The following is a 56,033-nucleotide window of genomic DNA, read 5'->3' on the forward strand; positions in this document are numbered from 1 at the left end:
GTCAGGCACCGCGCGACATGCGGGAGGTGCCGGACGCGGCCCGGCTCGGCAGCCGGCCCCGGACCGGGGCCGCGACGTGGCGCCCACCGCTCCGGGCGGCGGCGCCACGTCGCGGACGCGGCCTAGACCGCGCCGGCCACCGGCGTGTTCGGGTCCGTGGCGAGGAGTTCGACGGCGCGGGCCGCGAAGTCCTGAAGCGTCTCGTCCGTCGTCGCGGCGGAGATGTACATCGGCTCCTCGATGTCCGGCGCCAGGTGGTAGCCGGCCTCGCGAAGGCCCGCGTACAGCGTGGTGTACGGCGAGACCGGCTGCGCGGCGACGTCCGCCTTGCGGCGCAGCGGGGCGCTGCGCGGGACGAAGACGAACGCGAAGATGCTGCCGGTGCGGGCGAAGTGGAAGTCGAGCCCCTTGTCGGCCCGGTGGCGCTCCACGGCGGCCTCCAGCAGGGCGCCCTTGCGCTCCAGTTCCTCGTAGAAGCCGGGCGCCGCCAGTTCGTCGAGCGTGGCGAGACCGGCCGCCATGGTCAGCGGGTTGCCGGCCAGGGTGCCGCCCTGCAGGACCCGCTCCTCGTCGAGCAGCCGCATGATGTCGCGGCGGCCGCCGAACGCGCCGACGGGCGTGCCACCACCGATGATCTTGCCGAAGGCGGTGAGGTCGGGGGCGACACCCAGCAGGTTGGAGGCCGGGCCGTAGGTGAGCCGGAAGCCGGTGATGACCTCGTCGAAGATCAGCAGCGCGCCCTCGCGGTCGCAGATGCGGCGCAGGTCGGCGAGGAAGCCGTCCTGCGGCAGCACGAGGGACATGTTGCAGGCGATGGGCTCGACGACGACGGCGGCGATCCGGCCCGGGTGCTCGGCGAAGGCCCGCTCGACGCTCTCGGTGTCGTTGTACTCCGCGTAGACGTTGGAACGCATCGCGTCGGGGTCGAGGCCGGCGTCGCGCATGCGGGCCTCGTCCTTGTTCTGCACCAGGTCGAAGTGGCCGTGGTAGCCGCCGTTGAAGCGCAGCACGCCGGTGCGGCCGGTGTGGGCGCGGGCCAGCCTCAGCGTCGACATCACGGCCTCGGTGCCGCTGCACACGAAGCGCAGTTGCTCCAGGTGGCCGGCGGTCGCGGTGATGCGCTCGGCCAGCTCGATCTCCTGCGCGCAGTACGTGCCGAACAGGGTGCCGTCCGCGGCCTGGCGGGCGATGGCGGCGCTCACGGCCTGCGGCGCGTGCCCGAGGATCAGCGGCCCGAAGCCGTACATGAAGTCGACGTAGCGGGTGCCGTCGATGTCGTGCAGGTACTGTCCGTGGGCCTCGGCGACGACCAGCGGTTCGGACTTCACGTTGCGGCAGGCGCGCAGCGGCGAGCTGGCGCCGATCGGGATGGTGTGCAGAGCACGCTTGATTTCCGGCCTCATGAGGACTTTTCCGTTTCGGTCTCGATCGTGCAGTCGGTCATCAGGACATCCAGCAGTGCTTCTGCCTCTTCGCGGGTGTCGCGGGCGAAGTAGGCGGTCAGGACCGTCTCGAAGTTGAGAGGCGGGGCGAGCACGAACTGGCCGTCCTGGCGGTGCAGGTGCACGGTGGTGACGTCGTTCTTGCGGCACACCTCGACCGCACGGTCCGTGTTCTTCAGGAAGCCGCTGCGCTCGATCGGGGCGTCGTACTCCAGCGCCACCCGGTGGTGCAGCGGCTTCGGGTCGACGGTCTCCCGGCCCAGCCGGTGCAGCAGGTCGTAGGCGTCGAGCCCGGTGCAGATGCGCAGTTGCTGGTAGGTGGTGGTACCGCCGCCGCACAGCCGGGGGGCGAGTTCGAGGATGCGCAGCCGGCCCCGGCCGTCGAAGCGGAACTCCGCGTGGAAGGGCGAGTTGTCCAGGCCGAGGCCCGGGACCACCCGCTCCAGCAGGGCGGTGAAGTCACGGCCCGGCCCGGGGTCGAAGGGCTCGGTCAGATAGGCCACTTCGTGGAAGAGCGGGCCGACCAGGGGCGGCAGCTTGCGGTGGATCTGCAGCGGGACGATCCGGCCGTCGCTGACCACGCCGTCGATCGCGTACTCGTTGCCGTCGAGGTACTCCTCCGCCAGCATCCGCGACTGGCCGTTGCCCTCGCGCAGCACGGTGCACACGCGTTTGCTCTGCACGTACGCCTTCGGGAACTCCTCCGGCGTGGCGGCCTTCACGACGCCGGCGCTGTAGAAGCCGTTCGAGGGCTTGACCACGACGGGGAAGGACAGCGCCGCGCTGACGGCGGCGAGCGCCTCGGGCGCCTTCGACGAGGGGTCCAGCTCGATGTGGCGGGTGATGTGGTCACGGACCGCGGGGTGCGCCTTGAACCGGGTCTTGTCGGCGAGGCACAGCAGGGTGTCGATGTCCCGGGTGGGCAGGCCCAGTTCACCGCGGACCAGTTCCAGCTGGATCTGGTAGCTGTCGTGGAAGGAGATCACGTCGTCGATGTCGGTGAGGTCCACGGCGGCGCGCGCGGCGTCGACGACGGTGCTCCGCCAGTTGCCGCGGTCGTCGGCGTCGAGCCGCGGTGGCTCGAAGAAGCGGACGGTGAAGCCCCGCCGCCCCGCGTAGTCGAGGTAGTCGCGGCAGTCTTCCTCACGGCCGAGAAGGAGTACGTTCACTGAAAGGGCCACACTCTCTGTCTGGTGAGCGAAGTCAGGCGGTCTGCTGGACCGCGTCGGTGGTGTGGAGCCTGTTCTCCTGGTTGGCGACGGCGCGCCGGATGCGCCACAGGCAGACCGCCGCCATCACCGCCTCGAAGGCGGAGAAGATCACCCACATGACCGGCAGCATGTCCGGGTCGTCGCGGTTGAGCAGCACGAACCCGACGATCGTGGGCACGCACAGACCCCACATGAGGACGACGCGCGCCACGAACCCGAAGCGGGCGAGACCGAGGCACTCAAGGACGCCCGAGGCGACCATGGAGAACATGAACGCCGCGGAGTACGTCCACAGCACCCGTGAGGTGTCCACGGCGTGGCCGGTCACGGCGGAGCCGGCCCCGTCGAGGCCGAACGGGCTCAGCAGCAGGGCCGGGGTGGCGATCTGGAGCACCGCGACCACGGCCACGTACGCACCGGAGATCGTCAGGGTGACCCGCATGACGTGCGGGATGTCGCGGTGCCGTCCGGCGCCGACGGCCTTGCCGCACAGGATGTTGCAGCCCATGCCGAGGCCGATCAGCGGGATGACGGCCGCGTAGTTCAGGGCCAGCGCGACGTTGTTCGCGGCCAGCGCCACCGACCCGAGGACGCCGGCCAGCCACACGAACGCGGTCTGGCCGAGCTCCTCCAGGCTGAGCGAACCGCCCGCCGGGGCGCCGCGCCGCAGCCGCAGCCACACCACCCCGGCGACCTGCCGGGCGCCCCGGCGCAGCAGCCGGCCGAAGCCCGCCGCGTAGCCCCTGGGCAGGCACAGGGCGTATCCGAGGAACATGACGGACACGGCGCTGAGCGTGCCGAGCGCGGAGCCCCGCATGCCCAGCTCCGGCAGCCCGAAGCGGCCGAAGACCAGGCCGACGGTCATCACGATGCCGACCGCCTGCCCGATGATGCCGACGGTCATCGGCACCCGGGTCCGTCCCATCCCGTTGAAGTACGACGACAGCGCCATGTTGAGCGTCATGACGGAGCCGTAGAGGGTGGACAGGCCCAGGAACTGTGCCTCCAGTTCCTTGATGCGGTCGGGCTGCCCGCTCAGCTCCGGCACCGCCATCAGCAGCGGGGTGCTCAGCAGCAGCAGCGCGGAGAGCAGGACGCCGAGGACGAAGCCGTTGGCGCCCTCGTCCAGCGCGCCGCGCTTGTCGCCGCGGCCGTGGGCCTGCGCCACGTAGGAGCGGGTGATGCCGACCGCCCCCGTGGTCACCATGATCACCGTGGTCGCGGTGAAGACGGCGGGCCCGGACGCCTTGAGGGTGTCCTCCGAGTAGCGGGCCAGGCAGATCCGGTCGACCAGCAGCAGGAGCAGGTTGCCGACCATCCCGAACATCAGCGGCACCGAGACGCGTACGACCTCGCGCATCGCCGCCAGGTCGAGCAGTCGTGCCCGGGTGGTGGTCATCGTCGGCCACCGCCGCCGGGCACAGGACTCACGGGCTCACCCCGGATTCGACGAGCAGTTCGTGCACGCTCTTGAGCAGCGCCTCGCGGCCCGACAGGTCGAAGGGAAGCACGTCGCCCACGTCCAGCATGGCGTCGAGCCGCTCCTCCAGGCCGACGAGGAAACGCATCTGGTCGAGCGAACTGGTGATGATCTGCGACGGTTCGGCGTCGGCCGGAACGTCCCGCGCCTGGGCGAGCTGTTCCAGCAGGTCGTCGACGACCTTCTTGAGGTCTTCCATGGAACTCATTCCCTAGAGGGTTCGGGGGTGCGGCGGCCGGCCGGTCGGGCCGGGCGTGCCGAGCAGGCCGTACGACAGCAGGGCGTAGGTCAGCCGGTCCAGGCCGATCCCGGCGCAGCAGGTGGCCCCGGCCCCGAGATCGCGCAGTCCGAAGGAGTCGGCGAACACCTCGCCGTGCGAGTTGACGCTGGCCACGGACAGTTCGCCGTCGCCGAGCGGGACCCGCACCTCGAACTTGCTCTTGCTGAGCAGCTGGGCCTCGCGGGTCATGGTCGGCGCGTCTCCGAAGAAGGCGTCGGAGGCGCTGACGATGCGGTGCGGCACGTCGAGGTCCGCGAAGAAGGCCGTGAAGGCCTTCATCATCCGCTCGAAGTCGTCCGCGACCTCCTCGGCGCTGCCCATCCGGACGAGTTCGAACATCCTGAACTCGCCCAGCCGGGTCGCGCTGTGGTTGTGCGACTCGTGCCGGAAGACCGGCCCGTCGATGGCGAACAGCCCGGTGCCGTAGCGGTCCTTCAGCTCGGCGGCGTTCGCGTACACGTGGTAGCAGGTGACCGGCGTGAGGACGGTCTCGGCCGGCCGGTAGAAGGAGTCCAGCGCCTCGGTCTGGCCCGGCCGCAGCTGGGAGACGCTGACGCCGTCCCAGTAGTGGTCGCGGATCCGGGCGACCGCGTTCACCAGGTTCGGGAACTTCTGGTAGTACCCGGCCCGCACCAGCACGTCGCGGGAGATCTGCGCCGACCCGGCCAGCAGTGGCGCGCCGAACGGCTCGGCGAGCCGTTCCCGGCACAGCCGGCGCACGTGGTCCATCGCCGCCGTCCACTCCGGGCCGTGCAGGTAGGCGCCGCGGGCCACGGCGATCCGGTGGTCGTCGGGCGGTGCGCAGGACAGCCCGGGACGCCCCGGGTGGTCGGCGACGACCGTGGCCGGCACGTCGCGGTGGCCGCGCAGGAAGTGGCGGACCATCTCGCCGAGTTCGGTTTCGGAGGGGCCGGCCGCCACGACGACGTCGGCCCCCTTGTCCAGGAGTTCCACCGTGACGTCCCCGTAGTGGAACGCCAGGGCCTTGCGCAGTTCGTCGGCGGCCCCGGGGCCCACCGGGCGCTCGTGGCGGTAACGCACCCCGTTCATGTGGCGCCCCCCTCTCAGATGCGGTGGCGCATGGGAACCCAGTCGGCCAGGAGGATGGCCCGCTCTCCGGGCCGGTCCTCGGCGCCCTTGCGGATGGGGCCGACGTAGTGGCTGACGAGGTGGTCGGTGATGGCGTACGCCTCCAGCGGCCGTTCCATCTGGAACTCGGCGAGCCGGTCCGCGGGCGGGACGTCCTCCGGCTGCTTGCCCCGGTACTCGGGGGTGGCGATGAGGTTGGCGCCGCCCTCGGCGTTGTCCCGGTAGATCAGGTGGGCGAAGACGTACGGCTCGCCGTCCTGGTGCAGTTCGTTCGGGGAGGAGACGGCCTCGGCGCCGTCCTCCTCGATGTGCAGCTTGATCAGGTGGACCCCGACGTACAGCGGCCAGACCGCGTCGTCCTCGCTCCAGCGGGTCTGGGAGAAGTCGAACTGGATCATGTCCAGCAGGAGCTTGTTGCCGCAGACCTCGTCGCTGATGGCGGGGAGGTTGCGGGTGACGTTCACGTATTCGGGATTGTTGTCGCCCTGGTAGTAGCCGTTCATGCCCTCACGGGCCTGGCTTTCCGTGGCCGGCATCCAGAAGAATTCCCTGGACCACGGCAGGAAGACGCCGCGGGCGTAACGGCGGTACCGGCCCGAGCCGACCGCGTACGGGTCTTCCGGAAGGTCGTCGTAGGCGGCCCTGAGTGCCTTGTAGTCGTCGCTTCCCTCGGTGACTCCCAATTCGACGCCGAGATCCCAGCGGTCATGTCCCTGGCGCGAGAGAGTGGAAGGGTTTACAGGCATGACGAATATCCCCCGGTTTTCGAATGAGCCCAACGAGCAACGGAACTTAGTCCGCGGAGATACACGCTCGCAACGTGATATGAGTCACCAAAGTTTCCTCCCGCAGGCCGAGTTGGCCGAAAGAAGCTGCCGCACTTCTTGTCTGGGCAGGTTATTCACCGTCACCCCACCGGATCGGCCTGGCTGAATTTCCCCTGCACCGACGCCCTCTCGGCCACGGTGGCGTATACGTGGACCTGCACAAATGGTGATCAGGGGTTCCGCTTGGCGCGCATTGACAGGCCGCGCGACACGCGGTTAGTGTCCGTAACCGTCAAGCATCTCTTTAAAAATGGGGGAAAAGATGTCGGACGACGTCATCGACGGTCGCATTTCCGAGGTCCTCAAGCAGATCGCCGAACTTCCGGACGCATTCGCCATCACGGCCGATCAGGATCTCAAGACCGACCTGAACATCGATTCCCTCAAACTGATCGACGTGGTCGTTCAGGTGGAGGCGGTCCTGGACGTGGAACTCGGCGACGAATTCTCCCGCGACCTCGTCACGGTGGGAGACCTCCAGCGGCACGTGAGCGAGCGGGTCGGCGGCTGACGTCCGCGTGTCTTCGCCCGACCGACATACCGCCATGGAGAGTTGTGGTGTTTGAGTTCTCCCTGGGCCCGGTCACGCTGTGCGCGCCCGGCCCGACGAACGGCACGGACGACCGCGAGGGCCTGCCGCCCGACTGGCACGAGGTGATCGGCACCGCCGGCGACCAGTTCCGCGACGAGTTCACCCGGACGTGCCTCTATCTCGTCCTCGGCGCCGCGGACGCCTCCGGGGCGCGCGCGGACGGCGCGACGCGCACCGACGACACCGTCGTGATCGGCACGGAGTACGGCAACACCGCCGCCCTGGCCCGTCTCCAACGCCACGCCGCGGAGAAGGGCAAGCTGCTGTCCGCCCAGTACTTCCCCAACGCCACGTCCAGTTCGGCGTCGGCGTTCGCCAACCTCCGCGTCGGGGCGACCGGACGCAACATGACGATCAACGCGGGCGTGCTCACACCGGTCGTCGCCCTGTGGCAGGCGCTGTCGGCCCTCGGCAGCGAACGCTCCGACGTCAGCCGGCTCCTCGTCGGCGACGTCTACGCACCCGAGGCAGTCGCGGACGCGCGGCTCGACACGCCCGACGTGCCCTGCCGCGACGGCGTCGCCCACGCCTACCTGCACCGGGGCACCGGCCTCACCGCCGAGTTCGCCTTCGGCGCCGCCGACGGGCCGCACCCGGGCCCGACGCGCACCGTGCGCAGGGCCGCCGCCCGGGACGCCGACGCCGGCGAGGCGGCGCCCGTCGCCTTCGCCGAGCGCAACAGCGCCTTCGCCACCCGCGCCTTCCTCGACCTCGTGCATGCCCTGGAACCCGCCGAGCGGGCCGTCCTCGAATGCCACGGCCCGGACGGCCGGCACGCCACGGTGACGGTGACCCGGCAACAAGCGAACAGCACGGACAGGGGGTCCTGGTGAACCAGGGAGCAGCAAGGGTCTTCATCACCGGGCTCGGCATCATCTCACCGGCCGGCGCGGGCGCCGGGCCCTTCTGGGCCGACGTGTGCGCGGGCCGCAACCGCTTCGAGGAACTGCCCCCGCTGTACGCCGGCATGAAGCCCGGCATCCTCGGCGGCCGGGTACCGCGCGAGGCCCGCGAGACCGCCCTCGCCCAGGTCGACCCGGTCACCCGGGAACGCCCGCGGTGGGCGTCCGTGTTCGCGGAGTTCGCCGCGCTGGAGGCCCTGCGGGACGCGGGTCTCGCCCCCGGGGACCGGGCGCTGCGCGACGCCGTCGTCTGTGTCGGCAGCAGCGACGGCCAGGCCGAGGCGCTGGAGGACGTGGTCGCCGGGCGCCGCGGCATCGCCGAGACCGGCGGCTTCTCCAGCTACTCCATCGCCCAGGGCGTGGCCCGCGCCGTCGGGGCGTCCGGCCCCGCCTACCTGCTGCAGAGCACGTGCGCCTCCGCGAACGTGGCGCTGTCCTGCGCGCTGGAGATGCTGCGCGCGGGCGTCGCCGACACGGCGGTCGTCGGGGGCTGCGACCCCTACTCGGAGAAGAACATCATCGGGTTCAACTCCCTGCAGGCCATCGGCCCCACGCCCTGCAAGCCGTTCGCCCGGAGCCGGCGCTACGTCACTCCGTCGGAGGGCGCGGGCATGTTCGTCCTGCAGACCGAGCGCGCCCTGCGCCCGGACGCCACCCCCTACGCCGAGGTGCTGGCCACCGCCGTCAGCAACGACGCGAGTCATCCCACCGCCCCCGACCGGGAGGGCGTGGCCGCCTGCCACCGCCGCTCACTGGACGAGGCCGGTCTGAAGGCCGACGACATCGACGTGATCTTCGCGCACGGCACCGGGAGCCGCGCCAACGACACCATCGAGGGCGGCATCTTCGCCGAGCACTACCCGCGGGCGGCGGTCACCGCGATCAAGAGCACCATCGGGCACCTGATGGGCGCGGCGGGCGCGGCCGGAGCCGTGGCTGCCTGCCTGGCGCTGCGGCACCGCCTGGTACCGCCGACCGCGGTCGAACCCGACGACGTGGAGCTGGACCTCAACCTGGTCACCGGCACCCCCCTGGCCGTGCCGGACCTGCGGCACGTCCAGAACAACGCCTTCGGCTTCGGCGGCAACAACGCGATCAGCATCTTCCGGAGCGTGTCGTGACGCTCCCGCCGGTCCTCACGGGCGAGAGCGCGGCCCTGCGGCTGACGTTCGACGGCCCGCTCGCCGTCCTCACGCTGCACAACCCGCCGATGAACCTGTTCGACAAGGCGATGTGGGACGCCTGGGCGGACGCGGTGGCCTGGCTGACCGCCCACCCGCCGCGCGCCCTGCTCGTGCGGGCGCGGGGCCGCGTCGTCAGCGCCGGTGTCGACGTGAACGTCTTCGCCGGGCTCGCCGCCGAGGACGCCGCGTCGTTCTGGCGGACCCAGCTGGGCATCACGCGGGCGCTGGAGGCGCTGCCCTGCCCCACGGTGTTCGCCGCACATTCGCTGACCCTCACGGCCGCCTTCGAACTGGCCCTGGCCTGCGACCTCGTTCTCGCCACACCGCAGGCCCGGTTCGGCCTGGTCGAGCGGAAGATCGCCTTCACCCCGGCGATGGGCGGCACCCAGCGCCTGGCCGAACGCGCCGGTCCCGCCCGCGCCCGCGAACTCGTCATGACGGGCGACCTGTACCGCGGGTCCGTGCTGGCCGACTGGGGCGTGGTCAACGCCCTGTTCCCGCCGGACTCCTTCGACACCGACGCGCATGCCTACGCGATGCGGCTCGCCACCGGGCCCACCCGGGCCCACGAGGCCACCAAGAGCGTCGTCCGCCACTGTCTCGACGGCGGTGTCGCCGCCGCCGACGCCGCCGTTCCCGACCTCGCCGCGTCGGTGGCGGCCACCTCCGACCACCACCGCGCGGTCGCCGCGTTCCTGTCGGACGGCCCGGAACACACGACGGAGTACGAGGGGCGCTGATCCGGGGAGCGGTGGCCGCGCACGCGGGCCGGAGCAGGGCGCGGGCCGGGCCGTCGCCGGGGGTGCGGAAACCGCCGAGGACGACGCCGGCGGAAATCATGTCGGCCGCCCGTCCGGAGTACCGCACGACCAGCGCTCCGGCGGGCGCTGCCCCACGGCGGCGGGACCTGCCGGGCCGTGTCCGCGACGGTGGGCGAGGGTGCGAACGAACGTGCGCCTGCCGTGCTCAGGGTGACGACGCCACGTCGCGGACACGGCCTAGTGCCCGTCGCGCCCGCCCCGTTCCTCCTCCAGCAGCCCGGCGTCGTGGGCCAGCAGGGCGATCTGCACGCGGTTGTTGAGGCCGAGCCGGGACAGGACGCGGGAGACGTGGGCTTTGACGGTGGCCACGCTCATGAACAGCTCCGCGGCGATCTCGGCGTTGGCCAGGCCCCGGCCGACCGCGACGGCGACCTCGCGTTCCCGGTCGTTCAGGAGGGCGACGCGCTCACGCGCGCGTGCCCGGCGGGTGCCGGCCGCGCCCCCGGCCGCGTGCGTCATCAACTGGCGGGTGACGGCGGGCGACAGGACGGGATCGCCGGCCGCGACCCGGCGTACCGCGTCCAGGATCTCGGCGGGCGGGGTGTCCTTGAGGACGAACCCGGCGGCGCCCGCGCGCAGGGCCCGCAGCACCTGTTCGTCGGCGTGGAAGGTGGTCAGCACCACCACCTGCGGGGCGTCCTCGCGGGCGCGCAGCAGTTCCGTGGCCGTGAGGCCGTCGACCGTCGGCATCCGGATGTCCATGAGGACGACGTCCGGCCGGGTGCGGTCGACGAGCGCCTCCACCTCGCCGCCGTCACCGGCCTCGCCGACGACCTCGATGTCGTCCGCGCCGCCCATCATGAAGGACAGCCCGGCCCGCACGAGGGGGTCGTCGTCGACGAGGAGCAGTCTGATCGCAGTCATGGCCCTACGCAATCGCGGTGGGTGGACGAGGACTTGGGGCCGGCCCCGCAGGGGCGAGGGCTGCGGACCCGGCCTGGGCCGGGTCCGCAAAGCGGCGCCCGCTGCCCGGGGCCCGGCCCGGGCGCGCAGCACCACGTCTGCCCGGGGCCCGGCCTAGGCGCGCAGCGCCACGCCGTGGCGGGTGCGCAGCACGCGCAGCTCCCACCAGACCACCGCCGTCACCGAGGCGGGGCCGCCCAGGAAGGCGAGGATCTGGATGAGCGGCGGGCCCGGCGGCAGACCGCCCGCCAGCAGGCTGATCACCGCCCACTCCCACACCAGGACGCCGGTGAGCAGGGCGGGCAGCGTCGCGTGCACGGCGGCCGTGTTGAAGCCGGTGCGGATGGCGGGGCCGGTGGCGAAGCCGAGGAAGAACAGCACCCAGACGAGGGGCAGGAACAGCGAGAGCGTGATCCAGGGGACGGCGGTCCCGCCGGTGCCCGACGTGGTGCCCGTCTCCTCGGCCATGCTGATGCCCACGACGGCCAGCGGCACCGCCGTGACGGCCGCGATGTACCACATGGCCGACTTGCCCGCGGCCCGCACGCGCGGACGCATGTCGGCCTTCGTCTCGGGCGTGGCCCACCGGAAGAGGAACGCGATGACGACGGGCGCGCTGAGCAGCAGCAGGGGCGGGGTGATGGCGATCCGCATCATGTACTGCTGCTGGGCCTCGCTGACGTCCTCGGGCCTGCCGTAGAGCGTGAGCAGCAGCACGGTCAGCGCGGCGGCGGTCCAGGCGCGCCCCTTCTGAAGCCGGGTCACCTGCGGGTCCTCGATGCGGCGTTCACCGCGTGGCGGGAACAGCCGGTGCGCCCTGAGGCGGGCGGAGCGTGCGAACGAGTAGCCCGCGACGAGGGGCAGGAGCACGAACCAGGCGCACGGCGCGAGCAGGACGAGCCACATGCAGCCGGGGTTGCTCTGCCGCCAGGCCCGCAGCATGTCGCGCACCCGGGGCCATTCGGCGCCGCGCAGCCCGCGGAACGCGCCCCGTCCCAGTGGGGAGGGCGCCCTCGGCGGATACGGCTGCGGCGGGTAGGGCTGCGGGGGGTACGGCTGCGGGGGATGACCGTACGGCGCCGGGCCGGGCTGGGGCGGCACGTACGGTGCGGTGTTGTGCGGCGGCCCGTAGGGACCGGCGTTCGGAGGCGGCGGGGGGTACGGCCCCGGGTTCGGCGGCGGCGCGTACGGACCGCCGTTCGGGGGTGGCGGCGGATACTGCCCGCCGTTCGGTGGCCACTGGGGCCGGTACGGGTTGTTGGGTCCCCCGAAACTCACGCCGACTGTTCCTTCCGAGACGCGCGGGTGCTGAAGCTGCACAAACATAGCCACCGCCTGCGACAAGTCAAAGGCCGCCCGCCCGCGGGGACTTGGGATTCCGGCGGGTCAGTCCCAGGGCAGCCACGCGCGTACCCGGAACCCGCCGTCCGGCGTGGGACCGTGCCGCAGCGTGCCGCCGGCCAGCGTGGCGCGTACGGTCAGTCCGATCAGGCCCTGCCCGGAACCGGGGACGTGCGGGACCTCCCCCTCGGGTGCGGGGTTGCGCACGGAGACGACGAGTCCGTCGCCGGGCCCGCCCGTGACGGTCACGGCGACCTCGCTGCCGGGCGCGTGCTTGCGGGCGTTGGTCAGACCCTCCTGGGCGATGCGGTAGGCGGTGCGGCCCACGACGGCGGGTACGGCGCCGGCGTCGGTGACCCGGTTGGCGAGCGTGACCTTCATGCCGGCCTCGCGGGACTCGGCGACGAGCGCGTCGAGTGCCGCGAGCGTCGGCTGCGGGCGCCCCCCGGCGTCGTCGGCGTCCGCGGCGCGCAGCACACCGATGATCTGCCGCAGGTCCTGCAGGGCGTCGTGGGCGCTCTCCCGGAGGACTCCGGCCGCCCGCGCGACCTCCTCGCGGGGCGCGTCGGGCCGGAACTCCAGGGCGCCCGCGTGCACGCTGAGCAGCGTCAGCCGGTGGGCGAGCACGTCGTGCATCTCGCGGGCGATGGCCTCACGGGCGAGCCGCTGGGCCTGCTCGGCGCGCAGCCGCGCCTCCGTCTCGGCGCGCCGCGCGCGGTCCCGCAGGCTGAGCATCAGCTGCCGCTTGGACCGGACGAACATGCCCCAGCCGATGGCGGACACGATCAGCAGCCCGGTGAAGACGAGCACCGCCGGGTAGGACAGTTCGGGGTCAGGACGCAGCCGGAAGAACACCGGAAGCACGGCGAGGGAGACGCCGCCGGTCCAGGCCACGTACCGGAAGGGCCGGTGCACGGCGAGCGTGAACAGGGAGATCAGTCCGGCGCCGCCCGCGGTGTTGGAGACGAGCCCGACGGGGACCATCGCGATCGCGAGTCCGAGCGGCCAGCGGCGGCGCAGCCACACGGCGCCGCAGGACAGTGCGCCGATCACCTGGTCGACGGCGGCGACGGGCTCCGGGAGGTTCGGGTCCTCGGCCATGGACTCGGCGGCGAGCAGGCCGGTGACGACGGCGAGCACGAAGCAGGAGAAGTCGACGATCCAGTCGCGCGCGGTACGCCGGGGGCGCCCGGACCGCCGGGCCCCGGGGTCGAGTTCGTCGGCCAGCGCGGACGGCAGCAGCCACCGGCGCGCGGCGGGAAGGTCGGCGGGGGTCCGGGGTTCCGCCTGGTCACCACTCACGGTCGGCAATCTACGCAGCGCGGGCCCTCGGAGTCCCCGCGGACGCCGGATCGTCGACCCACGTCGCGGGAGCGCAGACTTTCGGCGCGCCGCGCGGCCCGCGCCGGCTACTTCCGCCGGGGTGGCCTGGCCCCGCGGCCGATGCCCGTGGGGGGTCCGCGGGGCAAGGGTCTTTCCTCATGAAGAAGTTGCTGGAGTTCCTCGGATTCATCGCCCTGGTGCAGGGCGTGGCGGGCCTGGTGCACGAGTTCACCGACTGGAAGTGGGGCCTCGTGCAGCGGCTCGGCTTCCTCGACGGCCACGAGCTGTACGCGAGCGTCGCCCTGGTGCTGCTGGGCGTCGCCCTGTTCGCCGCCGCGGAGAGCCGGTCCGGCTGAGCCCGGACCGGACCTCCGGCCGCCGCACCGGGCGGGCCCGGGCCCGGTGCCGCCGGCCGAGCCGCTGCCGTACGGCTCGGCCGGGCGCGCGTCGGTCAGGAGAAGGCGGCGGCCCAGGTGTTCGGGCCGACGATGCCGTCCACCGTCAGGCCCCGGTCCGCCTGGAAGTCGCGGCACGCGGCGTCGGAGCCGGGGCCGTACTGGCCGTCCGTCGACAGCGCGTACCCGAACCGCGAGTTCATCCGGTACTGCCAGGTCGCCACGCTCGCGTGCACGAACGTCGGAGGCTGCCGGAAACTCACCCCGGGGTACGGCAACGGCCCGCCTCCGGGGTTCACTTCACCGCTGAGTACCCGCGCGTAGAGCGCGCCGGGGCACTCCGTCGCGTGGTGGTCGCGATGCCCGGTGATGGCGCGGGCCGCACCGCCCGACACCCGCAGCCGGTTGACGGCGTACCGGATCGCGTCGATCAACTGCGGGGTGATCGTGTCGTAGTTGCTGGTGGTGCCGCCGGTGAGCGCGCACACCGCGTACCAGTCGTCGTTGCCCTGGGTGGTGCCCTGCGCGGCGGTACGGACGTTCTCGCCCCGCCCCTGGAAGACGTAGCCGTGCACGCAGGCGAGGTGGCTGTAGGCGATGTCCGACCAGCCGTTGGAGTCCATGTGGTGGTTCTGGATGCCCCGAACCTGGGCGGCGCAGTCGGCGTGGCTCGCCCTGGCGACCTTGACCGCGTCCACGTGGTGCACGACGACGCCGCCCTGCGCCGGAGTGATGTTGTTGCTCACGCTGCGGGGCGCGCGGGCACCCCACTGGGAGCGGGAGACGAAGGTGGCCATCAGTCGCGTTCTCCATGGCCCACGGCGCAGTCCACCGTGGCGTTGAGGGGCTCCGCGTAGGCGCTGCGGGCCGCGTCGGGCGCGTAGCGGGCGGCGGGGTGACGGGAGTGGGTGACCAGGGGAAGCTCGCGGAACGGTGCCGGGACGGTGCCGGCGGCACGCGCGGTGCCGGAGCATATGGCGGGCAGCGCGAGTGCGCAGCCGGTTGCGGCGAGCAGAGCGGCGCGGCGTGACGGGCCGTGACTCAACGGGCCTCCAGGTGACAGTGGGGTGACCGTGATTGTCAGGAGCACGCCAACGGTGCGTCAAGATGTCTGCGGTATCGCCCTGCCGCCGGCCCCGACTCCCCTTCAGGTCCGCGAACGGGGCCGCGGGTCACGGCACGCTTGAGACCGGCACGGGACTGACGGGACCCGAGCCGCCGGACATGGTCACCGGATGCGTGTGCGTGCGCCTTCCCGAACCGAGGAGCCACGCCACACCTGGCCCACGTGCGGAACTCCCGGCCCCGTCAGCCCGTACCAGTCACCGCAGGCACCTTGCTCTGCTTGCGCTGCTTGCGCCGCGGTTTCGTGCCGGCCTGCCGACGGGTTCTCAGCAGCCGTGGTCGACCAGGTCGAACGAGGCGTAGTGGTCCGCCGTGCAGTAGCCCTCCTGGCACTCCTCACCGGTGACGATGGGGCGCGCACCGCGGTCGTCGGGGCCCGGCGTGCCCACCGCGCACTCGTGGTAATTCTGTCGCACCCCGCTGACCTGGACTTATGACGGCTGAAACGGCTGTGACCTGCCAGGACGGGATGCAGAGTCGATCGGAGGCAAGTCAGAGAGGCGGGGTCGGTGACGAGGAGCCCGCCGCAGCGCCTCCGGTTCCCGTGTGGCGCCTGCTGAAGGCCTGTCCGGCGTGCTCCCACGATGGCCGAAACAGCCCGTACAGCGCGTCTTGTCACGCCCCCACCCTGGCCGTACGGTGCAGCACCATGGGAGCGCTCCCATAACGGCCGACCTTCCCTACCGGAGGCGCTCATGAGGACAAGCAGCCGGCTGATGACGTACCGCCTCGCCCTTCTTCCCGGGCAGCCGGCATGAGCCCCGAACAGCGAAACGTCATCGCGGCCACAGAAAAGCAGGGCACGACCGCCCCGGAGGTGCTGGTGGCGCCCAGTGGCCCGCGCACCTTCCCCGACCCCTACCGGCGACGCAGCCTCACCGTGCTCAGAGTGTCCGTTGGGCTGCTGTTCCTGTGGTTCGGGGCGCTCAAGCTCCTGCCGAACGTCAGCCACGCGGAGGACCTGGCCACCCGGGTGATGAGCGAGCTGACGTCGGACCGCGTGCCGGCCGACGTTTCCCGGCCACTCCTGGCCGTGATGGAGATGCTGGTCGGAGCCGGGCTGGTCACCGGGCTGTTACTGCGGCTGACCCTGGTGGTCTTCTTCGTGCACATGACTGGGACGTTCGCGACGCTGGTCGTCCTGCCCTCCGAGATGTGGGACGGGAACGTGCCCGCTCCCACGATGGCCGGACAGTACGTGATCAAGAACATCGTGCTGGTGGCGGCGGCGCTCACCATCGCCGTTCACCTGCCCCCGCCTGGCGTTGGGCGGCGGGGAACGGCCCGTAGCCGACCAGGGGCGCGAAGGGCGCTGTCACGTTGGTTGACCGGGTGGGATCTTTTCCGGGTTGATCATGCTGGGAAGGATCGTCCATGGAGAGCACGTCGCCGTCGTGCAGGGGGCGCCGGTACCCGGTCGAGGTGATCTCCCACTGCGTGTGGCTGTACCACCGATTCCCGGTCAGCTTCCGTGAGGTCGAGGAACTCATTACTTGTGGCGGGCCGTCGGCCAGGACGGCAACGTGCTCGACATCCTCCTGCAGAGCCGACGGGACAGGCCGCCCCCAGGCGCCTCTTCCGCCGCCTGTCGAAAAAGCCGCGCGCGGTGCCGCGGGGGGGGGTCGCCACGGACAAGCTCCGTTCCTACGACGCGGCACACCGCGAGGTCACGTCACCGGAGTTGTCGGCACGGTCGCAACGGACTGACAGCAATCCCCCTCCCGGCTGCCCGCCAGTCCACCCCGACCCAACATATGGAGCCTGCCCGCAGGAGGCTGAGCTGCTGTTGCAGGTCCTGACTGAGCGGGAGGAGAAGAACAGCGTCGCGATTGCTTCGAACGCGAGTTTCAGCGGCTGGACGAAGATTCACCGATCTGCAGCTCTGCGCGACCCCTGTGCCGCGAGTGAGCAGCTGTACGCCACCGCCAGGCTTACGCACCGTTGCTGGGTTGGAGGACGAACACCTCCGCCCGTGCGTCTCCAAGCGGCAGCCTGCCTGTGAAGACGACGCGGTGGCGCTTGGTTGCAAGTCAACTCACAGGAAACTTACCGGACTTGACGAAAAACTTCCCGGAGTCGACATTGACATGCCACTGTCTACGCGCGTCATCATGAGGTCATGAGATTCCCCCCACGCATCACTCGCATCGGCGCCGCAGCCGCCGTCCTGTCCGCCCTCCTCGTCGGAGGCACCGTCGCAACCGCCACGCCGGCGGCCGCCGCGGTCGGCAGCATCTGCTACAGCGACCTGCCCTCCCAGGCGTACGACACACTGGACCTGATCGAGCAGGGCGGGCCGTTCCCGTTCGAGCAGGACGGGACCGTCTTCCAGAACCGGGAAGGCATCCTGCCGAGCCAGTCCTCTGGCTACTATCACGAGTACACCGTGATCACTCCGGGCTCCTCCACGCGCGGCGCGCGCCGCATCGTCACCGGTGAGGAGTACCAGGAGGACTACTACACGGCCGACCACTACGAGTCCTTCGACCTGATCAACTACGGCTGCTGAGTCCCCCACGGCTCAGCCCGAGGTACGGCGCGACGCGCTGGAGGTCCGGCCCTGCGTTCAGCCGGTCCTCCAGCTGCCACCAGCAATTGGTCCGCATCACTTATGCAGGACCATGTGCGGAATAAACGGCGTCTTACAGGTCATCTCATTTGGCTGAGTAGGCTGCCGGCTGTGGTGGGGATCGTCGAGCGGCTGATGCCGGACGAGTTGTGGGAGCTGTTCCAGCGGGTCGTGCCGGAGGCGCCATCACGGCCTCAAGGTGGCGGTCGGCGGCGGCACGGCGACCGAGAGGTGCCGGCAGCGACCGTGTTCGTGGCGACGTCGGGCTGCACGTGACAGCAGTTGCCGACTGCGTCGTTCGGGCTGTCCGGGGCAACCGCTCACCGCCGGTTCACCGAGTGGACAACAGCCCGCGCGTGGGCCGGGCTGCACCGCCTGGTCCTCGACGAACTCGGCTCCCGCGGCGACCTGGACGTGTGCGATGCCGAAGGTGCCGCGCTCGACTGGGCCCTAGGGAAGCTCGGTGTCCCCGGGGGTGTGACGTCGCTGCCGGCCGACTCGTCGACGCCGCACCGGGTTTCCCCGCTGTCCTGTCCCACTATGAGCACGGACTCCACACCGACCGCAGCACCTGGAGACGCCGGCTGAAGCGGGCCCCTGCCCGCGTGCAATGGGACCCCGAACGCGACCTGCTTCTTCAGCCCCTTCCCCACCGGTCACTGCAGCTCGGCCTCGCTGGTGAAGCCGCACGCCTCTACGCCGACGAATGGATCGTTTCCATCACCGATGTCACACCGCTGGCCCGCATGATCCACACCCATGTACAAGACAGAGAGCTGGACACCGCCCGACAACTCCTGCCGCACGAACGCCCCTATCCCGTGAGCGATGAGGTCTTGACTCACCTACACCGGTAGGCGTGACGACCAATTGAGATGACTTCCAAGACCGATTCACTGGGCTTGGCATGTGCGGTGACGATTCGTCGCCGAATGGTGTGTGGCGGCGGCGGGTTGAGGCACCTGTGGTGGCGTCGACGGCAAGCTGGGTGGCATGTCGAAGACAACCCGCAAGTTTTTTCCGTCCCGTCCGCGCTGTTCACGGGAATTCAACCCGGCGGTGCGGCGCACCGGCCGTCGCCACACCCCGGTGAACAGGCGGCGCCCGTGAGGGCGGTGATGTCCTCGGCGGATGAGGTCGATGTCCGTTCGCCGCCAGCACGCGCGTGTGCCGGCGGCTGGGATGGGGGCATGACCTCACACGCATGCATGACCTCGCAGGAACCCGTCGCCGCACGTCCGCTGACCGGAAGGACCGCTCTGGTCACCGGCGGCAGCCGGGGCATCGGAGCGGCGACGGCTCTGCGCCTCGCCCGGGACGGCGCCGACGTCGCCGTCACCTATGTGAACGGCAAGGACGCCGCCGAGGACGTCGTACGCGCCGTCGAGGCGCTGGGGCGGCGGGCGGTGGCGCTGCGCGCGGACTCGGCGGACGCCGAGGAGGCCGCGGGTGCCGTGGAACGTGCCGCCCAGGGACTCGGCGGACGGCTCGACGTGCTGGTGAACAACGTGGGCGTGGGCCTGCTCGGCCCGCTGGAGAGCCTCACGCTCGCCGACGTCGACCGCGTCCTCGCGGTGAACGTGCGCGGCGTGTTCCTCGCGGCGCAGGCCGCCGCGGCCCGGATGACCTCCGGCGGACGGATCGTCACCGTCGGCACGTGCATGACGCAACGCGTGCCGGGACCCGGCGGCACGCTCTACGCCATGAGCAAGGCGGCGCTGACCGGGCTGACGAAGGCGCTCGCGCGGGAGCTCGGCCCGCGCGGGATCACCGCGAACATCGTCCACCCGGGGCCGATCGACACCGACATGAACCCGGCGGACGGCCCCTACGCGGCCGGTCAGGCGGCGATGACGGCGCTCGGCCGGGTCGGGACGGCGCAGGAGGTGGCGGAGACGGTGGCGCACCTGGCGGTGTCGGCGTACATCACGGGGGCGGAGTTCTCCGTCGACGGGGGCCACGCGGCGTGAGCGCGGGTGTGAGCCGCGACGAGCGGGCCGGGGTCGGGGGCGGGGGCTCCCGGCCCCGGGCCTCCGGGCCGGCCTGAACCGCCGTGCCCCGAACGCCGGACGGACCGGTTGTCGTGCCCGTCCGGCGTTCGGTGGTCCCGACGAGGGTGCGGGTCAGCCGCCGAGCTCCTGGTGGCGTGCCGTCAGCCGCGCCGCACCGGTCTCCGTCAGCGAGCCGTGCAGGCGCAGGCGGGAGATGCCGCCGTCCGGATAGATGTCCACGCGCGCGTGCGTGCCGACGGCCGGGGCCGGGAGGACGAAGCGGTGGTTCGTGTCGGGCTGGAGGCGGGTGCGGGGCAGGATCTCCACCCAGTCGCCGTCCTCGCCGTCCTTCACGGACACCGACGCCCAGCCCGCGCTGTTGCCCTTCAGGTACGCCGTGTCGATCTCGACGGCGCGGATCTCGGACTGGGCCACCAGCCGGTAGGCGATCCAGTCGTTGCCCCGGTCGCGGCGGCGGCGCGTCTCCCAGCCGTCGTCCATCTTGCGGGACCGGCCCGGCTGGATGGTGTTGGTGGCCGGCGAGTAGAACAGGTCGGAGGCGTCCTCGACCCGGCCGCCGTTCTCCAGGGCGACGACGTCGAACGTGCCGAGCGCGGCCAGCCACGCCGGGTCCGGCGCGACCTCGCCGTACACCCGCAGGCGGGCGATGCCGCCGTCGGGGTGCTGGCCCAGGCGGAGGTGGGTGAAGCGCTGCTCGACGGCGACCTCGAAGCCGTTGGCCGCGTGGCCGCCGACCGGCGTGCGCGGCACCAGCGTCGTCCACTTCACGTCGCCGGAGAGGAGCTCCTCCGGGGACGGGGAGCCGGGCACCGAGGCGCCCTCGACCGAGACGGCCTGCGGGTAGTTGCCGCGGAAGTGGGCCGTGTCGACGACGATGCCGCGGATCACGCCGGGCGCGCCGAGGCGGATGAGCGCCCAGTCGTGGTCCTCGGCGGTCGGCCAGGGGTGGTCGGCGCTGCTGCCGCGGCGGCGCCGGGTCTCCCAGCCGTCCATGATCTTGCCCTTGTGCCCGAAGTGCTCGGGGTCGAACTCGGCGCGCTCGGGCACCAGCAGGTTCTCGCGCTGGGCGAAGAACTCGTCGTTGGCGGCGATGACTCCGGCGCCGAGCCGGCGGTCGGCGAGGTCGGCGTGGTGGGTGAAGGGGAAGTCGGCGGTGCGGTAGTCCGCGTACGGGTCACCGCCTCCGTAGGGGTTCGCGTCGCCGGTGAAGCTCGGAATCGCCGTCACGGTGATCTGGTCCTGCCTTTCTGGAGTCGGCCTGCTGGGGTGTCAGTTGGTCCGGGTGAGGAGGTGGCCCTTCGGTGCGGTGAACTCGCCGTCGGCCACGATGCGTTCGCCGCGCAGCCAGGTGGACTTCACGACGCCGTGCAGGGTGCGGCCGGCGTACGCGGTGACGCGGTTGCGGTGCTGGAGGGCGGCGGGGTCCACGGTGAACGTCTCGTCGGGCGCGAGGACCGCGAAGTCGGCGTCGTGGCCGGGGGCGATGGCGCCCTTGCGGCCGTCGAGCCCGACCAGGCGGGCGGTTTCCCGCGACATCCAGCGGACGACGTCCTCCAGGGTGTGGCCACGCGCGCGTGCGGCGGTCCACACGGCGGGCAGGCTCAGCTGGAGGCCGGAGATGCCGCCCCAGGCGGTGGCGAAGTCGCCGGTCTTGAGGTCGGCGGTGGAGGGCGAGTGGTCGGTGACGACGCAGTCGATCGTGCCGTCGGCGAGCGCCTGCCACAGCAGGTCCTGGTTGGCGGCCTCGCGGATGGGCGGGCAGCACTTGAACTCGCTGGCGCCGTCCGGGACTTCCTCGGCGGTGAGGGTCAGGTAGTGGGGGCAGGTCTCGACGGTGACGCGGACACCGTCGGCCTTCGCCTCGGCGATCAGCGGCAGCGCGTCGCTCGACGACAGGTGCAGCACGTGCACGCGCGCGTTCAGCCGCCTGGCCTGCGCGAGGAGGGCCGCGATCGCGGTGTCCTCGGCGTCGCGGGGCCGGCTGGCGAGGAAGTCGGCGTACTTCGGGCCGCCCTGCTGGGGGGCGGCGGCGAGGTGGTGCGGGTCCTCGGCGTGCACGATCAGCAGCCCGTCGAAGGCGGCGATCTCCGCCAGGGAGCGCGCGAGCTGGTCCTGGTCCAGGTGCGGGAACTCCTCCACGCCGGACGGGGACAGGAACGCCTTGAAGCCGAACACCCCGGCGTCGTGCAGCGGGCGCAGGTCCGGCACGTTGTCGGGCAGGGCGCCGCCCCAGAAGCCGACGTCGATGTGCGCCTTGTCGGCGGCGACCTTCTGCTTGACGCGCAGGTGGTCGACCGTCGTGGTGGGCGGCAGGGAGTTGAGCGGCATGTCGACGAGGGTGGTGATGCCGCCCGCCGCCGCCGCGCGGGTGGCGGTCCAGAAGCCCTCCCACTCGGTGCGGCCCGGGTCGTTGACGTGCACGTGCGTGTCGACCAGGCCGGGCAGCAGGACGTCGTCGCCGAGGTCCTCCAGGCGGGCCCCGTCGGGTACGGGCGCGTCGTACGGCAGCACGGCCGTGATCGTCCCTCCGGCGACCGTGACGGACGCGGCGCGCGTCCCCTCGGGCGTGATGACGCGCGTCGAGCGCAGCACCAGTTCAGCTTCGGACACCCCAGCCCCTCTCCTGCCGCCGTCCGCTTCCGGTCACGGGTTTACTTCCACGTAACGGAATTCAACGTTCTGTTGAAGGAGTCTTCACCCCCGCCCGCAGCCCGTCAAGGGCACACTGCTTACGGGCATGCCGGACGAACCCGCTCTGGACGTTTCCACAAAGCGGAATTAGAATTCCAGCAAGCAGAACGTAGCTACGCACAAGCGGGGAGTCAACCGACTGCCGGGTAGGCTTCTGCCCTTCCCGCCAGTCCCGAAAGGAACGCGCCGTGCCGACGTCCAGCGCCAGCACCACCGACTCCGCCCGGTCCGCCGCCAGTGGCGGCGTCCAGTCCCTGGAGCGCGCCTTCGACCTGCTCGAACGGATGGCGGACGCGGGTGGCGAGGTCGGCCTGAGCGAGCTCTCCGCCAGCAGCGGACTGCCGCTGCCCACCATCCACCGCCTGATGCGCACGCTGGTGGCCTGCGGATACGTACGCCAGCAGCCCAACCGCCGCTACGCGCTCGGCCCGCGCCTGATCCGGCTCGGCGAGTCCGCGTCCCGGCTGCTGGGCACCTGGGCGCGCCCCTACCTCGCCCGCCTGGTCGAGGAGACCGGCGAGACGGCGAACATGGCGCTGCTCGACGGCGACGAGATCGTCTACGTGGCGCAGGTGCCGTCCAAGCACTCGATGCGCATGTTCACGGAGGTCGGCCGGCGCGTCCTGCCGCACTCCACCGGCGTCGGCAAGGCCCTGCTGTCGGACTTCCCACCGGAGGAGGTGCGCGCCCTGCTGGCCCGCACCGGCATGCCGGCCGCGACGGAGAAGACGATCACCACGCCGGACGGCTTCCTCGCGGCGCTGGAGGACGTGCGCCGCCGGGGCTACGCCGTCGACGACAACGAGCAGGAGATCGGCGTGCGCTGCCTCGCGGTCCCGGTGCCCGACTCCCCGACCGCCGCGGCCATCTCGATCTCGGGTCCGGCGGGCCGGGTCACGGAGGCCGCGACCGAGAAGATCGTGCCGGTGCTCCAGGAGGTCGCGGCCGAGCTGGCGCAGGCCCTGGCGACCTCGGGCGGCCCGGCCGCCTGACCCCCACCCTTCCCCACGCACGGCGACAGCCCCCGGTCCGGGAGACCGGGGGCTGTCGCCGTCTTCGCCGTCTACGGCTACTTCCGCGCCTTCGGCTGTTCGCCGCCCTCAGCCGCGCCGGGGCTCGCCGAACCGGTCCACCGCCTCGCGGACCTGCGCCAGGCCGCCCGACAGGGCGCTGACGGAACCGATCGCCCCGGCGATCCGCAGCAGCGACGTGCGCAGCCGCGGGATCTCCGGGGTGCCGTCGGCCGACAGGGCGGCGAGCTCGGCGAGTTCCTCCTCGGCGACCGCGCGGTCCGGGAAGTCGGCCGGGTGCGCGGCGAGTTCGCGGCACAGCCGGGACACCGCCGCCCGCAGTTCCGCCGCTCTCGGGTCCTCGCCGCTGCCGGTCACCGTCCTGTGTCCCGCACTCCGCAACATGGTTCTCCCCCCTCGCGCACGGTCGTGCGCCGTCTCGTACTCGTTGCCCGGGGCGCCCCCGCGGCGTTGGTCGGGCGCCCGGAGACGCCGGTCAGTAAACGCCACCCGGCAGGGGCCCCGCCACCGCACCGGCCGAAATTCAGCCCCGCGAAACCGGGCGCTCGCCAGGACGTCGGACGGCGGGTCGGGTATGCAGGGCGCATGACCTACGACGCACCACAGATCGCCGGGCTGCTGCTCGCGGCGGGCGGCGGCCGGCGGCTCGGCGGACGGCCCAAGGCGCTCCTCGAACACCACGGACGCCCGCTCGTCGAACACGCGGTAGACGTGCTGCGCGCGGCGGGCTGCACGCGCGTGCACGTGGTCCTGGGGGCCGCGGCCGACGCCGTGCGCGAGCGGGCGGAGCTGGACGGCTGCGTGCTCGTGGACAACCCCGGGTGGGAGGCGGGCATGGGGTCCTCGCTGCGGGCCGGGCTGGCCTCACTCGCCGGGACCGGCGCGCGGGCGGCGCTGGTCTTCCTGGTCGACCAGCCCGGCATCGGGCCCGAGGCGGTGGCCCGGGTGTACGCCGGGTACCGGGACGAGACGTCACTCGTGTCGGCGGCGTACGCCGGCGTGCGGGGGCACCCGGTCCTCCTCGGCGCGGACCACTGGGCCGGCATCGCGGCGAGCGCGACCGGCGACCGGGGGGCGCGCGCCTATCTGGCACGGCACGAGGAGGCGATCACGCTGGTCGAGTGCGGGGACGTGGCGCAGGCGTACGACATCGACACCGCCGCCGACCTCGGACACCTTCGGTGAACGGGGTGGCACCGAGCGCCACCTTGGCTCGATTCGGAGAATCTCGACGTCAACAAAACATTGAACTTCCACCATGAGGAAACTAGTATCCACTGTTCAGAAGCGCCCAAGGGCTCCACGGGCGTCCATTCGCCGTATCCGGCAGCACCCGGGAAGACTGGCACCCGGTGCCACGCTCGCTGAAGGAAGTGACAGCTCATGTCCACACCAGCGCCGTCCCCGCTGGCCATCACCGACGCCGAGCCCCTGCCCCGGCAGGAGGAGGTCCTCACCGAGGCGGCGCTCGCCTTCGTGGCCGAGCTGCACCGCCGGTTCACGCCCCGCCGTGACGAACTCCTCGCGCGCCGCGCGGAGCGCCGCGCCGAGATCGCCCGCACCTCCACGCTCGACTTCCTCCCGGAGACCGCCGCGATCCGCGCGGACGACTCCTGGAAGGTGGCCCCCGCTCCCGAGGCCCTGAACGACCGCCGCGTCGAGATCACCGGCCCCACCGACCGCAAGATGACCATCAACGCGCTCAACTCGGGCGCGAAGGTCTGGCTCGCGGACTTCGAGGACGCCTCGGCGCCCACCTGGGAGAACGTCGTCGGCGGCCAGCTCAACCTGATCGACGCCTACACCCGGAACATCGACTTCACCGACGAGCGCACCGGCAAGTCGTACGCGCTGCGCCCGAACGAGGAGCTGGCCACGGTCGTCATGCGGCCGCGCGGCTGGCACCTGGACGAGCGCCACCTCACCGACGCCGACGGCCGTGCGGTCCCCGGCGCCCTGGTCGACTTCGGCCTGTACTTCTTCCACAACGCCCAGCGCCTGCTCGACCTCGGCAAGGGCCCGTACTTCTACCTGCCGAAGACCGAGTCGCACCTGGAGGCCCGCCTCTGGAACGACGTGTTCGTCTTCGCTCAGGACTACACCGGCATCCCGCAGGGCACCGTCCGCGCCACGGTCCTCATCGAGACCATCACGGCCGCGTACGAGATGGAGGAGATCCTCTACGAACTGCGCGACCACGCCGCCGGGCTGAACGCCGGCCGCTGGGACTACCTGTTCTCCATCGTCAAGAACTTCCGTGACGGCGGGGCCAGGTTCGTCCTCCCGGACCGCAACGCGGTCACGATGACCGCCCCGTTCATGCGGGCGTACACCGAACTCCTCGTGCGCACCTGCCACAAGCGCGGCGCGCACGCGATCGGCGGCATGGCGGCGTTCATCCCGTCCCGCCGGGACGCCGAGGTCAACAAGGTCGCCTTCGAGAAGGTCCGCGCCGACAAGGACCGCGAGGCCGGCGACGGCTTCGACGGCTCCTGGGTGGCCCACCCGGACCTGGTGCCGATCGCCATGGAGTCCTTCGACAAGGTGCTCGGCGACAGGCCGAACCAGAAGGACCGGCTGCGCGAGGACGTCGACGTGAAGGCCGCCGACCTCATCGCGATCGACTCCCTGGACGCCAAGCCGACGTACGCGGGCCTGGTCAACGCCGTCCAGGTCGGGATCCGGTACATCGAGGCCTGGCTGCGCGGCCTCGGTGCCGTCGCCATCTTCAACCTGATGGAGGACGCGGCCACCGCCGAGATCTCCCGCTCCCAGATCTGGCAGTGGATCAACGCCGGGGTCGTCCTCGACAACGGCGAGCAGGTCACCGCCGACCTGGCCCGCAAGGTCGCCGCCGAGGAACTCGCGAACATCCGCGCCGAGATCGGCGAGGAGGCCTTCGCGGCCGGCAACTGGCAGCAGGCCCACGACCTGCTGCTGACGGTCGCTCTCGACGAGGACTACGCCGACTTCCTCACCCTGCCGGCGTACGAGCAGCTCAAGGGCTGATCAGCGGCTCATCGCTCCGAGTGGCCCAGGGCCTTGCCCGGGGCCACTCGGTCGCGTACGGCCCGCTTCACCGCCGTCGGCTCCGGGAAGCCCTGCTCGCGGCGGTCCCACACCACCTCGTCGCCCACCCGCACGACGAAGACGCCGCCGGTGCCGGGCTTCAGCGACAGCTCGGTCAGCTCCGACTCGAACGTCGTCAGCAGCTCCTGCGCCAGCCAGGCGGCGCGCGGCAGCCACCGGCACTGCGTGCAGTACTCGATCTCGACGCGACGGGTCCCGGACGTCATCGAAGGTGCACCGACCAATCCTGTTCGGCGGCCGGCTTGCCGTGCAGGTCGGGGACCCGCTTGAGCCAGTCCGGCCGTCCCTGCCGGGTCTTCGCCGCGCGGCGCGCGTTCTCCGCGGCCAGTTCCTCGCGGCCCGGGAAGTCCACGGGCAGCCAGGCCGCGGACGCCCGCACGCGCGCGTGCAGATGGGCGACGTACGCCTCCCGGACCTCGTCGGGTGTCGCGAAGCCCTCCTCCCCGGCCAGCCAGGCGTCGGGCACCTCGGCGACCACCTCGCGCAGCAGCTCCTCGGTCACGCGGGGCGCCAGCTCGGCGTCGGCGGCGCGGGTGTCCGGCGCGTAGTGGCCGAGGGCGTGGTGGCGGAAGTCGTAGGCCTTCTCGGGGGCGGACAGGTCCCAGCGGTGGTGGAAGACCAGGGCGGCCCCGTGGTCGATCAGCCACAGGCGCGGCGGTGCGACACCGCGCGTGGGCCAGACCATCAGGTTGGAGCTGTGCACCGTGCGGTCGACGTTCAGGGTGAGGGCGTCGAGCCAGACGATCCGGCCGGCCTCCAGCGGGTCGACGGGGAAGTCCTCGGCCACCTCGGGCGTGAAGTCCCGCGCGCCCGGCAGGAAGTCCATGCCCAGGTTGGTCCCGGCGCTGGCGGCGTGCAGGTCGCGGACCTCCTGGTGCGGCTCGGCGTCGGCGACGGCCGGGTCGAAGCGCACCAGCACCAGCTCGGGGAAGCGCAGGCCCAGCGCGCGGGCCAGCTCGCCGACGATCACCTCGGCGACCAGCGCCTTGGTGCCCTGCGCGGAGCCGGTGAACTTGACGACGTACGTGCCCAGGTCGTCGGCCTCGAAGACTCCGGGTACGGAGCCGCCGGACCGCAGGGGGGTCACGTAGCGAACAGCAGTCACGTCGCGCAGCACACCCGCCAGGGTACGGCAGCGGTCCGGGCCGCTCACCGGGATTTACGTGCTGACCAGCGGGTTCGGCAGCGGCAGATAGCGGGCGTCGGCGCCGTCCGCGCCGGTCCAGCGCAGCAGCAGGTTGGTCTTGCCCGGCAGGGTCGGCGCGGTGAGCAGCGCGGCGGCCTCGGGCAGGTCGTGCCGGGCGAGCTCACGGCGTACGGCGGGCCAGGGGTCCAGGCCGGGGTGGCGTTCGGCGAGGGCGGCGGCGATCTCGGACAGGTGGTTGACGACCAGGCAGTACTGGAGCCGTTCCCAGCCGGCGGCGCGGGAGACGTCGGGCAGGAGTCTGACGCCCTCGGCGTCCCGGAAGAGGGCCTGCACCGGTGTGCCGTCGGCGTCGACGGCGATCAGTGTGTTCTGCAGGTGGGCCTCCAGTACGACGCCGTGGTCGGCGAACGCGGTCAGCGCCGGGGGCACGACCTGGCGCAGGTAGGCCGCCCACCAGGCCTCCGGGTCGGCCGTGCGGTCGAGGGGGCTGTCCGCGAAGCCCTCCGCGAGGCCGGCCGCGAGCAGCGGGGTCGCGCCGGGCAGGAGGTGGTCGCGCAGCCCGTCGCGGACGACCACGGCGAGTTCCTCGTAGGCGAAGTCGGCGGTGCGGTGCCCCCGGTCGCTCAGCCAGGCGGCGGGTCCCGGGCAGGCCGCGAGGGCGGCTCGGGCGGCGGCGTCGGTACGGCGCAGCCGGTGCAGGTCGTGGCGCCACAGCCGGCGGATGTCGTTGGTGATGCGCACGTCGAGGCTGAACTTCAGGAACAGGTCGCGCTCGGGCGCGTACACCGTGCGGATCGCGGCCGTGGGCCAGACGGGGAGGCCGGTGGTGCCGAGGCGGATCAGCCGGCCGTCGGCGAAGGCGGGCGCGAGCGCGGCGGCGGCGAGGTCGAGCTGCCAGGGGTGGGCGGGCAGCAGCCGGTAGCCGGGCGGGGCGGTGCCGAGGGCGTCGAGGGCGGAGGTGTTCCCGTCGTCCACGACGGTGTCCGCGCGCACCCCGAGGAGCACCAGCGGGAAGCGGGCGTGCGCCTCGGGGGCGTAGGGCAGCCAGAGCGCCGCCGGGTCGCCGCCGCGCGCCTTCGGGGCCGGGTGGTGGGGGTGGCCGGTGACGAGGGACTGCTCGGAGCGCAGGTAGGGGTCGTCGGGCGGGGCGGCGCCGGCGCGGGCGGTCAGCAGCGCGGCGACCGCGTCCCGGCTGTCGATCATCTCGGCGGGCAGTTCGTGGTTGGTGACGCCGGTGTGCCGGCCCACCTCCTCGGCGACGAGTTTCACCAGATCGGTGTGGCCGAGGCGGTGCCAGGTCCCCGCCGCGTACACCTCGGGTCCGGCGGGCCGGCGCCCGGCGCGCACCCGCAGCAGCCGTCCGGTGCCGGGCAGCCGGTAGACCGGCCGTTCGCCGGACACCGGCACGCGCCGGGCGACCTCGCGCAGCAGACAGTTCAGCAGCGGCGCGGTGGCGCAGGCGTCGGCGCGGCGTGCGGTCTCGTCGGCGCGGTGGGAGGTGCCGCCGCCGGGCCCGGCGCGGTGCGGGGTGCCGCCGCCGGTGGCTTCGGCTGCGGACGGGGGCATGGGGTCCACGCGTTCCACTGTTCCCTACGGTCTGTTCGGGGCGGAGACGATCAGTATGTCTGGCATCGTCCCGCTGTGCCGCCCCGCACGTCCGACCCGTATTCGAGGAGCCCGCCCGTGCACCGTCCCTCCACCGCCGAGGCCGAGGTCGGCCGCGAACTGGCCGAAGCGCGCCCCGATCTGGTGCCCCGCTACACGGCCGCGCTGCCCGGGGCCCGCGCGGCCGTGCTGACCCGGCTGTGGCGGGGTCTCGCCCACGAGCCGCTGCCCTGGATCGCGGCACGTGAGCCGGTCCGGGACGGCCTGGTGCTGCGGCTGTCCGACGGGCGGCGCCTGGACGGCCCGGCGGCAGACCCGTACGCCACGTCCGCGTACGTCACCGCCGTGGGCCTCGACGGCACGCCGTACGACGATCCGGCCGCGCTGGTGACGGAGCTGGCCGTGCCGCACGCGGCCGGGTTCGCGGCCGAACTCGGCCACAGTGTCGCCTCGTTGGCGCTGTCGCGGGCCGGACAGGTGGGTCATCCGACGGAGTGGCCCGGGGCGGACTGGGAGTGGGAGCAGCGGGTGGTCGACGGTCATCCCTTCCATCCCAACTGCCGTTCCCGGCCCGGGTTCTCGGTCGCCGAGCAGCTCGCCCTGGCACCCGAGCACCGGCCGGTCGTGGGCCTGGGCACGGTGCCGGTGCGGGCGGCGGAGTGCCTGGTGACGGGGGTGTGGCCGCAGGCGATGCGGGACGGGGACCGGGTGCTGATCCCGGTGCATCCGTGGCAGGCCGCGCACGTGCTGAAGCGGCCGTGCGAGGCGCGGCTGGCCGCGCACCCGCTGATGGCGCTGCGCACCCTCGCCCTGCCGGACGGCCCGCACGTGAAGACTGCGCTGAGCGCCCGCCTGACGTCCTCGGTGCGGGACATCTCGGTGGCGTCGGTCGGCGCGTCCGCCGTCGTGTCGGCGTTCGCCGAGGCGCTGGCGCCGCGCGCGGACGGCCTGCTGCACGTCACCCGGACCCTGGGCGCGGCGACCGCGCACTCCCCCGACCTGGCCGCCGTGCTGCGCGAGTCGCCGAGCGCCTACGCGGCACCCGGCGAGCACGTCGTCCCCGTGGCCGCACTGCCGGCGACCGAACTGCCCGCCTCCCCGGGCCGGCTCGCCGCCTTCGCCCGGCTCGCCCTCACCGCCGGCCTGCGGCTGCTGGAGCTGGGCGTGGCCCTGGAGGCGCACGGCCAGAACCTGCTCGTCGTGCTGTCCCCGGCGGGCGATCCGGTGCGGCTGGTCTACCGCGACCTGGCCGACATCCGTGTCAGCCCGGCCCGTCTCGCGCGGCACGGCGTGCCGGTCCCCGGCCTGCCCGAGCGGATGGTGACGGACGATCCGGTGGCCCTGCGCCGCAAGCTGTTCGGCTCGCTGGTCGCGGGCGCGCTGGCGGGCGCGGCGGGCTCGGGTCCGGCCCTGCGCGCCGCGCTGGAGTCGGCCGTACGGGATCTGCCGCGCACCCCGGACCTCGTCGCGCTGCTCGACGAGCCGCTGCCCACGAAGGCGCTGACGCTGATGCGGCTGTCTCCGGGAACGCCCGGCGATCTGTGGGCCGACCTGCCCAACCCGCTGCGCTTTGCCGCTCCTTGACGCACCGTTTTGGATCAGGGCGCCGAAGATCAATAAGATCCGCCGATGATCAGACGAACACGGCCGGTGGCAGCCATGTGCGCCCTGCTCGCCGCGCTGACGGCCGGGGCGGCGTTCCCGGCCGGGGCGGGCGCCGATGAGCCCACGGGCGACGACGCACCCAGGGTCGATCTCGTGCTGGACGTCAGCGGCTCGATGCGGACCCGGGACATCGACGGCGGCACGCGGATGGCCGCGGCGAAGCAGGCCTTCAACGAGGTGCTCGACGCGACCCCCGAGGAGGTCCGGCTCGGCATCCGCACCCTCGGCGCGGACTACGCGGGCGACGACCGAGAGACGGGCTGCAAGGACACCGCGCAGCTCTACCCGGTCGGCCCGCTGGACCGCACCGAGGCGAAGACGGCGGTGGCGACGCTCGTGCCGACCGGCTGGACGCCGATCGGGCCGGCCCTGCTGAAGGCGGCCGACGACCTCGACGGCGGCACCGGCTCCAAGCGCATCGTGCTGATCAGCGACGGCGAGGACACCTGCGCCCCGCTCGACCCGTGCGAGGTGGCCCGCGAGATCGCCGCCGAAGGCATCGGGCTGACCATCGACACGCTCGGCCTGGTCCCGAACACCACGATGCGCCGGCAGCTCAGCTGCATCGCGGAGGCGACCGGCGGGACGTACACGTCGGTGGAGCACACCGACGAACTCGCCGACAAAGTCAGCCAGTTGGTGGAGCGGGCCGCCGACCCGGTGGTGACGCCGGTCGCCACCGAGGGCGCGGACGCGTGCCCGAAGGCGCCGGTGCTGAAGTCCGGCCTGTACACCGACCGCGAGGAGTTCGGGCAGCAGCGCTGGTACCGCGTGGACGTGCTGCCGGGCCAGGAGCTGCGCGCCTCGGTGAGCGTCGCCGCCGACCGTCCCGTGCGCCCCGACTACGGGGTGCTGCTGCGGGCGGTGACCGTCTCGGGCCGGGAGATCGTGCGCGGCGAGGCCGCGGGCAACGGCCGCACGGATGTGATCTCGACGGGCCTGCGCTACCCGAAGCCGGACATCGAGGACGCCGACACCGGCAGGCCGGCCGCCGAGACGGTGTGCCTGGCGGTCACGAACTCCTTCTCCGCGGCGTCCGGTGTGCGGGCCACGCCGGGTCTGCCGGTGGAGCTGACGGTCGACGTCGTGGACGGGCCCAGCGTCGCGGACGACGTGGCGTCCTTCGGTCTCGGCCGCGGCTGGTGGCTGCTCGGCGCGCTCGTCGCCGTCGGCTTCCTCGCGGGCCTGTTCGGGGGATGGCTGTCGCGTTGGCGGATCGCGGTCTGGAGGACCAACTGATGCGGATCGCACGGAACTTGAGCACCGGACAGATGACCGCGCGCTGCGTGGGCGCCGCCCTGCTGGTCCTCGGCCCGGCCGCGGCCCCGGCGGCGGCCGACTCCTCCCCCTCGGCGAGCCCGTCGGGGGACGACGCGGCACCGGTCTCGGCGGGCACGTCGTTCCGCACGGCGACCGAGATCGAACAGGGGCAGCGGGCCACGGCGAACGGCTCGGCCGGCGACTACCTGTACTGGTCGTTCCCGGCGGACGCCGGACAGCGCCCCACCGTCCGCGCGACGGTCCGGCTGCCCGGCGAACACGCCGCGCAGGCCTGGCAGATCGACGTGTACGACGGGCTGCGGCGCCGCCAGGCCTGCCAGTACGGGGCACAGAAGCGGACCGCCGGGGCGGGCACGGCGTCCGTGGACCTGGCGTGCGTGCTGCGCACGGTGCGCGCCTGGTCTCAGCCGTGGGCCAACGACCCGCTGCCGGGCACGTACTACGTCCGGCTCACGGCGGTCGGGCTGGCGACGTCCGACCTGGGGCTGCCGGTCGGCGCCGAGGTGCGGGTGGACTCCAGGGACGCCGGCGGCTCGGCGGCCGTGGACGGCAGGCTGGCGGAGCCGCTGGTGCCGGGTGTGGCCCTCGGAACGGAGTCGGAGGAGGGGAGTCCGGCCGTACTGGCCGGGCTGGAACCCGAGGACGGCTGGACGTCGGGCCGGTGGTCCGACCGCTGGGTGTGGACGGGCGTCGGCGGCCTGCTGGCCGCGCTCGCGGGCATCGGCGGTCACGCGCTGGCCCGCGGTGCGGGCCGCCCGCCGCGGGTACCGCCGGGCGCCTGAGCGGAGGAACAGGTGAGGAAGGGTCCGTCCCCGGGGCGGGCCCTTCCTCGTTCCCGGGCGGAGCCCTCACCCCTCCCGCAGGGCCTTGGCCGGTGTGCCCTCGCCGGTCACCTCGACCCGCCCGGCCCGCACCGCGTCGACGACGCTCAACTCGCCGCGGGCGACGGCCGTGCACGTCCCGGTGTCCATCACGAGCCGGGCGTCGGGCTCGCGCGGGGCGGGCCCGACGCCGTACACGGCACCGTCCCCGGCGCCGACGTACAGGTGGAAGTCGCCTTCGTCCAGCCGCACTTCGACCAGGCCCTCGCCCTCCAGCTGCCGCAGCATCGGCAGCGCGAACCAGTGCGCGCGCACGGCGTCGGTCGGCCGCCGCTCCCCCAGACCGGCCTGCCCCCACCGCCCCAGCGCCTGCAGCACCGGCAGCAACTCCCGCCCCCGCGCTGTCAGTTCGTACACGTACGCGGCGCCGGGCGGCGGCAGCCTGCGCCGGGTGGCCAGCCCGTCCCGCTCCATGTCCTTCAGCCGCGAGGCCAGTACGTCCGTGCTGACGCCCGGCAGGTCGGCGTGCAGGTCGGTGTAGCGCCGCGGACCGGCCAGGAGCTCGCGGACGATCAGCAGGGTCCAGCGGTCGCCGACGGCGTCGAGCGCGCGGGCGGCGGAGCAGTACTGGTCGTAGCTTCTGCGGGGTGACATGCGACGCAGTCTAGACATGTCGTTGGACTTTCCAAGCCGACACTTGGTAAAACCAAGCAACACCAGTTGGCGGAGAGGCGGCGGCGCATGGAGTTCCGGCAGTCGAGCAAGCTCAGCGAGGTCTGTTACGAGATCCGCGGCCCGGTGATCGAGCACGCCAACGCGCTGGAGGAGGCGGGCCACAGCGTGCTGCGCCTCAACACGGGGAACCCGGCGCTGTTCGGGTTCGAGGCGCCGGAGGAGATCCTCCAGGACATGATCCGCATGCTGCCGCGGGCGCACGGCTACACGGACTCGCGCGGCATCCTCCCGGCCCGCCGGGCGGTGGCCCAGCGCTACCAGACGCTCGGCCTGGAGGTGGACGTCGACGACGTGTTCCTGGGCAACGGCGTCTCGGAGCTCGTCTCGATGGCCGTGCAGGCCCTGCTGGAGGACGGCGACGAAATCCTGATCCCGGCCCCGGACTTCCCCCTGTGGACGGCGGTCACGACCCTGGCGGGCGGCAAGGCGGTCCACTACCTCTGCGACGAACAGGCCGACTGGTACCCGGACCTGGACGACATGGCGTCGAAGATCACCGACCGCACGAAGGCCGTCGTGATCATCAACCCCAACAACCCGACGGGCGCGGTGTACCCGAAGGAGGTCCTGGAGGGCATCCTCGACCTCGCCCGCCGCCACGGCCTGATGGTCTTCGCCGACGAGATCTACGACCAGATCCTCTACGACGACGCCGTGCACCACTCGACGGCGGCGCTCGCGCCCGACCTGGTCGTCCTCACCTTCTGCGGCCTGTCGAAGACGTACCGCGTGGCCGGCTTCCGCTCGGGCTGGCTCGTCGTCACGGGACCGAAGCAGCACGCGAAGGACTACCTGGAGGGCCTGACGATGCTGGCCTCCATGCGGCTGTGCGCCAACGCGCCCGCGCAGTACGCCATCCAGGCCGCGCTGGGCGGCCGCCAGTCCGTCCGCGAACTGACCGCACCGGGCGGCCGGCTGCACGAACAGCGGAACGTGGCCTGGGAGAAGCTCAACGAGATCCCCGGCGTGACGTGCGTGAAACCGAAGGGCGCCCTGTACGCCTTCCCGCGCCTGGACCCCGAGGTGCACAGGATCCACGACGACGAGAAGTTCGTCCTGGACCTCCTGCTCCAGGAGAAGATCCAGGTGGTCCAGGGCACCGGCTTCAACTGGCCGGCCCCCGACCACTTCCGCATCCTCACGCTTCCCCACGCGGACGACCTGGAGACGGCGATCGGCCGGATCGGGCGCTTCCTGAGCGGGTACCGGCAGTGACCCGCGCGCGACTCCCGGGAAATACGGGGACATTCAGCTTTCAGTCATGAAAGTTTCCGCTGCCCCGGCCGCAGACTCCCCGGCAGCGCGGCCCGGCAGTGGACCAGACCACCAGCGAGGACCGAAGGGCCTTTACACGCGTAGATTCGGCATGCGTAACTAATGACGCGCGCACGACAAAACCCTGCACGGAACCCCCAGTGGCAACGGCCGGCGTCACCTCCTCTCCCCATCCCCCCTTGCGCCAGGAGGCAGCCATGTTCTCGTTCCGCTCCCGTCTCTCCGGATTCCCCAGACGCACGGCGCTCGGCGCCGCGGTGGCGGCCCTCGCCCTGACGGCCACCGCCGCCGGCGGCGCGACCGCCGCGCCGCAGCCCGACAAGAACCCCGTCAAGGTCCGCCCGGGCGAGGCGTACATGGGCGTGGGCCAGCGCGTCCACGAGGGCGCCCCGGCCGGTGACTCCGGGCCGGGCACGCTGTCCCACACGGACGGCGTCCAGGGCATCGACGTCTCGCACTGGCAGGGCGCCATCAACTGGACCTCGGTGCGCAACGCGGGCATCCAGTTCGCCTGGATCAAGGCGACCGAGGGCACCAGCTACAAGGACGACCGGTTCAACACGAACTACACGAACGCCTACTACGCGGGCGTCATCCGGGGCGCGTACCACTTCGCGCGTCCCAACCTCTCCAGCGGAGCCGTCCAGGCGAACTACTTCGCCTCCAACGGCGGCGCCTGGTCGCGCGACAACCTGACCCTGCCGGGCGTCCTGGACATCGAGCACAACCCCTACGGGGCGATGTGCTACGGCCTGTCGACCACGCAGATGCGCAGCTGGATCAACGACTTCTACAACACCTACAAGTCACGCACCAGCCGTGACGTGGTGATCTACACGACGGCCGGCTGGTGGAACACCTGCACCGGCAACTGGACCGGCATGGGCGACAAGAGCCCGCTGTGGGCCGCGCACTGGACCACGAACCACTCCCCCACCATCCCGAACGGCTTCCCGTACTGGACGGTGTGGCAGTACACCAGCACGGGCTCCGTCAGCGGGGTGTCCGGCAACGTGGACCGCAACAAGTTCAACGGCACCCGCGACCGGCTCCTGGCGCTGGCCAACAACACGTGACGCCGTAGGGGCGTGAGCGCCGCCCCCTCCGGGACCCGGCCGGAGGAGGGCGGCGCCGTCGCGCCGTCCCGTCCGGGTGCCGCCACACCCCACCTTGCCCCGGCGCCGTCACACCCCGCCTCGTCCTGGCGCCGCCACACCCCGTCCCGCCCCGGCGCTGTCACACCTCCGTCGTACGCTGCGCAGCAAGGTGACCACCCGTTCCGGGAAGGAGGCCGCCGTGGTGCGACCGCCCACCGCCGCTCAGCGGCGGATCATCGAGGGCGCCGATCCCGTCACCGGGAGGCTGAGGGGGAGCGACGCGCAGTTGGCCGCGCTGGTGAAGCGCGGGCTGGCCTTCCGGCATCCCCGGCCTCCGCACGACCACTTCCTGACGCCGGCCGGGCACCGGCTGCGGGACGCCGGTGCCCGGGAGCAGGCGGACGAGCCGGAGGCACCCGGGGCTCCCGAGCCGGCCGACCGCGGCCCCTTCGTGGCCCGTGTCGGTGGCGAGGAGGACGCGGCGGCGCCCACCCCGGCCCGCCGCCGTGAGGTGCGAAGTGCCTGGCAAGGGCTGCTGGAGCTGCGGCGGATGACCAATCCGGACGGCTCCACCGACCGGCCCTGCGGCTGGGAGCGGACGCATCTGGTGCGGGCCGCGGCGCTCGCGCTGGAGGCGGCCGGGCACCGGCCCGCCGGACCGGACGGCGACGGCTACCGGGTGCGGGCGACGCCGCAGCCCGACTCCGTGGGCGTGCACGGGCCCGACGGCACGGCGCTGCGGGCCTGCGCGGCCACGCTGGAGGGGGCCGGATGGCAGGTCGGGGAGTACACCGACCCCCGGAGCCGGGAGCGCTATCTGCTGGCCTCGCCTCGTCGGGTGTGAGGGGCGGCCTGCCGGGCCTCCGGACCCGCGAACTCGTCGCGGATGCCGGGGAGTACTTCCGCGTGCCGGCCGCCGACCCCGACCTCTTGGGCCTCTTCGGAGATTCCGCCCGGTACCGGGCCCGCACCGCCCCAAAGACGGCCCCCGGCAAGAGAACTGAAACCTACTCAGCTTTCACAACGCTGAAAGTTGTCGCCGCCCGGTTCCCAAGTCTCCAGGCCATCTCCTCTTACAGTGGACCAGACCACCAGAGAGGCCTGGAGACTCTTTACATGCCTGGAGTCTACGTGCGTAACTAATGACGCGCGCACGTCAAGTTGAACGATCTGCCCTGGTGGCAGCGGCCGACGTCACCTCCTTCCCCCATCCCCACATGCAGCAGGAGGAAGTCATGTTCTCGCTCAACCGCCGGACCCCCCTCCGCAGACGGTCCGTCACAGCGGTCGCCGTACTGGGCGCCGCCCTCGCACTGACGGCCACCACCGCGCCCGGCGCGAATGCCGCGCCCAAGCCCGGCAAGGACCGCGTCCACGTCCAGCCGGGTGAGGCGTACATGGGTGTGGGCCAGCGCGTACACGAGGGCGCCCCGGCCGAGGAGCCGTCCATGGGCGTCATGGCGCCGACCGACGGCGTCCAGGGCATCGACGTCTCGCACTGGCAGGGCGCCATCAACTGGGGCTCGGTGCGCAACTCGGGCATCCAGTTCGCCTGGATCAAGGCCACCGAGGGCACCACCTACAAGGACGACCGGTTCAGCGCCAACTACACGGGCGCCTACAACGCGGGCGTCATCCGCGGCGCGTACCACTTCGCGCGCCCCGACGTCTCCAACGGCGCCACCCAGGCGAACTACTTCGCCTCCAGCGGCGGCGGCTGGTCGCGCGACAACCTGACGCTGCCGGGCGTGCTGGACATCGAGCACAACCCCTACGGGGCGATGTGCTACGGCCTGTCCACGACGGCCATGCGCAGCTGGATCACGGACTTCTACAACACGTACAAGGCACGCACCAGCCGTGACGTGGTGATCTACACGACGGCCAGCTGGTGGAACACCTGCACCGGCAGCTGGAGCGGCATGGGCGGCAAGAGCCCGCTGTGGGCCGCGCACTGGGGCGCCTCCTCCCCCACCATCCCGGCCGGCTTCCCGACCTGGACGGTGTGGCAGTACACCAGCACCGGCTCGGTGCCGGGCGTCTCGGGCAACACCGACCGGAACCAGTTCAACGGTTCCCGCGACCGGCTCCTGGCGCTCGCCAACAACACCTGACGCGCCGCGGCGCGTCGACGCCCGCGCCGCCCCCCTCTCCCCAGCACGCCATCACGCGCTCGGGCCGCACGCCAGCCCGCCGGACGGCGCCCCCCCCCGCGACCCCCCCCCTCCCCACCCCCACCGAGGAGAGATCGTGAACGCCGAGAACGCTCTCCGGCGCCGCCTCCTGCTGGCCGCGACGGCCGGACTGGTCGCCGGCACCGCCCTGCCGGGCGCCGCCCACGCCGCGCAGACCCGGGCCGCCGCCCTCGAACCGGACATCGACTCCACCGCGGCCTGGGGCGCCCGCCCGCCCGCGGGCAGCATCAGCACCCTCCAGTACCGGCCGAGCAAGATCGTCATCCACCACACGGTGAGCGCCAACACCACCGACTTCTCCCGCGCCCAGGCGCACGCCCACGCCCACTGGGTGCAGAACCTGCACATGGACAAGAACGGGTGGGTGGACACCGGCTACAACTTCCTGGTCAGCCGGGGCGGCTGGATCACCGAGGGACGGCACGGCAGCCTGCGCACCCTGACCGGCGGGACCACCTTCGTGCTCGGCTCCCACACGTCGGGGCAGAACAACTCGGCCATCGGCATCGCCAACGAGGGCTCCTACCACGACGGCGCCGTACCGCCCGGCGCCCAGTGGGACGTCCTGGTGCTCCTGTGCGCGTACGTGTGCTCCAAGTACCGCATCCCCGCCACGCAGATCTACGGTCACAAGGACTACGGCGACACGCTCTGCCCGGGGGTGTTCCACAGCATGCTGCCGCGGCTGCGCGAGGAGGTCGCGGGCCGGATGTGACGGCGGGCCGGCCACCGCACGGTGCCGGTGCGGCGGTCCGGAATCGCCGGGAACGGCACGATGCCCGGCCGGGCGGCTCCCCCGGCCGGGCATCGTCGTGCCTCACGGCGTGGCCGGGGCCTTCACGCCGGTGATCTCCTCGCCCGCCTCCATCGGGTGGGTGACGTCGGCGGCTTCGCGGCTGCCGTTGCCGAGGTGGTTGAAGACGACGTTGAGGAGGACGGCCGCCACGCAGCCCGTGGAGATGCCGGAGTCGAGGACGATCTTCGCCGTCTCCGGGAACGCGTGGTAGAACTCCGGCGCCGTGATCGGGATGATGCCGACGGCCAGGGAGACCGCCACGATCAGGACGTTGTTGTCCTTGTCCAGGCCGGCCCGGACGAGGGTCTGGATGCCGCTCGCGGCGACCGACCCGAACAGGACGACGCCCGCGCCGCCGAGGACGGGACGCGGTACGACGGCGATGAGCGACGCGGCGACCGGACACAGGCCCATCAGCACCAGGAAGCCGCCGCCTGCGGCGACGACGAACCGGCTGCGGATGCGGGTCATGGCGACGAGGCCGATGTTCTGCGCGAAGGCGCTGCACATGAAGCCGTTGAACAGCGGGCTGATGGCCGAGCCGAGGGTGTCGGCGCGCAGGCCCGCGGCGATGGTCTTCTCGTCGGCGGGCCGGTCGACGATCTCGCCGAGGGCCAGCATGTCGGCGGTCGACTCGGTCATCGACACGACCATCACCACGCACATCGAGACGATGGCGGCGATCTGGAACTGCGGGGCGCCGAAGTGGAACGGGGTCGGGAAGCCCACGATGTCCGCGTCCGTGACGGGGCTGAAGTCCGTGACGCCGAGGGGTATCGCGAGCAGCGTGCCGGCGACGAGGCCGAGCAGGACGGCGATCTGCTTGACGAAGCCGCGGGTGAAGCGGCGCAGCAGCAGGACGACGCCGAGCGTGGCCGCGGCCAGACCGAGGTTGGTCGGTGAGCCGAAGTCGTCGGCCGCGGGGCTCGCGCCCTGGGCCCAGCCGAAGGCGACCGGCAGCAGGGACACACCGATGAGCGTGATGACCGTGCCGGTGACGACCGGCGGGAAGAAGCGCACCGCCTTGCTGAAGAAGGGCGCCGCGAGGAAGCCGAGGAGTCCGGCGACGATGACCGCGCCGAAGATGACGGGCAGGGCGTCGGACTTGTCGTCGGTGGAGGCGACGATCGCGGTCATGGGGGCGACGCCGGCGAAGGTGACGCCGTTGACGAAGGGGAGTCGGGCTCCGATCTTCCAGATGCCCAGGGTCTGGAGGAAGGTGGCGAGTCCGGCGGTGAACAGGCAGGCGCCGGTCAGGAAGGTCAGTTCGGTGCCGGACAGGCCGATGGCCGCGCCGACGATCAGGGGTGGGGCGACGACTCCCGCGTACATGGCGGCCACATGCTGCAAGCCTGTGGTGGCCATCTTGAGTGCGGGGAGTTTCTCGTCAACTGGGTGGTCGGCCACGGCGGCTTCCCTCCGGTCGGTTACACGTCGGCTCTGACGTGGGTGTCAAGGAGGCGGTGCGGGTGGTCGTGCGGGACCGGAATGCAGTGACGGTGGGACCGTTCCGGGGCACGCGCGTCCACGCGTGCCCCGGCACCGGCCGCCACGGACCCCGCTGGGGTCCACGGCTGCCGGCCGGGAGCCGTCCCTCCCGGCCGGAGATCAAGTGCCTTGCGGCGATGTGGAGTTGTGCGGGTTACTGGGCGGCGATCCGCGCCAGCCGCCGGGCCTCGTCGCGGGTGTCGTGGGCGATGGCGTCCTCGTCGGCGGTGAGCAGCCGGCCGTTCTCGACGATCTGGCGGCCGTTCACGAAGGAGGCGGTGACGGGGGCGGCGGCGCCGAAGACCAGCGCGGTCACCGGGTCGGCGATGGAGGCGTGGGCGAGCGTGTCGAGCTTCCACAGCACGAGGTCGGCGAGCTTGCCGGGCTCCAGGGAGCCGGTCTCGCGGGCGCGCCCGAGGACCTGGGCGCCGCCGTACGTGCCGAGCCGCAGCGCCTGCCGGGCGTTCAGGGCGGTCTCGCGGTGCGCGCCGAGGCGGTTGATCAGCAGGGCGTTGCGCAGTTCGGTGTGGAGTTCGCCGGACTCGTTGGAGGCGGTGCCGTCGACGCCGAGGCCGACGGGGACGCCGGCGGCGAGCATGTCGGGGACGCGGGCGATGCCGGCGGCGAGGCGGGCGTTGGAGGACGGGCAGTGCGCGACGCCGGTCCTGGTGCGGGCGAACGCGGCGATGTCGGAGTCGTTCATGTGGACGCAGTGCGCCATCCACACGTCCTCGCCGAGCCAGCCGGTGGACTCGAAGTAGTCGGTCGGGCCCATCCCGAACAGTTCGTGGCAGAACTTCTCCTCCTCCACGGTCTCCGAGCCGTGGGTGTGCAGCCGGACGCCGAGGCGGCGGGCCAGTTCGGCGCCCTGCCGGAGCAGTTCGGTGGAGACGGAGAAGGGGGAGCAGGGGGCGACGGCGACCTGGGTCATCGCGTCGAAGGAGGAGTCGTGGTGCTGCCGGACGGTCTCCTCGGTGGCGGCGAGCGCGCCGTCCAGGGTCTCGACGGCGAAGTCCGGGGGCAGGCCGCCGTCCTTCTCGCTGCGGTCCATGGAGCCGCGGGCGAGGGTGAAGCGGACTCCCGTCTCGCGGGCGGCGCGGATGATCGTGCCGGACAGGTCGCCGGAGCCGTGCGGGAAGACGTAGTGGTGGTCCATGGCGGTGGTGACGCCGCCGCGGGCCATCATCGCGAGCGAGCCGCGGGCCGCGGCGTCGACCATCTTCTCGTCGATGCGGGCCCACACCGGGTACAGGGCGACGAGCCAGTTGAAGAGGTTGTGGTCGGTGGCCAGGCCCCGGGTGATCCACTGGTAGAAGTGGTGGTGGGTGTTGACCAGGCCGGGGGTCACGAGGTGACCGGAGGCGTCGACGCGGCGTACGACGTTCTCCAGGCCGTCGGGGGCGTGGCCCGCGCCGAGCGACTCGATGCGGTTGCCGGCCAGCACGAGGTGCCCGGAGGCGTACTCGGTGTCGTCGGCGTCGACCGTCGCGATCGCACAGTTCTCGATGACGATGCGCTGGGCTGCTGCCATGATTCGTCCTTTGCGCTTTCGGGAGAGGGCACGGCAGGACCCTAGGAGTTTTGAGTGCCGCGGCCGGGGAGGCGGCCACGGGTGCCGATGGAGAGCGGGTGCCCCCAGCGCCCTGGGGGCACCCGGTGGGTCACAGGTTGCTGAGGTCGACCGGGATGCGCGGCTCGCAGCCGTCGCGCAGGACGGTGGCCTCGATCAGGCCGTAGGGCCGGTCGGCGGCGAAGTAGACCTCATTTTCGTTCTTCAGTCCGAACGGCTCCAGGTCCACCAGGAAGTGGTGCTTGTTCGGCAGGGAGAAGCGGACCTCGTCGATCTCGCCGCGGTTGTTGATGATGCGCGCGCCCATCTGGTACAGCGTCTGCTGGAGGGACAGCGAGTACGTCTCGGCGAAGGCCTGGAGCATGTGCTTCTTCGTCTGCTCGTAGGACTTCTCCCAGTTGGGCATCCTCTGCTCGTCGTCGGTCCAGTTGAACCGCCAGCGGGCGGAGACCTGGGTGGCCAGGATGCGGTCGTAGGCCTCCTTGAGCGTCGTGTACCTGTCCTTGACGTAGCCCCAGAACTCGGAGTTCGTCGAGTTCATCACCACGAGGTCCTTGAGGCCGGAGACGACCTCCCAGCTCTCGCCGTCGTAGGTGATCTGCGTCAGCCGGGTCTCCTGGCCCTTGCGGACGAAGGAGTGCTTGACCTCGTCGGCGCCGATGAACTTGGAGTTGGCGTCGGAGGTCTCGATGCGCTCCCAGGCGTACTCCTCGATGCGGATCCGGGCGCGGTGGATCGGCTCCTGCGAGGTGACGAAGTGGCGGGCGAGGTGGATGCCGAACTGCTCGGCGGACTCGATGCCGTGTTCCTTGGCGAACGCGTACACCGTGTTCTTGGTGGTGTCGGTCGGCAGGACGTTGGCGTTGGAGCCGGAGTAGTGGACCTCCTCCATGTCGCCGGACAGGGCGACGGAGACGTTCAGGTCCTTGATGTGATGGGTGGCGCCGTCCCGCGTGATCTTGACGACTCGGTTCTCGGCCTTGCCGTACTGGTTCTGCCCCAGCATCACAGGGCGGGCAGGGCGGGAATTGACGGTCATTTAGCTAGCTCCCTCGGTAAACGGAGTAGCCGAACGGGTTGAGCAGCAGCGGTACGTGGTAGTGCTCGCCCGGCACGACGGCGAACGTGATCGCCACCTCCGGGAAGAACACGCCCCGGCCGCTGTCCCGAGTCGCGGGGGCGTCCTGCTGCGCATCGGCTTGCTGGTTCGCAAAATTCTCGGACTTCGAGAAGTACGCCTCGACGGCGAAGTCGAGCCGTACGTGGGTGGTCCCCTCCGGCAGGGCCGGGAGGTCCTTGCACCGGCCGTCCGCGTCGGTCGCCGATCCGCCGAGCGCCTGCCAGTCCGCCTCGCGCCCGGCGCGGGCGCAGAGGTGGACGGCGACGCCCTCGGCGGGGCGGCCGACGCTGGTGTCCAGGATGTGCGTGGACACGGAGGCGGTGGTGCTGGTGCTCATGTTCAGGCTTCCTCTTCGACGAGTCGGGCCAGACGGATGCGGTTGATCTTCCCCAGCTCGGCGCGGACGATCTCCCGCTCCTGCTCGGGCGAGTTGCCGATCCGCTCCTTGACCGCGTCGCGCATCTGCTCGCCGGTCCTGCCGGTGGCGCAGATCAGGAAGACATGGCCGAACTTGTCCTGGTAGGCCAGGTTGAGTTCGAGCATCTCCGCCTTGAGGTCGTCGGAGGCGCCGGCCATGCCGCGCTGTTCCCGGGCCGAGGTGGGGTCGCCGGGCCGGGGCCGCCCGATCGGCGGGTGCCCGGCCATCGCCTCGGCCAGGTCGTCCGCGGTCAGGCCGGCCATGGCCGCGTCGCTCGTGGCGTAGAGGTCCTCGGCGGTGGCGTAGGGGCGGGCGGCGAGGAGCCGCTCGACCCACGCCGTCGCGGCGCACGCCTCGTGGAGCGCGGAGTGGGCCGCGTGCTCCTCCAGGGCGTTGAACCGGGCCAGGCCCGGCGGCGTGGAACTGGTCGTCACGGGAGCCTCCGTGGCCTTGTGCTGAACGGGCGTGCCGATAGCTAACGCCCTCCGAAACAGCACGTCAACACTTTGTTGAAAATTCGGGGTAACAAAAAGGAGCCGCCGCCCGGGGTGCGGGCGGCGGCCTCCGAGGCTCGTGACAGGGGCCTGATCAGGCCTCTTTCTCGCGGTTGAGGTAGTTGTAGACGGTGAAGCGGCTGACGCCGAGCGCGCTCGCCACCGTCTCCACGCCGTGCCGCACGGAGAACGCGCCGCGCGCCTCCAGGGCCCGTACGACCTCCTGCTTGGCCTTGCGGTCCAGGTCGGCGAGCGGCCTGCCCCTGCGGCGCTCCATGGCGGCCAGGATGTGGTCCAGGGAGTCGGCGAGCTGCGGCAGGCGCACGGCGACGACGTCGGCGCCCTCCCAGGACAGCACGACGTCGTCGGGGCCGGCCTCGTCGGGCGGGATCATCACGCCGCCCATGGCGTCGACCAGCGGTTTCACGGCCGCGATGAAGGGCGCGTCGCCGGTCGCGGTCACCGGTCGCCCTCCTCGATCACGCTGACCTGGAGCGAGATCCGGGTGGCACCGGCCGCCAGGGTCCTGCGCAGCAGCTCGTCGACGGCGCCCAGCACCGGCTCGGAGCCGCCCTCCACCGTGTTGCCGAACGGGCCCACGTCCACGGCGTCCAGTTCGGCCGCCGCCACGACCTCGCGGGCCACCAGCGCGTGCGCGGGCGCCTCGTCCAGGTCGAAGGGCTCGGTCGTGAACTCCACTTTCAGTCGCACTGTGCCCCCATGGCATCTCCTTCGGCCCGGCGTGCCGCCAGGCGCGCGGCCGGACCGGGCTTCGGCAGTCCCGCCCGCCTGGGGAGACCTTAACGGACCCGCGCGGCGGACAGCTCGCCGCGCGGATTCCGCCGCCGGTGGCGCACCGGCGGACCGCCCGGGACGCGCACCCCGCCCGCAACGACGGACGCGGCCTCCTGCCCCGTAGAGCAGACGACGGAAGTCCGCAGGAGGGGAGCTCGACGTGGCAGGACACCGAGTCAGGGGTGCGAAGGGTACGGCGGTGGCGGTGGCGGCGATGGCGGCGCTGACCGCGTCGCAGGCACCGCCCGAGGCGCGGGCCTCCGCGCAGCAGCGACCGGCACCGGCCGAGCAGGGGACCAGCGTGTCAGGTGACACTCCGTACCGGACCGAGCTGCCGCCGCTGCGTGCCGAGGGGCGCGGCGCGGACGAGGGGGACGGCCCGGTGGCCGGGGGCACGAGGGCGGGCGCGCTGCCCGCGACGGTGTTCGCCGCCTACCGCGGCGCCGAGGAGGAGCTCGCGCGCACGGCGCCCGGCTGCCGGCTGCGGTGGCAGTTGCTGGCCGCGATCGGCCAGGTGGAGTCCGGTCAGGCGCGGGGCGGCCGGGTGACGCCGGACGGCACGACCACCACGCCGATCCGGGGACCCCGGCTGGACGGCGGCCCGTTCGCCGTCATCCGGGACACCGACGGCGGCGCGTACGACGGGGACACGGCCTACGACCGCGCCGTCGGCCCGATGCAGTTCATCCCGTCGACCTGGGCCCGCTGGGGCGCGGACGCCAACGGCGACGGACGGGCCGACCCGCACAACGTCTTCGACGCGGCGCTGGCCGCCGGGCGCTACCTGTGCGCGGGCGGCAGGGACCTGTCCCGGCCCGCCGACCTGGACCGGGCGATCCTCGGCTACAACCACTCCACGGCCTACCTGCGCACGGTGCGGGCCTGGTACGCGTACTTCCTGGCCGGGCACCGGGTGGTCCCGGACGGCGCGGCGGCCTCCGAGCCGCGCCCGGAGCCGTCCCGCCGGGAGAAGACCCCTTCGGAGCCGTCCGCGAAGCCGACCGCCCGCCCGGGCGCCGGCCCCTCCCGCACCCCGGCCGCACCCGCCGCACCGGCCTCCCCCTCCCCCGCCCCGTCCGGCTCGTCACAGCAGCCCCGCCAGACCCCCAAGCCCCAACTGCCCGCACCCGAACCGTCCCTCGACCTGCCCGGCGACGACCTGCTGCCCAGTGACGGTCCCCTGGCCGGCAACAGTGCGGACTCGGTCGCCGCCACCCCCTCCACAACCGCCGCTACCGGGCGGTAATGTCGCCACCCGCCGGACAGGTCTTGGACCGGCGGGTGAGCGCGAAGGGGCCCTCATGGCGACGGACATGCCTGCGGAGACGCAAGCGGCGTACGAGCGTTGGGAGCGCATGTGGAGCCACCGCGAGCAGCTGCTCAAGGTGGCGCGGCGCCGGTCGATGAGCCGGGAGGACGCCGAGGACGCCGTGCACGAGGCGATGCTGCGCGCGGCGGAGCGCCCCGACCTGGACGACGAGCGCCTCGCCGCCTGGCTGACGACCGTGACCATGCGGCTGTGCGTGGACCGGTACCGGCAGGTCAACCGTGAGGCCGAGGTGCGCACCAGCCCCACGCTGGTCGCGCCGGGGCCGGTGCCCGTCGACGAGGCGGTGTGCGACCGCGCCGAGGCCCGGTGGCTGGCGGTGCGCAGCGGCGAGCTGCCCGCCCGGCAGGCGGAGGCGCTGCGGCTGAAGTCGCAGGACCTGGACGTCGGCCAGGTGGCCGTGCGGATGGGGCTGAGCTACCGGACGGTCGAGTCGCTGCTGGCCCGCGCCCGGCGCACGCTGCGCAACTCGCTGGCCGGGACGCTGGGGCTCGCGCTGTTCCTGGCCGGCCGGGGCCGGCCGCGCACCGGCGGCAAGGTGCAGGCCGCGGCGGCCGCCTCCACGGCGGCCACGCTGGCGGTGGCGGGACTCTGCCTGCCGTACGCGCTGGAGGGCGGCGGAAACGGTCCGGCACCGCGGCCGTCCACGTCCCGGGGCGTGGAGTCGCTGGTGACCGACGGCGCCGGCGACGGGCTGCGCCTGCCGGGGCCGGCCGGGTCGTCGTCGCGTCCGACGGGGCCCGGCCGGGAGGCGAGCGGGACGGGCGACGACGGTGCGCTGCTGCCGCTGTCCGTGCCGTCGCTGCCGGAGGTGTCCCCGCTGCCCGCGCTGTCCGAGGCTCCGGTGCCGGACCTGCCTGCGGTGCCGGACCTGCCGGCCGGGTCGGGCGTGCCGTCCGCCCCGTCGCTGCCCTCGGCCCCCGAGGTCCCGTCGGTCCCGCCGGTCCCGGAGGCCACCGCCGTGCCGTCCGCGCCGCTGCCCGTTCCCACCCCGAGCGGATCGGCTCCCCGGCTGCCGTAGCCCGCGCCGGACCGGCCGGCCCCGGACCCGCCCCGGACCCGCCCGGAAGCGGTGGGGAAGCCGTCCGGAAATCCGTCCGAAAAAAAATTCCGGTCCGCCGCGACGGACGCCCCGCCCCTCCCCGTAGAGCAGGTGTCGTGGCTGCGCAGGCGGGCGGAGGGTGAACCGGATGGGTGTCGAGATCTGTGTGGAAGGGCTGACCAAGTCCTTCGGTCACCAGGTCATCTGGCAGGACGTCTCACTGACGCTGCCCGCCGGGGAGGTCTCGGTCATGCTCGGCCCCTCGGGCACGGGCAAGTCGGTGTTCCTCAAGACGCTCGTGGGGCTGCTGAAGCCGGAGCGCGGGTCGATCACGATCCAGGGCCGGGACATCACCAAGCTCCGCGAGCACGACCTGTACGAGGTGCGGAAGCTGTTCGGCGTGCTGTTCCAGGACGGCGCCCTGTTCGGGTCGATGAACCTGTACGACAACATCGCCTTCCCGCTGCGGGAGCACACCCGCAAGTCCGAGAGCGACATCCGGCGCATCGTGCTGGAGAAGATGGACATGGTCGGGCTGATCGGCGCCGAGGAGAAGCTGCCCGGTGAGATTTCGGGCGGCATGCGCAAGCGGGCCGGGCTGGCCCGGGCCCTGGTGCTGGACCCGGAGATCATCCTGTTCGACGAGCCGGACTCCGGTCTCGACCCGGTCCGCGTGGCGTACCTCAACCAGCTGATCGTCGACCTCAACGCGCAGATCGACGCCACGTTCCTGATCGTCACGCACGACATCGCCTCCGCCCGCCAGGTGCCCGACAACATCGGGCTGCTGTTCCGCCGCGAACTGGTGATGTTCGGGCCCCGCGAGAAGCTGCTGACCAGCGACGAGCCGGTCGTACGGCAGTTCCTGAACGGGCGGATGCAGGGGCCGATCGGGATGGCGGAGGAGAAGGACGCCGCGCAGGTCGAGCAGGAGCTGGCCGCCCTCGACGACGGGGCCGCCGCCCAGGAGCCCACGCCCCGCACTCCCCGGCTGCTGCCGGGGCCGGGCATCGAGCGCCCGCCGCGCTGGCAGGAGATCGCCAGACGCGAGGCGGAGCTGCACCGCACCGAGGGGGCCGACGCATGAGCGTGTCACCGACCGGGGCGCTGCGGCACTCCGGGAACCTGTTCGCGCTGGCCCTGGACGTCCTGCGGACGATTCCGCGGCGGCCCTTCCAGACGCGGGAGTTCATCCAGCAGGCGTGGTTCGTGGCGAGCGTGACGATCCTGCCGACGGCGCTGGTGTCGATCCCGTTCGGCGCGGTCATCGCGCTCCAGATCGGCAGCCTGACCCGGCAGCTCGGTGCCCAGTCGTTCTCGGGCGCCGCCTCCGTCCTCGCCGTGCTGCGGGAGGCGTCGCCGATCGTCACCGCGCTGCTGATCGCGGGCGCGGGCGGCACGGCGATCTGCGCGGATCTCGGGGCGCGGAAGATCCGCGAGGAGATCGACGCCATGCAGGTGCTCGGCATCGACCCGATCCACCGGCTGGTCGTGCCCCGCGTCCTGGCGTCCATGCTGGTCGCGGTGCTGCTCAACGGACTGGTGTCGGTCGTGGGCGTGGCGGGCGGCTACTTCTTCAACGTCGTCCTGCAGAACGGCACCCCGGGCGCCTACCTCGCCTCCTTCACCACGCTCGCCCAGCTGTCCGACCTGTGGGCGGCCGAGCTGAAGGCGCTGGTGTTCGGGGCGATCGCGGGGATCGTCGCCTCGTACAAGGGGCTCAACGCAAAGGGCGGTCCCAAGGGCGTGGGTGACGCCGTGAACCAGTCCGTGGTGATCACCTTCATGTTGCTGTTCGTGACGAACTTCGTGATGACCGCGGTGTACTTCCAGGTCGTCCCGCAGAGGGGCTGAGGCATGGCACTGCTGAATCGTCTGGAGGAGCTGGGTGCCCAACTCTCCTTCTACGGACGCTCGCTGGCGTGGACGGGCCGCACCCTGCGGCGCTACAAGAAGGAGGTCCTGCGGCTGCTGGCCGAGGTGAGCTTCGGCCGCGGCGCGCTGGCCGTCGTCGGCGGCACGGTCGGCGTGATCGCCTTCCTGTCGTTCTTCACCGGCACCGAGGTGGGCCTGCAGGGCTACGCCGCGCTCAACCAGCTCGGCACGTCCAACTTCGTGGCGTTCCTGTCGGCGTACTTCAACACGCGGGAGATCGCGCCGCTGGTGGCCGGGCTCGCGCTGTCCGCGACGGTCGGCGCCGGCTTCACGGCGCAGCTCGGCGCGATGCGGATCAGCGAGGAGACGGACGCGCTGGAAGTGATGGGCGTGCCGTCGCTGCCGTTCCTGGTGACGACGCGGATGATCGCCGGCTTCGTCGCGGTGATCCCGCTGTACGTGGTCGGGCTGCTGTCGTCGTACCTGGCCGCCCGCACCATCACGACCGGCTACTACGGGCAGTCGACGGGCACCTACGACCACTACTTCCACCAGTACCTGCCGCCGGTCGACGTGTTCTGGTCGTTCGGCAAGGTGATCGTCTTCGCGGTCCTGATCATCCTCGTGCACTGCTACTACGGCTACCACGCGAGCGGCGGTCCGGCGGGCGTCGGGGTCGCAGTGGGCCGGGCGGTGCGCACGTCGATCGTCGCGATCAACGTCCTGGACTTCTTCCTGAGCCTCGCGATCTGGGGCGCCAACACGACCGTACGGATTGCGGGGTGAGCCGGTTGAACCGCTCGAAACTGAGACTGAGGCTGTACGGCGTCACCTTCATCGCCGTGCTCGCGCTGCTGCTGTCGCTCTCCGTGGCCGTGTACCAGCAGGCGTTCACACCGGTCGTGCGCGTCACGCTGCAGGCCGACAGGCTCGGCAACCAGCTCGATCCGCGGGCCGACGTCAAGCTGCGCGGGCTGCTGGTGGGCGAGGTGCGCGAGGTGCACGCGGACGGCACGAAGGCCACCTTGGACATCGCGCTCAAGCCGCAGCACGTCGCGTCGATCCCGGCGGACGTGCGGGCGCGGCTGCTGCCGAAGACGCTGTTCGGCGAGAAGTACGTCGATCTGGTGCCGCCCTCCGGCTCGTCGGCCCGGCCGATCCGCGCCGGGGACGTCATCCCGCAGGACCGCACGAGGGTCGGCATCGAGGTGCAGCAGCTGATGAACGACCTGCTGCCGCTGCTGCGGACCGTCGAGCCGGGCGAACTCAACGCCACCCTCTCGGCGTTCGCGACGGCGCTGGAGGGCCGGGGCGACCGGATCGGGGACAACCTGGTGCGGGTCGAGGGCTATCTGCGCCGCCTCAACCCGCATCTGCCGTCCCTTAAGGAGGACATCTCGCGCTTCGCGGACGTCGCCGAGGTGTACGGCGACGCGGCGCCCGACCTGATGCGGATTCTGCGCAACACCGTCACGACCAGCCGGACGCTGGTCGAGGAGAAGGACCGGCTGGCGGCGGCCCTGCGCTCCACCACGACCGTCGCGGGCACCGCGGAGGACTTCCTGAACGTCAACGGCGACCGGTTGATCACGCTGGGCGAGGTGTCCCGGCCCACCCTGGACCTGTTCGCGCGCTACTCCCCCGAGTACCCGTGCCTGCTGGCCGGTCTGGTCCGGCAGGGGCGGGAGTCGGAGAAGGCGTTCCGGGGCGGCGCGATGCGCATCACGCTCGAAGTGGTGCGCCAGCGGCCCGGCTACGAGCCCGGGGAGGAGCCGCGCTACGGCGAGCGGTCCGGGCCGAACTGCCGGGGCGTGCCCCATCCGCGGGTGCCCGCGCCGCACACCAAGCTGAACGACGGCACGTCGGACGGCGGTCCGGGCAGCGGCGGCGCACCGCACGTGTCCGCCACCTCGGCCGAACAGCGGGCCGTCGGCTCGCTGGTGGCGCCCGTGCTGGGCGTGCCGGCGGACGAGGTCCCGTCGGTCACGACCCTGCTGTTCGGCCCGCTGGCCCGGGGAACGGCGGTGAGCGTCGCATGAGCACCACAGCGGCCCGCCGCACCGCGGCACCCCTGGTCAAGTTCTGCCTGTTCGCGGTGGTGACGATCCTGGCGACGGCCCTGCTCGCCGCCACCATCGTCAACATCTCCTTCGACGCCAAGCACAGCTACCGCGCGGTGTTCAGCGACGTCACCGGCCTGGAGGAGGGCGACGACATCCGTGTCGCCGGAGTGCGGGTCGGCGAGGTGGAGGACATCCGCATCAAGGACCGGACGCTGGCGGAGATCACGTTCACCGTCAGCTCGAAGCGGCCCCTGCTGGCCAGCACCCACGCGGTGGTGCGGTACCGCAACCTCGTCGGGCAGCGGTACGTGGCGCTCACCGAGGGCGCGGGCGACGGCACGCGGCTGCCGCCCGGCGGCACCATCCCGCTGGCGCGGACCCAGCCGGCGCTGGACCTCAACACGCTGCTGAACGGCTTCAAGCCGCTGTTCGCGGCGCTCAGCCCCAGCGACGTCAACCAGCTCGCCACCGAGATCATCAAGACGCTCCAGGGCGAGGGCGGCACGGTGAACAGCCTGCTCGCCCACACCGCGTCGCTTACGACGACGCTCGCCGACCGGGACGAGCTGATCGGCTCCGTGATCACCAACCTGAACACGGTGCTGAAGACGCTCGACGAGCGCAGCGGCCGGTTCTCCGGGCTGCTCAAGCAGCTGCGGCGGGTGATCTCCGGGCTGTCCGCCGACCGCAAGCCGCTCGGCAGGTCGCTGGTGAGCATCGGGGACCTCGCGGAGGCCACCTCGGGGCTGCTGAAGGACGCCCGGCCGCCGCTCAAGGACGACATCGCGGAGCTGGGCGAGCTCACCGGAACGCTGAACAAGAACGAGAAGACGGTGGAGGGCGTGCTGAAGCGGCTGCCGAACAAGCTCGACGAGCTGACCGGGACGGCGTCCTACGGCTCGTGGTTCAACTTCTACCTGTGCGACTTCGACGGCCGGATCGTGCTGCCGAAGACCAAGCAGGTGCTCACTCCGGAGATGCACGTGGCGCGGGCGAGGTGCGGCGGATGAGACTGCGAGTGCCCGGGAGGCTGCGACTGCCCGGCAGGCCACGGCCGTCCGGCAGGCCGCGCCGGCCGCGGCTGAAGCCGTTCCGCGAGCGCAACCCGGTGATCGTCGGTGCCGCCGGGCTGACCGCGCTGGCGCTGCTGACCGTGGCCGCCTTCAACGCCGACAGCCTGCCGGTGATCGGCGGCGGCGACACGTACAGCGCGGCCTTCTCGGAGGCCGGCGGGCTCAAGCCGGGCGACGAGGTGCGCATCGCCGGGGTCAAGGTCGGCAAGGTGGAGACCGTCGACCTGGACGGCGACCACGTCAAGGTGACCTTCAAGCTCAAGGACGACCCGGACTTCGGCACCGAGACGGGCGCCTCGATCCGGGTGAAGACCATCCTCGGCGCCAAGTACCTGGCGCTGCACCCGAAGGGGCCTGGGCAGCTGCGGCCGGGCAGCGAGATCCCGCTGCGGCGGACGGTCCCGGCGTACGACGTGGTGCAGGCGTTCAGCGATCTGACGACCACCTCGGAGAAGGTCGACACCGAGCAGCTGGCGAAGGCCCTGGACACCATCTCCACCACGTTCCGGGACTCGCCCGCCGAGGTGCGCGCCTCCATCAAGGGCCTGTCGAAGATCTCCCGGACGGTGGCCTCGCGGGACAAGGCGCTCGGTGAGCTCCTGGACCGCGCGAACAGCGTGACGGGGGTGCTGGCGGAGCGGTCCGGGGACTTCAGTGCCCTGGTGAAGGACGGCGACAAGCTGTTCAAGGAGATCGCCAGGCGCCGCGCGGCGATCCACAAGCTCCTGACGTCGTCCGCCCTGCTCGGCGTGGAGCTGTCCGGCCTTGTGGAGGACAACCGCAAGGAGATCGGCCCCGCCCTGAAGAACCTCAACACCTTCGTGACGATGCTCGAACGCAACCAGGCGAGCCTGGACCGCAGCGTGAAACTGCTCGCGCCCTACGTCCGCGTCTTCACCAACACCCTCGGCAACGGCCGCTGGTTCGACAGCTACATCCAGAACATGGTCGCGGCGCCCGTGGTGCCGCGTACGGGAGGCGCCCAGTGAACTCCCCCGTGAGGCGGCGCGTGGCCCTGGTCACCGCCCTCGCCCTCGTCGCCGCGTGCGTGTACGCGCTGTGGCCGCGCACCGAACCGGTGCGGGTCACCGCGTACTTCCCGCGCACCGTCGGCATCTACCCCGGCTCGGACGTCCGGGTCCTCGGCGTCCGTATCGGCGAGGTCAAGGAGATCAAGCCGGAGGGCGGCCGGGTCCGCGTGGTGCTGGAGTACGACGAGGGCCGCAAGGTCCCGGCGGACGCGAAGGCCGCCATCATCAACTCCTCGGTGGTCAGCGACCGTTACGTGCAGCTGCTGCCGGTGTACCGGTCGGGTCCGACGATGCGCAGCGGCGACGTGATCCCCGAGACGCGTACGGCCGTTCCCGTCGAGCTGGACCGGATCTTCGACAGCCTGCACACCACGGCCGAGGCGCTCGGCCCGGACGGCGCCAACAAGGACGGCGCGCTGTCGCGGCTGCTCGGGGTGAGCGCGGACAACCTCGACGGCCAGGGCAAGAACCTGCACCGGACCGTGAAGGACCTGTCGGAGGCGGTCACCACCCTGTCCGACGGCCGGGGCGACCTGTTCGGCACCGTGCGCAACCTCCAGGTGTTCACGGCCGCGCTGGCGGCCGACGACAAGGAGGTCCGGTCGTTCAACACCAGCCTGGCCAAGGTCGCCGAGCAGCTCGCCGGGGAGCGCAAGGACCTCGCGGCGGCGCTGAAGAACCTCGGCGCGGCCCTCGGTGACGTGGCCGAGTTCGTGAAGGACAACAAGAAGTCGCTCGCCTCGAACGTGCGCGGCCTGAGCAAGGTCACCAAGGTGCTGGTGACCCAGCGGGAGGCGCTGGCGGAGCTGCTGGAGGTGGCGCCGACCGGCCTGTCCAACCTGCAGAACGCCTACAACCCGTCCTCCGGCACCCTCGACACCCGCAACAACCCCGACGGGCCGCAGGACCCGGCCGCGCTGCTGTGCTCGCTGCTGAAGACGACCGGCGACGCGGGCGGCGAGAACCCGGACTGCCGGGACCTGGAGAAACTCTTCGACTCGCTGCCCGAGCCCGGGACGGCACCGGTGTCCGGCACGGTCGACCGGACGCTCGGCGGGATTCTGGGGGCGGGCGCATGAGCGTGCTGCGCAAGGGCGGGACGGCGGCGTGGACGGCGGTGGGCGCGCTGCTGCTGTCCGGCTGCGAGTTCAACGGCTGGTACGACATCCCGTTGCCCGGCGGTGCCGCCGCCGACGGGCACGCCTACCGCGTCACCGTCGACTTCCGGGACGTCCTCGACCTGGTGCCGCAGTCGTCCGTGAAGGTCAACAACGTCACGGTCGGCGCGGTCGAGAAGGTGGAGCTGAACGGCTGGCACGCCCGCGTGCGGCTGCGGGTCGCGGACTCGGTGAAGCTGCCCGGCAACGCGGTGGCCGAGCTGCGGCAGACCAGCATGCTCGGCGAGAAGTACGTGGCGCTGTCCGCGCCGCCGGGCACCGAGCCCGTCGGACGGCTGGGCGACGGCGACCGCATCCCGCTGTCCCGCAGCGGCCGCAACCCGGAGATCGAGGAAGTGCTGTCCGCGCTGTCGGCGCTGCTGAACGGCGGCGGTGTGGCCCAGCTGAAGACGATCACCGTGGAGCTGAACAAGGCTCTCGCGGGCCGCGAGAACCGGGTCAAGTCCCTGCTGAAGGAGCTCAACACGTTCCTCGGCGGGCTGGACGAGCAGCGCGACGAGATCGTCCGCGCCCTGGAGGGCGTGGACCGGCTGGCCAAGCGGCTCGGCAAGGAGCGCAAGACCATCGCCACGGCCGTCGACACGATGCCGCCGGCCCTGAAGGTCCTCGCCGACCAGCGCCGCGACCTGACGAGGATGCTCACCGCGCTGTCGAAGCTCGGCAAGACCGGCACGCGCGTGATCAACGCCTCCCGGGCCGACACGGTCGCGAACCTCAAGCTGCTCCGCCCGATCCTCCAGCAGCTCAACAAGGCGGGCGACGACCTGCCGAACTCGCTGGAGCTGCTGACGACGTACCCGTTCCCCCGGAACGCGACGGAGGCCGTCAAGGGCGACTACGTCAACCTGAAGATCACCGCCGACCTCGATCTGTCCAGTCTGTACGGCAACCTCACCGACGAGCCCGGCGAGAAGGATCACGGCCCGGACGTGCCCGGCGCGCCGGACCTGCCCGACCTCCCGGACGTGCCCCTGCCGTCGGCGCCCGCACTGCCCGACGCGCCGGACGCCCCGGACGTGCCGGACCTGCCCACCGAGCCGTCGTCGCCCCCGGGCGGCGGGGACGGCGGCGGGGACGTGCTGTGCCCGCCGGTGTGCACCGCGGCGTACGGCGACGGGGACACCCGCCGCCTGCCGCCGGGGATCGACCTCGCGCTCGCCGAGCTGATGCTGAAGGGGATGCAGCCGTGATCACACGGACGGTCAAGGCCCAACTGGCCGCCTTCGCCACGATCACCGCGGTCGGGGTGACCTACGTGGGCGCCGAGTACACCGGCCTGGTGGACGGCATCCTGGACCGCGGTTACACCGTGGGGGCCGAGTTCGCCGACTCCGGCGGTGTCTTCTCCGGCGCCGAGGTGACGTACCGGGGCGTGCCGGTGGGGCGCGTGGGGCCGTTGCGGCTGAGCGGGTCCGGGGTGTCGGTGGCGCTGGAGATCGAGGACGGGGCGCCGCGCATCCCGGCGGACACGCTGGCCGTGGTCGCCCACCGTTCGGCGGTCGGCGAGCAGTACGTCGACCTCCAGCCGCGCGGCACGAGCGGCCCGTACCTGCTGGACGGCAGCACGATCCCGCGCGACCGCACACGGGTGCCGCTGCCCACCACGGACCTGGTGCTGAGCCTGGACCGGCTGG

Annotated in this window: 54 protein-coding genes and 5 pseudogenes (1 of these 59 running past the window's edge); 34 read left to right on the top strand and 25 right to left on the bottom strand. The window is 72.2% G+C overall.

The features are described 5' to 3' along the window. Positions 1-122 precede the first annotated feature (122 nt). Genes QC282_RS24215 through QC282_RS24240 form a run of 6 tightly spaced genes read right to left on the bottom strand, consistent with a single transcriptional unit; the run spans position 123 to position 6,248 of the window. Positions 123-1,403: a glutamate-1-semialdehyde 2,1-aminomutase gene (locus QC282_RS24215; RefSeq protein WP_279551666.1), complete on the bottom strand. Its 1,281-nt coding sequence runs from the start codon at positions 1,401-1,403 to the stop codon at positions 123-125. Next, the gene (locus QC282_RS24220) at positions 1,400-2,611 is read right to left on the bottom strand and encodes an acetyl-CoA carboxylase biotin carboxylase subunit family protein (RefSeq protein ID WP_279551667.1); all 1,212 of its coding nucleotides are present in this window, start codon (positions 2,609-2,611) and stop codon (positions 1,400-1,402) included. Before QC282_RS24220 ends, QC282_RS24215 begins: the two co-directional genes overlap by 4 nt. Positions 2,612-2,645: 34 nt before the next feature. Next, positions 2,646-4,052, bottom strand: a complete 1,407-nt coding sequence (locus QC282_RS24225) for an MATE family efflux transporter (RefSeq protein ID WP_279551668.1) — start codon at positions 4,050-4,052, stop codon at positions 2,646-2,648. A 28-nt stretch (positions 4,053-4,080) separates the two neighbouring features. After that, complete coding sequence (locus QC282_RS24230; protein ID WP_279551669.1) at positions 4,081-4,341, bottom strand: hypothetical protein; 261 nt, start codon at positions 4,339-4,341, stop codon at positions 4,081-4,083. Between the two features lie 3 nt (positions 4,342-4,344). After that, on the bottom strand, positions 4,345-5,463 hold the full coding sequence (locus tag QC282_RS24235; RefSeq protein ID WP_279551670.1) for a hypothetical protein: 1,119 nt from the start codon (positions 5,461-5,463) through the stop codon (positions 4,345-4,347). 14 nt (positions 5,464-5,477) lie between these two features. Further along, complete coding sequence (locus tag QC282_RS24240; protein ID WP_279551671.1) at positions 5,478-6,248, bottom strand: 2OG-Fe dioxygenase family protein; 771 nt, start codon at positions 6,246-6,248, stop codon at positions 5,478-5,480. 343 nt (positions 6,249-6,591) lie between these two features. Here QC282_RS24240 and QC282_RS24245 point away from each other — a divergent pair, with 343 nt between their 5' ends. The 4 genes from QC282_RS24245 to QC282_RS24260 are packed head-to-tail and all read left to right on the top strand — an operon-like array spanning position 6,592 to position 9,747. Then, positions 6,592-6,840, top strand: a complete 249-nt coding sequence (locus QC282_RS24245) for an acyl carrier protein (RefSeq protein WP_279551672.1) — start codon at positions 6,592-6,594, stop codon at positions 6,838-6,840. A 47-nt stretch (positions 6,841-6,887) separates the two neighbouring features. Then, positions 6,888-7,754: a hypothetical protein gene (locus QC282_RS24250; protein WP_279551673.1), complete on the top strand. Its 867-nt coding sequence runs from the start codon at positions 6,888-6,890 to the stop codon at positions 7,752-7,754. After that, positions 7,751-8,944 (top strand): beta-ketoacyl synthase N-terminal-like domain-containing protein, encoded by a 1,194-nt coding sequence (locus QC282_RS24255; RefSeq protein ID WP_279551674.1) that lies wholly within the window; start codon positions 7,751-7,753, stop codon positions 8,942-8,944. Before QC282_RS24250 ends, QC282_RS24255 begins: the two co-directional genes overlap by 4 nt. Further along, a complete protein-coding gene (locus QC282_RS24260) occupies positions 8,941-9,747 on the top strand; it encodes an enoyl-CoA hydratase/isomerase family protein (protein ID WP_279551675.1) in 807 nt (268 codons plus the stop codon). Before QC282_RS24255 ends, QC282_RS24260 begins: the two co-directional genes overlap by 4 nt. 258 nt (positions 9,748-10,005) lie before the next feature. Here the strand turns inward: QC282_RS24260 and QC282_RS24265 are convergent, their stop codons facing one another. The 3 genes from QC282_RS24265 to QC282_RS24275 form a co-directional block, all read right to left on the bottom strand. Next, positions 10,006-10,692 (bottom strand): response regulator transcription factor, encoded by a 687-nt coding sequence (locus QC282_RS24265; RefSeq protein ID WP_279551676.1) that lies wholly within the window; start codon positions 10,690-10,692, stop codon positions 10,006-10,008. Between the two features lie 153 nt (positions 10,693-10,845). Next, the gene (locus QC282_RS24270; protein ID WP_279551677.1) at positions 10,846-11,832 is read right to left on the bottom strand and encodes a hypothetical protein; all 987 of its coding nucleotides are present in this window, start codon (positions 11,830-11,832) and stop codon (positions 10,846-10,848) included. A 285-nt stretch (positions 11,833-12,117) separates the two neighbouring features. Then, positions 12,118-13,383 carry a sensor histidine kinase gene (locus QC282_RS24275; protein ID WP_279551678.1) on the bottom strand — a complete coding sequence of 422 codons (1,266 nt, stop codon included), beginning with the start codon at positions 13,381-13,383 and terminating at the stop codon, positions 12,118-12,120. 170 nt (positions 13,384-13,553) lie between these two features. On the opposite strand from QC282_RS24275, the gene QC282_RS24280 reads away from it, so the two are divergent. After that, positions 13,554-13,751: a hypothetical protein gene (locus QC282_RS24280; RefSeq protein ID WP_279551679.1), complete on the top strand. Its 198-nt coding sequence runs from the start codon at positions 13,554-13,556 to the stop codon at positions 13,749-13,751. 95 nt (positions 13,752-13,846) lie between these two features. Here QC282_RS24280 and QC282_RS24285 read toward each other — a convergent pair whose 3' ends face one another. Both QC282_RS24285 and QC282_RS24290 read right to left on the bottom strand, forming a co-directional pair. Beyond that, positions 13,847-14,587 carry a peptidoglycan-binding domain-containing protein gene (locus tag QC282_RS24285; RefSeq protein WP_279551680.1) on the bottom strand — a complete coding sequence of 247 codons (741 nt, stop codon included), beginning with the start codon at positions 14,585-14,587 and terminating at the stop codon, positions 13,847-13,849. Positions 14,588-15,181: 594 nt separating this feature from the next. Continuing rightward, positions 15,182-15,319 (bottom strand): annotated as a pseudogene (locus QC282_RS24290) (ribonuclease domain-containing protein); the annotation flags it as partial. Positions 15,320-15,669: 350 nt separating this feature from the next. On the opposite strand from QC282_RS24290, the gene QC282_RS24295 reads away from it, so the two are divergent. The 7 genes and pseudogenes from QC282_RS24295 (at position 15,670) to QC282_RS24325 (ending at position 19,454) form a co-directional block, all read left to right on the top strand. Further along, entirely contained in the window at positions 15,670-16,341 is a 672-nt protein-coding gene (locus QC282_RS24295; RefSeq protein ID WP_279551681.1) for a DoxX family protein, read from the top strand. Beyond that, positions 16,290-16,471, top strand: a pseudogene (locus QC282_RS24300) (IS6 family transposase); the annotation flags it as partial. The gene QC282_RS24295 and the pseudogene QC282_RS24300, both read left to right, overlap by 52 nt. Positions 16,472-16,666: 195 nt before the next feature. Beyond that, a pseudogene (locus QC282_RS24305) lies at positions 16,667-16,804 on the top strand (ATP-binding protein); the annotation flags it as partial. 230 nt (positions 16,805-17,034) lie between these two features. Continuing rightward, complete coding sequence (locus QC282_RS24310; protein WP_279551682.1) at positions 17,035-17,424, top strand: ribonuclease domain-containing protein; 390 nt, start codon at positions 17,035-17,037, stop codon at positions 17,422-17,424. A 195-nt stretch (positions 17,425-17,619) separates the two neighbouring features. Continuing rightward, a pseudogene (locus QC282_RS24315) lies at positions 17,620-17,898 on the top strand (transposase); the annotation flags it as partial. A 110-nt stretch (positions 17,899-18,008) separates the two neighbouring features. Continuing rightward, positions 18,009-18,341, top strand: a pseudogene (locus QC282_RS24320) (DUF4291 family protein); the annotation flags it as partial. 351 nt (positions 18,342-18,692) lie between these two features. Then, positions 18,693-19,454 (top strand): SDR family oxidoreductase, encoded by a 762-nt coding sequence (locus tag QC282_RS24325; RefSeq protein ID WP_279551724.1) that lies wholly within the window; start codon positions 18,693-18,695, stop codon positions 19,452-19,454. Between the two features lie 153 nt (positions 19,455-19,607). Here the strand turns inward: QC282_RS24325 and alc are convergent, their stop codons facing one another. Both alc and allB read right to left on the bottom strand, forming a co-directional pair. Continuing rightward, complete coding sequence (gene alc, locus QC282_RS24330; RefSeq protein WP_279551683.1) at positions 19,608-20,723, bottom strand: allantoicase; 1,116 nt, start codon at positions 20,721-20,723, stop codon at positions 19,608-19,610. A gap of 42 nt (positions 20,724-20,765) precedes the next feature. Beyond that, positions 20,766-22,106 (bottom strand): allantoinase AllB, encoded by a 1,341-nt coding sequence (gene allB / locus QC282_RS24335; protein WP_279551684.1) that lies wholly within the window; start codon positions 22,104-22,106, stop codon positions 20,766-20,768. A gap of 269 nt (positions 22,107-22,375) precedes the next feature. Between allB and QC282_RS24340 the strand changes: the two genes are divergently transcribed. Continuing rightward, positions 22,376-23,179 (top strand): IclR family transcriptional regulator, encoded by an 804-nt coding sequence (locus tag QC282_RS24340; RefSeq protein WP_279551685.1) that lies wholly within the window; start codon positions 22,376-22,378, stop codon positions 23,177-23,179. Positions 23,180-23,287: 108 nt separating this feature from the next. Here QC282_RS24340 and QC282_RS24345 read toward each other — a convergent pair whose 3' ends face one another. Continuing rightward, positions 23,288-23,602 carry a DUF5955 family protein gene (locus tag QC282_RS24345; RefSeq protein ID WP_279551686.1) on the bottom strand — a complete coding sequence of 105 codons (315 nt, stop codon included), beginning with the start codon at positions 23,600-23,602 and terminating at the stop codon, positions 23,288-23,290. A gap of 201 nt (positions 23,603-23,803) precedes the next feature. Here QC282_RS24345 and QC282_RS24350 point away from each other — a divergent pair, with 201 nt between their 5' ends. Both QC282_RS24350 and aceB read left to right on the top strand, forming a co-directional pair. Continuing rightward, entirely contained in the window at positions 23,804-24,403 is a 600-nt protein-coding gene (locus QC282_RS24350) for a nucleotidyltransferase family protein (protein ID WP_279551687.1), read from the top strand. A 198-nt stretch (positions 24,404-24,601) separates the two neighbouring features. Further along, positions 24,602-26,227, top strand: a complete 1,626-nt coding sequence (gene aceB, locus QC282_RS24355) for a malate synthase A (protein ID WP_279551688.1) — start codon at positions 24,602-24,604, stop codon at positions 26,225-26,227. Positions 26,228-26,235: 8 nt separating this feature from the next. Here aceB and QC282_RS24360 read toward each other — a convergent pair whose 3' ends face one another. The 3 genes from QC282_RS24360 to QC282_RS24370 are packed head-to-tail and all read right to left on the bottom strand — an operon-like array spanning position 26,236 to position 29,021. Further along, entirely contained in the window at positions 26,236-26,514 is a 279-nt protein-coding gene (locus tag QC282_RS24360; protein WP_279551689.1) for a SelT/SelW/SelH family protein, read from the bottom strand. After that, positions 26,511-27,425 carry a HipA family kinase gene (locus tag QC282_RS24365; protein ID WP_279551690.1) on the bottom strand — a complete coding sequence of 305 codons (915 nt, stop codon included), beginning with the start codon at positions 27,423-27,425 and terminating at the stop codon, positions 26,511-26,513. The genes QC282_RS24360 and QC282_RS24365 overlap by 4 nt, the downstream gene beginning before the upstream one ends. 42 nt (positions 27,426-27,467) lie before the next feature. Then, a complete protein-coding gene (locus QC282_RS24370) occupies positions 27,468-29,021 on the bottom strand; it encodes an IucA/IucC family siderophore biosynthesis protein (RefSeq protein ID WP_279551725.1) in 1,554 nt (517 codons plus the stop codon). Between the two features lie 117 nt (positions 29,022-29,138). Between QC282_RS24370 and QC282_RS24375 the strand changes: the two genes are divergently transcribed. From QC282_RS24375 to QC282_RS24385, 3 genes are read left to right on the top strand one after another with little or no spacing between them, the layout of a single operon-like run. Then, the gene (locus QC282_RS24375) at positions 29,139-30,644 is read left to right on the top strand and encodes an IucA/IucC family siderophore biosynthesis protein (RefSeq protein ID WP_279551691.1); all 1,506 of its coding nucleotides are present in this window, start codon (positions 29,139-29,141) and stop codon (positions 30,642-30,644) included. A 45-nt stretch (positions 30,645-30,689) separates the two neighbouring features. Beyond that, entirely contained in the window at positions 30,690-31,964 is a 1,275-nt protein-coding gene (locus QC282_RS24380) for a VWA domain-containing protein (RefSeq protein WP_279551692.1), read from the top strand. Beyond that, positions 31,964-32,788 (top strand): hypothetical protein, encoded by an 825-nt coding sequence (locus QC282_RS24385; protein ID WP_279551693.1) that lies wholly within the window; start codon positions 31,964-31,966, stop codon positions 32,786-32,788. The genes QC282_RS24380 and QC282_RS24385 overlap by 1 nt, the downstream gene beginning before the upstream one ends. Positions 32,789-32,854: 66 nt before the next feature. Here QC282_RS24385 and QC282_RS24390 read toward each other — a convergent pair whose 3' ends face one another. Beyond that, positions 32,855-33,481, bottom strand: a complete 627-nt coding sequence (locus QC282_RS24390; RefSeq protein ID WP_279551694.1) for a helix-turn-helix domain-containing protein — start codon at positions 33,479-33,481, stop codon at positions 32,855-32,857. 87 nt (positions 33,482-33,568) lie between these two features. Between QC282_RS24390 and QC282_RS24395 the strand changes: the two genes are divergently transcribed. From QC282_RS24395 to QC282_RS24415, 5 genes are all read left to right on the top strand, one after another. Further along, the gene (locus tag QC282_RS24395) at positions 33,569-34,777 is read left to right on the top strand and encodes a pyridoxal phosphate-dependent aminotransferase (protein ID WP_279551695.1); all 1,209 of its coding nucleotides are present in this window, start codon (positions 33,569-33,571) and stop codon (positions 34,775-34,777) included. Positions 34,778-35,034: 257 nt separating this feature from the next. Further along, positions 35,035-35,913 (top strand): lysozyme, encoded by an 879-nt coding sequence (locus tag QC282_RS24400; RefSeq protein WP_279551696.1) that lies wholly within the window; start codon positions 35,035-35,037, stop codon positions 35,911-35,913. A 220-nt stretch (positions 35,914-36,133) separates the two neighbouring features. Next, positions 36,134-36,778, top strand: coding sequence for a hypothetical protein (locus QC282_RS24405; protein ID WP_279551726.1), 645 nt, complete (start codon positions 36,134-36,136; stop codon positions 36,776-36,778). A 391-nt stretch (positions 36,779-37,169) separates the two neighbouring features. Then, entirely contained in the window at positions 37,170-38,048 is an 879-nt protein-coding gene (locus QC282_RS24410; RefSeq protein WP_279551727.1) for a lysozyme, read from the top strand. Between the two features lie 136 nt (positions 38,049-38,184). Then, the gene (locus tag QC282_RS24415) at positions 38,185-38,844 is read left to right on the top strand and encodes a peptidoglycan recognition family protein (RefSeq protein WP_279551697.1); all 660 of its coding nucleotides are present in this window, start codon (positions 38,185-38,187) and stop codon (positions 38,842-38,844) included. Between the two features lie 102 nt (positions 38,845-38,946). On the opposite strand, the gene QC282_RS24420 is transcribed toward QC282_RS24415, so the two are convergent. From QC282_RS24420 to QC282_RS24450, 7 genes are all read right to left on the bottom strand, one after another. After that, positions 38,947-40,332, bottom strand: coding sequence for a nucleobase:cation symporter-2 family protein (locus QC282_RS24420; RefSeq protein WP_279551698.1), 1,386 nt, complete (start codon positions 40,330-40,332; stop codon positions 38,947-38,949). A gap of 235 nt (positions 40,333-40,567) precedes the next feature. Then, positions 40,568-41,944, bottom strand: coding sequence for an 8-oxoguanine deaminase (locus tag QC282_RS24425; RefSeq protein WP_279551699.1), 1,377 nt, complete (start codon positions 41,942-41,944; stop codon positions 40,568-40,570). Positions 41,945-42,074: 130 nt separating this feature from the next. Beyond that, positions 42,075-43,022, bottom strand: a complete 948-nt coding sequence (gene pucL / locus QC282_RS24430) for a factor-independent urate hydroxylase (RefSeq protein WP_279551700.1) — start codon at positions 43,020-43,022, stop codon at positions 42,075-42,077. 4 nt (positions 43,023-43,026) lie between these two features. Beyond that, positions 43,027-43,440: a hydroxyisourate hydrolase gene (gene uraH / locus QC282_RS24435; RefSeq protein WP_279551701.1), complete on the bottom strand. Its 414-nt coding sequence runs from the start codon at positions 43,438-43,440 to the stop codon at positions 43,027-43,029. Between the two features lie 2 nt (positions 43,441-43,442). Next, positions 43,443-43,955 (bottom strand): 2-oxo-4-hydroxy-4-carboxy-5-ureidoimidazoline decarboxylase, encoded by a 513-nt coding sequence (gene uraD / locus QC282_RS24440; RefSeq protein ID WP_279551702.1) that lies wholly within the window; start codon positions 43,953-43,955, stop codon positions 43,443-43,445. A 154-nt stretch (positions 43,956-44,109) separates the two neighbouring features. Next, a complete protein-coding gene (locus QC282_RS24445; RefSeq protein WP_279551703.1) occupies positions 44,110-44,478 on the bottom strand; it encodes a helix-turn-helix domain-containing protein in 369 nt (122 codons plus the stop codon). Beyond that, positions 44,475-44,726: a hypothetical protein gene (locus QC282_RS24450; RefSeq protein ID WP_279551704.1), complete on the bottom strand. Its 252-nt coding sequence runs from the start codon at positions 44,724-44,726 to the stop codon at positions 44,475-44,477. The genes QC282_RS24445 and QC282_RS24450 overlap by 4 nt, the downstream gene beginning before the upstream one ends. Before the next feature lie 298 nt (positions 44,727-45,024). Here QC282_RS24450 and QC282_RS24455 point away from each other — a divergent pair, with 298 nt between their 5' ends. The 11 genes from QC282_RS24455 to QC282_RS24505 form a co-directional block, all read left to right on the top strand. Continuing rightward, entirely contained in the window at positions 45,025-46,056 is a 1,032-nt protein-coding gene (locus QC282_RS24455) for a lytic transglycosylase domain-containing protein (RefSeq protein ID WP_279551728.1), read from the top strand. 55 nt (positions 46,057-46,111) lie between these two features. Continuing rightward, on the top strand, positions 46,112-47,158 hold the full coding sequence (locus tag QC282_RS24460) for a sigma-70 family RNA polymerase sigma factor (protein WP_279551705.1): 1,047 nt from the start codon (positions 46,112-46,114) through the stop codon (positions 47,156-47,158). A 169-nt stretch (positions 47,159-47,327) separates the two neighbouring features. Then, positions 47,328-48,266, top strand: coding sequence for an ABC transporter ATP-binding protein (locus tag QC282_RS24465; protein WP_279551706.1), 939 nt, complete (start codon positions 47,328-47,330; stop codon positions 48,264-48,266). Beyond that, positions 48,263-49,033, top strand: coding sequence for an ABC transporter permease (locus QC282_RS24470; protein ID WP_279551707.1), 771 nt, complete (start codon positions 48,263-48,265; stop codon positions 49,031-49,033). The genes QC282_RS24465 and QC282_RS24470 overlap by 4 nt, the downstream gene beginning before the upstream one ends. Before the next feature lie 3 nt (positions 49,034-49,036). Beyond that, positions 49,037-49,840, top strand: coding sequence for an ABC transporter permease (locus tag QC282_RS24475; protein WP_279551708.1), 804 nt, complete (start codon positions 49,037-49,039; stop codon positions 49,838-49,840). After that, entirely contained in the window at positions 49,837-51,093 is a 1,257-nt protein-coding gene (locus tag QC282_RS24480) for an MCE family protein (protein ID WP_279551709.1), read from the top strand. The genes QC282_RS24475 and QC282_RS24480 overlap by 4 nt, the downstream gene beginning before the upstream one ends. Next, positions 51,090-52,127 (top strand): MlaD family protein, encoded by a 1,038-nt coding sequence (locus QC282_RS24485; protein WP_279551710.1) that lies wholly within the window; start codon positions 51,090-51,092, stop codon positions 52,125-52,127. Before QC282_RS24480 ends, QC282_RS24485 begins: the two co-directional genes overlap by 4 nt. 71 nt (positions 52,128-52,198) lie before the next feature. Further along, positions 52,199-53,179 (top strand): MCE family protein, encoded by a 981-nt coding sequence (locus QC282_RS24490; protein WP_279551729.1) that lies wholly within the window; start codon positions 52,199-52,201, stop codon positions 53,177-53,179. After that, positions 53,176-54,300 (top strand): MCE family protein, encoded by a 1,125-nt coding sequence (locus QC282_RS24495; protein ID WP_279551711.1) that lies wholly within the window; start codon positions 53,176-53,178, stop codon positions 54,298-54,300. The genes QC282_RS24490 and QC282_RS24495 overlap by 4 nt, the downstream gene beginning before the upstream one ends. Next, positions 54,297-55,589, top strand: coding sequence for an MCE family protein (locus QC282_RS24500; RefSeq protein ID WP_279551712.1), 1,293 nt, complete (start codon positions 54,297-54,299; stop codon positions 55,587-55,589). Before QC282_RS24495 ends, QC282_RS24500 begins: the two co-directional genes overlap by 4 nt. Further along, a protein-coding gene (locus QC282_RS24505; protein WP_279551713.1) for an MlaD family protein crosses the window boundary here: on the top strand, positions 55,586-56,033 show its start. The gene runs 824 nt beyond the window's last position; only the first 448 of its 1,272 coding nucleotides appear in the window; it begins with the start codon at positions 55,586-55,588; its stop codon lies off the right edge, out of view. Before QC282_RS24500 ends, QC282_RS24505 begins: the two co-directional genes overlap by 4 nt.

Source organism: Streptomyces sp. DH24, assembly GCF_029813775.1.
Taxonomy (GTDB): Bacteria; Actinomycetota; Actinomycetes; order Streptomycetales; family Streptomycetaceae; genus Streptomyces.

What these genes read in the sequence shown, in the direction of transcription:
- QC282_RS24390 (WP_279551694.1), bottom strand. Translation starts at nt 33,481, where the DNA reads ATGTCACCCCGCAGAAGCTACGACCAGTACTGCTCCGCCGCCCGCGCG.
- aceB (WP_279551688.1), top strand. Translation starts at nt 24,602, where the DNA reads ATGTCCACACCAGCGCCGTCCCCGCTGGCCATCACCGACGCCGAGCCC.
- QC282_RS24380 (WP_279551692.1), top strand. Translation starts at nt 30,690, where the DNA reads ATGATCAGACGAACACGGCCGGTGGCAGCCATGTGCGCCCTGCTCGCC.
- pucL (WP_279551700.1), bottom strand. Translation starts at nt 43,022, where the DNA reads ATGACCGTCAATTCCCGCCCTGCCCGCCCTGTGATGCTGGGGCAGAAC.
- QC282_RS24280 (WP_279551679.1), top strand. Translation starts at nt 13,554, where the DNA reads ATGAAGAAGTTGCTGGAGTTCCTCGGATTCATCGCCCTGGTGCAGGGC.
- QC282_RS24285 (WP_279551680.1), bottom strand. Translation starts at nt 14,587, where the DNA reads ATGGCCACCTTCGTCTCCCGCTCCCAGTGGGGTGCCCGCGCGCCCCGC.
- QC282_RS24370 (WP_279551725.1), bottom strand. Translation starts at nt 29,021, where the DNA reads ATGCCCCCGTCCGCAGCCGAAGCCACCGGCGGCGGCACCCCGCACCGC.
- QC282_RS24385 (WP_279551693.1), top strand. Translation starts at nt 31,964, where the DNA reads ATGCGGATCGCACGGAACTTGAGCACCGGACAGATGACCGCGCGCTGC.
- QC282_RS24485 (WP_279551710.1), top strand. Translation starts at nt 51,090, where the DNA reads ATGAGCACCACAGCGGCCCGCCGCACCGCGGCACCCCTGGTCAAGTTC.
- QC282_RS24360 (WP_279551689.1), bottom strand. Translation starts at nt 26,514, where the DNA reads ATGACGTCCGGGACCCGTCGCGTCGAGATCGAGTACTGCACGCAGTGC.
- uraH (WP_279551701.1), bottom strand. Translation starts at nt 43,440, where the DNA reads ATGAGCACCAGCACCACCGCCTCCGTGTCCACGCACATCCTGGACACC.
- QC282_RS24395 (WP_279551695.1), top strand. Translation starts at nt 33,569, where the DNA reads ATGGAGTTCCGGCAGTCGAGCAAGCTCAGCGAGGTCTGTTACGAGATC.
- QC282_RS24410 (WP_279551727.1), top strand. Translation starts at nt 37,170, where the DNA reads ATGTTCTCGCTCAACCGCCGGACCCCCCTCCGCAGACGGTCCGTCACA.
- QC282_RS24325 (WP_279551724.1), top strand. Translation starts at nt 18,693, where the DNA reads ATGACCTCGCAGGAACCCGTCGCCGCACGTCCGCTGACCGGAAGGACC.
- QC282_RS24245 (WP_279551672.1), top strand. Translation starts at nt 6,592, where the DNA reads ATGTCGGACGACGTCATCGACGGTCGCATTTCCGAGGTCCTCAAGCAG.
- QC282_RS24240 (WP_279551671.1), bottom strand. Translation starts at nt 6,248, where the DNA reads ATGCCTGTAAACCCTTCCACTCTCTCGCGCCAGGGACATGACCGCTGG.
- QC282_RS24460 (WP_279551705.1), top strand. Translation starts at nt 46,112, where the DNA reads ATGGCGACGGACATGCCTGCGGAGACGCAAGCGGCGTACGAGCGTTGG.
- QC282_RS24345 (WP_279551686.1), bottom strand. Translation starts at nt 23,602, where the DNA reads ATGTTGCGGAGTGCGGGACACAGGACGGTGACCGGCAGCGGCGAGGAC.
- QC282_RS24465 (WP_279551706.1), top strand. Translation starts at nt 47,328, where the DNA reads ATGGGTGTCGAGATCTGTGTGGAAGGGCTGACCAAGTCCTTCGGTCAC.
- QC282_RS24225 (WP_279551668.1), bottom strand. Translation starts at nt 4,052, where the DNA reads ATGACCACCACCCGGGCACGACTGCTCGACCTGGCGGCGATGCGCGAG.
- QC282_RS24350 (WP_279551687.1), top strand. Translation starts at nt 23,804, where the DNA reads ATGACCTACGACGCACCACAGATCGCCGGGCTGCTGCTCGCGGCGGGC.
- QC282_RS24470 (WP_279551707.1), top strand. Translation starts at nt 48,263, where the DNA reads ATGAGCGTGTCACCGACCGGGGCGCTGCGGCACTCCGGGAACCTGTTC.
- QC282_RS24295 (WP_279551681.1), top strand. Translation starts at nt 15,670, where the DNA reads ATGAGCCCCGAACAGCGAAACGTCATCGCGGCCACAGAAAAGCAGGGC.
- QC282_RS24310 (WP_279551682.1), top strand. Translation starts at nt 17,035, where the DNA reads ATGAGATTCCCCCCACGCATCACTCGCATCGGCGCCGCAGCCGCCGTC.
- QC282_RS24425 (WP_279551699.1), bottom strand. Translation starts at nt 41,944, where the DNA reads ATGGCAGCAGCCCAGCGCATCGTCATCGAGAACTGTGCGATCGCGACG.
- QC282_RS24235 (WP_279551670.1), bottom strand. Translation starts at nt 5,463, where the DNA reads ATGAACGGGGTGCGTTACCGCCACGAGCGCCCGGTGGGCCCCGGGGCC.
- QC282_RS24400 (WP_279551696.1), top strand. Translation starts at nt 35,035, where the DNA reads ATGTTCTCGTTCCGCTCCCGTCTCTCCGGATTCCCCAGACGCACGGCG.
- QC282_RS24475 (WP_279551708.1), top strand. Translation starts at nt 49,037, where the DNA reads ATGGCACTGCTGAATCGTCTGGAGGAGCTGGGTGCCCAACTCTCCTTC.
- QC282_RS24455 (WP_279551728.1), top strand. Translation starts at nt 45,025, where the DNA reads ATGGCGGCGCTGACCGCGTCGCAGGCACCGCCCGAGGCGCGGGCCTCC.
- QC282_RS24265 (WP_279551676.1), bottom strand. Translation starts at nt 10,692, where the DNA reads ATGACTGCGATCAGACTGCTCCTCGTCGACGACGACCCCCTCGTGCGG.
- QC282_RS24215 (WP_279551666.1), bottom strand. Translation starts at nt 1,403, where the DNA reads ATGAGGCCGGAAATCAAGCGTGCTCTGCACACCATCCCGATCGGCGCC.
- QC282_RS24500 (WP_279551712.1), top strand. Translation starts at nt 54,297, where the DNA reads ATGAGCGTGCTGCGCAAGGGCGGGACGGCGGCGTGGACGGCGGTGGGC.
- QC282_RS24230 (WP_279551669.1), bottom strand. Translation starts at nt 4,341, where the DNA reads ATGAGTTCCATGGAAGACCTCAAGAAGGTCGTCGACGACCTGCTGGAA.